Source organism: Pseudomonas sp. SB113, from assembly GCF_040754745.1.
In the GTDB taxonomy this organism is placed as follows: domain Bacteria; phylum Pseudomonadota; class Gammaproteobacteria; order Pseudomonadales; family Pseudomonadaceae; genus Aquipseudomonas; species Aquipseudomonas grimontii.
In genome coordinates, this window is record NZ_JBFMHW010000026.1 from 1 (window position 1) to 56204 (window position 56204).

Here is a 56204-nt window from a genome sequence, read left to right on the forward strand (position 1 = left end):
CTGTATCAGTTAAGTGGATGTTGACTGACACACTGCTATCGGGAGCAAGTCGAATCGTCGCACCGCCCCTCCCACATTGCTCCGAGTCCATCTCGTGCATCGGCTTTTGCATTTTTTTCACACACCATCCGGATAATTCCCAGCCTCCAGCGCGCGGGCCCGTTGATCCTGTGCTATCACCTACCGCTGACTTTCCGGAAAAAGCCCCCAATGGCCGTGTCCCTGCCCTCCGCCACACCCAAGCCGCGTTCTCGTTTTGCCCTGCGCTGGTATTCCTGGCTGTTTCTGGCGGGCGCCATCGTCTACGGTATTTCCTGGGCCATGCACTGGGACGATCGCGGCCTGCTGTGGATGCTGGAGCGCTTCGAAACCCCGGCTGAGCGTCAGGAGAGTGTGTGGTTGCCGGACTACCATGCCGTGATCGATGGCAAGCTGCTGCCGGGCATGGAGAAGGATGAAGCGTCGGACGTCTCCTACAGCCCACAGACCAAAACCCTGTTTTCCGTCATGGGTAAAAACCCGTTCCTGGTCGAGCTGAACCTGCAAGGCGATGTGCTGCGCAAGATGCCGCTCAACGGTTGGAGCAACCCTGAAGGCGTGACGGTGATGGAAAACGGCCTGATAGCCGTGGTGGATGAACGCGAACACAGCCTGACCATCCTCAAGGTCGATGCCACCACCCAGCAATTGAACAAGGCCGACTTTCCGAGCTATGACCTGGGCCCCTCCAAGGACCAGAACAAAGCGTTCGAAGGGTTTACCTGGGACAAGCGCAATCAGCAATTTGTACTCGGTGAAGAGCGCCCACCGGCGTTGTTCACCTGGAAAAGCGACGGCAGCCAGACCCTGGTCGGCGATAAACAAAAACTGGCCAGCAAAGCGCTGGACATGCGTAACCTCTCGGCCCTGGCCATCGACCCGCGCACCGGTCATCTGCTGGTGTTATCGGCCGACTCCCACTTGCTGCTGGAGTTGGACGAGAAGGGCGAACAAGTCAGTTTCATGACCCTGCTCGGTGGCTTCAATGGCCTCAAGAACACCATCCCCCGTGCAGAAGGCGTGACCATGGATGAGAACGGCACGCTCTATATCGTCAGTGAGCCGAACCTGTTCTATCGGTTCGAAAAGCAGAAGTAACGGACGGATTACGTCGGATATCTCTCTGTTAGCGGCATTCGCCAGACACCAGGGTGCGTTTAAGTTTAAATTCAGACGGGCGTGATATTTATTCGCCACTTTTGACTTTGAGCCCCGCCCGATGCGTCGATTTGCCCGTCCCAAACCCATTCTCTTTATGCTTGTGCTGGTCGCCCTGGTCAGCGCCGGGGCCGTTGCGCAGCACTTTCGCCTGTTCGAGCGCGCCTGGTTCAACTGGCAGGCCTGGCGCCAGCCGGCGGACGAGCGCTCCATTGGCCTGGCGGATTACCGAGTGGTCTTGGAGGCCCAGGTTATCGAAGGGCTTGACGACGATGTCTCGGCCCTCACGTACGACCCTGTGCGCAAAAGCCTGTTTACCGTCACCAATAAAAACGCCGAGCTGATCGAGTTGTCCCTTGAGGGCAAGATCCTGCGGCGCATCCCGTTGGTGGGGTTTGGTGATGCCGAGGCGGTGGAATTTATCAGCGACAACATCTACGTCATCACCGACGAACGCCAGCAGCGGCTGATCAAGGTGCATGTGGACGACGCTACCCAATTCCTCGACGCTGCCGATGCGGAGCAGATGACCCTGGGCCTGCATGTCGGGGGTAACAAGGGTTTTGAAGGATTGGCCTATGACTCAGTCGGCAAGCGCCTGTTCGTGGCCAAGGAGCGCGACCCGATGCTGATCTACGAGGTTCATGGCTTTCCCCATTTCAAACCGGAAAAAACCTACTCGGTGCACGTCATCAACAACCCCAAGCGCGATGCCGGGCTGTTTGTGCGCGACCTTTCAAGCCTGCAATACGACGAGCGCAGCGGCCATCTGCTGGCGCTGTCGGATGAGTCGTTTCTGGTGTTGGAACTGGATATCGACGGTCGCCCATTGAGCAGTCTGTCTCTGCTCAATGGGCGCCACGGCCTGAAAAAGCGCGTACCCCAGGCCGAAGGGATCGCCATGGATGACGAGGGCACGTTGTACCTGGTCAGCGAGCCGAACCTGTTTTATGTGTTCAAGAAACCCAGCCCCTGAAAACACTGCCGAACTAATGTGGTGTTCTTAGGCCTTGAGGGTTTTCACGCCTTCGGAAGTGCCCAGCAGCAGCAGATCCGCCGGACGCGCAGCGAACAGGCCGTTGGTGACCACGCCGACGATGGCGTTGATCTGCGTCTCAAGCTCCACCGGGTTGGTGATCTGCATGTTGAACACGTCGAGGATGATGTTGCCGTTGTCGGTCAACACGCCTTCGCGGTACACCGGGTCGCCGCCCAGCTTCACCAGCTCGCGGGCCACGTGGCTGCGGGCCATCGGGATGACTTCCACCGGCAGCGGGAACGCGCCGAGGACCGGCACCAGCTTGCTGGCGTCGGCGATGCAGATAAAGGTCTTGGCCACCGCCGCGACGATTTTCTCGCGGGTCAGGGCTGCACCGCCGCCCTTGATCAGGTTCAGGTGTTCGTCGCTCTCATCGGCGCCGTCGACGTAGAACTCCAGGTCGCTCACGGTATTGAGCTCGTACACCGGAATGCCATGGCCCTTGAGGCGCGCGGCGGTGGCTTCGGAACTGGCCACGGCGCCGTCGAACGCGCCCTTGTGCTGGGCCAGCGCGTCGATAAAGCAGTTGGCGGTGGAGCCGGTGCCGACACCGACGATGCTCTTGTCGTCGAGTTTAGGAAGGATTAAATCGACGGCGGCCTGGGCCACTGCCTGTTTGAGTTGATCCTGGGTCATGCGGGCTCCGGAACGGGCGGGGAGTAAAGAGGGGCGCGAGTATAACCTAACAAAACCTCTGGATTCGTGTGGTCGCCCGGCCAAACGCTGGGTTAGACTCCTTGGCCCTGCCCAACCCGCCCAGTGATTTCCGCCGATGCTTGAACAGTACGTCAAAAAGATCCTCACCTCGCGCGTCTATGACGTTGCCGTAGAAACCCCGCTGCAGACCGCCCGCCAGCTTTCCGAGCGGCTGGGCAACAAGGTCTGGCTCAAGCGTGAAGACTTGCAGCCGGTGTTCTCGTTCAAGATTCGCGGCGCGTACAACAAGCTGACTCAGTTGACGGCTGAAGAGCGTGCACGCGGCGTCGTCACGGCCTCGGCGGGCAACCATGCCCAGGGCCTGGCCCTGGCGGCCAAGGTGCTGGGGGTCAAGGCCACGATCGTGATGCCCAAGACCACCCCGGAGATCAAGGTCGAAGGCGTGCGCTCCCGTGGCGGCAAAGTGGTGCTGCACGGCGACTCCTTCCCGGAAGCCCTGGCCTACTCGCTGAAACTGGTCGACGAAAAAGGCTACGTCTACATTCACCCCTACGATGATCCGCACACCATTGCCGGGCAGGGCACCGTGGCAATGGAGATCCTGCGCCAGCACCCGGGGCCTCTGGACGCGATTTTCGTACCGGTGGGCGGCGGCGGGCTGATCGCCGGCATTGCGGCCTACGTGAAATACCTGCGCCCGGAGATCAAGATCATCGGCGTCGAGCCGGACGACTCCAACTGCCTGCAAGCCGCCATGGCCGCCGGCGAGCGTGTGGTGCTGCCCACCGTGGGTATCTTTGCCGACGGCGTGGCGGTGGCGCAGATCGGCCAGCACACCTTCGACATCTGCAAACACTATGTGGATGAGGTAATCACCGTCAGCACCGATGAAATCTGTGCAGCGATCAAGGACATCTACGACGATACCCGCTCCATCACCGAGCCGGCCGGTGCGCTGGGTGTGGCAGGGATCAAGAAATACGTGGAGACCCGTGGTATCACCGGGCAAACCCTGGTGGCCATCGACTCCGGCGCCAACGTCAACTTCGACCGCCTGCGCCATGTGGCCGAGCGCGCCGAACTGGGTGAAGGTCGTGAAGCCATCATCGCCGTGACCATCCCCGAGAAACCGGGCAGCTTCAAGGCTTTCTGCGAGGCCGTGGGCAAGCGCCAGATCACCGAATTCAACTACCGCTACCACTCCGGCAGCGAAGCGCACATCTTTGTCGGGGTGCAGACCCACCCGGAAAACGACCCGCGCAGTGCGCTGATCGCCAGCCTCACCAGCCAGGGTTTTCCGGTGCTGGACCTGACCGAGAACGAGCTGGCCAAGTTGCACATCCGCCATATGGTCGGTGGGCATGCGGCCAAGGTCAGTGATGAAGTGGTGTTTCGCTTCGAATTCCCTGAGCGTCCGGGGGCCTTGTTCAACTTTCTCAATAAATTGGGCGGGCGCTGGAACATCTCGATGTTCCACTATCGCAACCACGGCGCCGCTGACGGCCGTGTGGTCGCCGGCCTGCAAGTGCCGGCGAGCGAGCGTCACCTGGTCCCGGCAGCCCTGGAGGCCATTGGCTACCCGTATTGGGATGAAAGCGATAACCCGGCCTACAAATTGTTTCTCGGTTGAGCGACTACGCTGATTGGGGCGGACTTTAAGGAAGACGACACATGGAAACCCTGACCACCCTCAAAGTTATCCACATAGCCGCCACGGTGTTGCTGCTGCTCTGCGGCCTCGGCCTGGCGCTGTTGGCCTGGCGCAAGCGCAGCGCCGGCCCGGCCGTGACTGTGCAGCGCCCGTGGGCGTTCGTGTGGTTGCTGATGGGCGTTTGTATGGTCAGCATGCCGTTTACCGGCTGGTGGTTGGTGCACTTGGTCGGCTGGCCATTGGGGCAGACCTGGATCCTGGGTTCCAGCATCCTCTATACCGTGGCGGCGTTGGCCTGGTTCTGGTTGGTGGCACGGCTTAACCGCCTGCGCAAAGGTGAGGGCGGCAGCCTGAATTTCACTTTGGTGCTGGCGGTGGTGAGCCTGGTGGGGTTTGTGGCGATTGCAGGGTTGATGGGCGCCAAGCCGGTTTAACGCTTTGGACCGTGCCCCCGATAGGGCCATCAGCTACGCAGCGTAATCACCGGCCAACCACGCTTCTCGGCTTCGGCGCGCAGATTCGGGTCCGGGTCCACCGCCACCGCATGCGTCACCTGCTCCAACAACGGCAGGTCGTTCATTGAATCGCTGTAGAAATAGCTGTCTTCCAGGCTATGTCCGGTTTCTTCCAGCCAACGATTCAGGCGCGTCACCTTGCCCTCGCGAAAGCACGGCACATCGGTGCTGCGTCCGGTGTAGCGGCCGTTTTCCATCTCGCATTCGGTGGCGATCAGGGTTTCCACGCCCAGGCGTGCGGCAATTGGCGCGGTGACGAAACGGTTGGTGGCGGTGATGATCACCAGCTTGTCGCCAGCGGCGCGGTGCTTGGCCAGCAGTTCGACGGCAAGGGGCAGCATGATCGGCTCGATGCAGTCGCGCATATAGTCGTTGTGCCACTCGTCCAGTTGGGCCATCTCGGTGCGGCCGAGGATTTCCAGGCAAAAGTTCAGGTACGCGGCGTTGTCCAGCTTGCCGGCCAGGTAGTCCTGGTAGAACTCGTCGTTGCGGGCCTTGTAGGCTACCGCGTCGAGAATCCCCCGTTCGCAGAGGTAATCGCCCCAGGCGTGGTCGCTGTCACCGCCAAGAAGGGTGTTGTCCAAGTCGAATAAAGCCAGGCGCATTGCAGTTACTCGCTGAAAAGTCTGTAAAAAGGCGTCCAGAATACGGTCTTTTCACAAGAGTGCACATAAGGTAAGAAGCCTCGTTGCCGCTGGAACAACCTTTGTGGAACAATGCGGCGACATGCGTTTGCGAGGTTGTTGCCGTGATCGACCCCGATGGTTTCCGTCCTAATGTCGGGATTATTCTTACGAATGATGCCGGCCAGGTGCTATGGGCTCGCCGAATCAACCAAGATGCCTGGCAGTTTCCTCAAGGCGGAATCAACCCCGACGAAACCCCTGAAGACGCCTTGTACCGTGAGTTGAACGAAGAAGTCGGCCTTGAGCGCGAAGATGTACAGATTCTGGCCTGTACCCGGGGCTGGTTGCGCTATCGTTTGCCGCAACGCCTGGTGCGTACCCACAGCCAACCGCTGTGCATCGGCCAGAAGCAGAAATGGTTTCTCCTGCGCCTGATCTCCAACGAGCAGCGGGTGCGGATGGATTTGACCGGTAAACCGGAGTTCGATGGCTGGCGTTGGGTCAGTTATTGGTACCCGTTGGGCCAGGTGGTGACATTCAAGCGCGAGGTTTATCGTCGCGCTCTCAAAGAGCTTGCCCCGCGCCTTTTATCGCGCGACTGACGACGGAGTTCGACCCCGAGCCATGCTCAATACGCTGCGCAAGATCGTCCAGGAAGTTAACTCCGCCAAGGATCTCAAGGCGGCGTTGGGGATTATTGTGTTGCGCGTCAAGGAAGCCATGGGCAGCCAGGTCTGCTCGGTTTACCTGCTGGACCCAGAGACCAACCGTTTTGTGCTGATGGCCACCGAGGGCTTGAACAAGCGCTCCATCGGCAAGGTCAGCATGGCGCCCAACGAAGGTCTGGTGGGCTTGGTGGGGACGCGTGAAGAACCCCTCAATCTAGAAAACGCGGCCGATCACCCGCGTTATCGCTACTTTGCCGAAACCGGTGAAGAGCGTTACGCCTCGTTCCTCGGCGCACCGATCATTCACCACCGCCGCGTCGTCGGCGTGTTGGTCATCCAGCAAAAAGAGCGTCGCCAGTTCGACGAGGGTGAAGAAGCCTTCCTCGTGACCATGAGCGCGCAGCTCGCCGGGGTTATTGCCCACGCCGAAGCCACCGGCTCGATTCGCGGCCTGGGCGGCCAGGGCAAGGGTATCCAGGAGGCCAAGTTCGTCGGCGTGCCGGGTTCGCCGGGTGCGGCGGTCGGTACTGCCGTGGTCATGTTGCCGCCGGCCGACCTCGATGTGGTGCCGGACAAGAACGTCGACGACATCGACGCTGAAATCAAACTGTTCAAGACGGCCCTGGAAGGCGTGCGCGCCGACATGCGCAACCTGTCGACCAAGCTGGCCACCCAGCTGCGCCCCGAAGAGCGCGCGCTGTTTGACGTGTACCAGATGATGCTCGACGACGCGTCCCTCGGGAACGAAGTCAAGACCGTGATCAAGACCGGCCAGTGGGCCCAGGGCGCGCTGCGCCAGGTGGTCACCGATCACGTCAACCGTTTCGAATTGATGGATGACGCCTACCTGCGTGAGCGGGCCTCGGATGTGCGCGACCTCGGCCGCCGTCTGCTGGCCTACCTGCAGGAAGACCGCACCACCAACCTGGTCTACCCCGACAACACCATCCTGATCAGTGAAGAACTGACCGCCACCATGCTCGGCGAAGTGCCCGAAGGCAAACTGGTGGGCCTGGTCTCCGTACTGGGTTCGGGTAACTCCCACGTCGCGATCCTGGCCCGCGCCATGGGTATTCCGACGGTGATGGGCCTGGTGGACCTGCCGTATTCCAAGGTCGATGGCATCGACATGATCGTCGATGGGCATCGTGGCGAGGTGTTTACCAACCCCAGCGAGGTCATGCGCAAGCAATACGCCGAGGTGGTGGAAGAAGAGAAGCAACTGGCGCTCGGGCTCGATTCGTTACGCGAATTGCCGTGCGTGACCCTCGACGGCCACCGCGTACCGCTGCTGGTCAACACCGGCCTGCTGGCCGATGTGGCCCGCGCGCAACAGCGCGGAGCCGAAGGGGTGGGGCTGTACCGCACCGAAGTGCCGTTCATGATCAACCAGCGTTTCCCGAGCGAGAAGGAGCAGCTGGCGATTTATCGCGAGCAACTGTCCGCCTTCCACCCGTTGCCGGTGACCATGCGCAGCCTGGACATCGGCGGCGACAAGTCACTGTCGTATTTCCCGATCAAGGAAGACAACCCCTTCCTCGGCTGGCGCGGTATTCGCGTCACCCTCGACCACCCTGAAATCTTCCTGGTGCAGACCCGCGCCATGCTCAAGGCCAGCGAAGGCCTGAACAACCTGCGCATCCTGCTGCCGATGATTTCCGGCACCCATGAACTGGAAGAAGCATTGCACCTGATCCACCGCGCCTGGGGCGAGGTGCGCGACGAAGGCGCCGACGTGCCGATGCCGCCGATTGGCGTGATGATCGAAATCCCGGCGGCGGTGTACCAGGCCAAGGAACTGGCGCGGCAGGTGGACTTCCTGTCGGTGGGCTCCAACGACTTGACCCAATACCTGCTGGCCGTGGACCGCAACAACCCACGGGTGGCCGACCTCTACGACTACCTGCATCCGGCGGTGCTGCAAGCCTTGCAACACGTGGTGCGCGACGCCCATGCCGAAGGCAAGCCGGTGAGCATCTGCGGTGAAATGGCCGGCGACCCGGCGGCGGCGGTGCTGTTGATGGCGATGGGCTTTGACAGCCTGTCGATGAACGCCACCAACTTGCCGAAGGTGAAGTGGATGCTGCGCCAGGTTGAACTGAGCATGGCCAAGGATCTGCTGGCCGAGTTGATGACCATCGACAACCCGCAAGTTATCCACAGCTCGCTGCAATTGGCGCTGAAGAACCTTGGGCTGACACGGATGATCAACCCGGCTTCCGCCAAAACCCTTTAATGGCGATACGCAGCCCCCGCCCCGTAGCAGCTGTCGAGCGCAAGCGAGGCTGCGTCGGGCGCGCTGCCGATTCAGGACCGAGTTGCGGCCGACGCAGCCTCGCTTGCGCTCGACAGCTGCTACGGGGGGGCGGTGTATCAGCGTCAGAACTTGAGTTCTACCTCTCCGAGCCGCCCCCCATGCGGTCCGAAGCTTCGCTCCACCATCCGCCGCGTGCCATCGGCATTCACAATCAACGCCGTGCTCGCCCGCGTCCCATAACTGGGACTGGCGATAAACACACTCGACAGCAGACTCTCCGTCGCCAACCCCACGCCGGTATCGGGCAAGTCAGCAAACGACGCCGTCTGCGGGTCGCTCAAAATCTCCAGTAACGCTTCCGGCTGCGGGTCTGCCAGCACCTCGCTCAACGCCGCCTTGGCCTTAAGCAACTTCGGCCACGGCGTGTCCAGCCCTGCATTGGATAACCCATAAACGCCGGCCTTCAGTTGCGTCGGCTCGGTGTCATTGGCGTTGTAGTGCCACAACGCTTCCCGCGTCCCCACCAGCAGGTTAAACCCGGCATATTCAATCGATCGGCCGTTAACGTCGGCAAGATACTCGTCAATCGGTAGCGAACCACTGAGAAACCGCGCCACGAGTTCCCCACGGGACTTGCGTGCGGGTGGCTGGTGCGGGTCGCGGATGTTGGTCAGGGCCGCAAAACGCCCATCGGCATTGACCCCCAGCCAGGTGCCGCCCGCTTCCTGGTCGCGGCCGGCGTAGACCTCGGGCGTATCCGGCCATTGGGCCAGCGGCAGGCTGGGGCGGGCGTAGAATTCATCACGGTTGGCCGCGACGATCAGCGGTTGGGCGTGGCCCGGCCGCCAGGCAAAAACAATCAGGCACATCAGGCGATTTCCTTTTGTGTTTTTAGCCACTCTACCCACACCGGCAGCAGCGTTCCATCGTATCCAGTTGGGTCGCATGCCTTCCATCCGTTAACATGCCGGACTTGGTTTGGGGGCTCCCATGGAATTTCTGCTGTATTTGCTGCTGGGCGCGTGCGCGGGTGTGCTCGCCGGGCTGTTTGGCGTGGGCGGCGGGATCATCATCGTGCCGGTGCTCGTGTTCAGCTTCACCTTGCAGGGATTCGACCCGCAGGTGCTGACTCACCTGGCCGTGGGCACGTCCCTGGCGACGATCATCTTTACCTCGGTCAATGCCGTGCGTGAGCACCACCGACGTGGCGCGGTGCGTTGGCCGATCTTTGTATGGATGACCGTGGGCATCCTGATCGGCGCCGGTTTTGGTGCGCTGACCGCCGAGGCTATTTCCGGCCCCAACTTGCAGAAGATCATCGGCGTATTCGCGCTGATCATCGCCGTGCAATTGGCCCTTGAGGTCAAGCCCAAGGCCAGCCGCACGGTGCCCGGCAAGCTTGGCCTGACCCTGGCCGGTACGGTGATTGGCTGGGCTTCGGCGATTTTCGGCATCGGCGGCGGCTCGCTGACCGTGCCGTTTTTGACCTGGCGCAGCGTACCGATGCAGCAGGCGGTGGCCACCTCATCGGCCTGTGGCTTGCCGATTGCCCTGGCCAGTGCATTAAGTTTCATGATTCTGGGCTGGCATGACCCGCTGTTGCCCGCTCATAGTCTAGGGTTCGTGTATTTGCCGGCGCTGCTGGGCATTGCCCTGACCAGCATGGTGTTTGCCCGTTTCGGCGCGCGCCTGGCGCACCGGTTGTCGCCGCGTCTGTTGAAGCGGTTGTTCGCCGGTCTGCTGTTTTGCGTCGGTTTGAATTTTTTGCTGTAACGCAGGCTTAATCGCGCCCGGGCATGGTCCGGTCGCCATAACGAATGATTTAACGAGGAGTCGCAATGCTGCCTTACCCGCAGATCGACCCGGTGGCCCTGGCCATCGGTCCGCTGAAAATCCACTGGTACGGGTTGATGTACCTGATCGGCATCGGCGGTGCATGGCTGCTGGCCTCCCGGCGCCTGAACCGTTTCGACCCGACCTGGACCAAGGAGAAGCTCTCCGACATGGTGTTCTGGTTGTCGATGGGCGTTATTGTCGGCGGACGACTGGGGTATGTGCTGTTTTACGATCTCTCTGCCTACATCGCCAACCCGACGCTGATCTTCGAAGTGTGGAAAGGCGGCATGGCCTTCCACGGTGGCTTTATCGGCGTGATGATCGCGGCCTGGTGGTTCGGCCGTCGTAATGGCAAATCGTTCTTCCAGTTGATGGACTTCGTTGCGCCACTGGTGCCGATCGGCCTGGGTGCCGGGCGTATCGGTAACTTCATCAATGCCGAGTTGTGGGGCAAGCCGACCGACGTGCCGTGGGCCATGGTGTTCCCGCCGTTCAGCGACCCGGCGCAACTGCCGCGCCATCCGTCGCAGCTGTACCAGTTCGCGTTGGAAGGCGTGGCACTGTTCCTTATCCTGTACCTCTTCTCGCGCAAACCGCGCCCGACCATGGCCGTTTCCGGCATGTTCGCGCTGTTCTACGGGATCTTCCGTTTCATCGTCGAATTCGTGCGCGTGCCGGATGCACAGCTGGGCTATCTGGCCTGGGGCTGGCTGACCATGGGCCAGGTGCTCAGTATCCCGATGATCCTCGTCGGCCTGGGCCTGCTGTGGTGGGCGTACAACCGTCCGCAACCGCTGAAGAACACCGCGCTTTAAATTCGAATGCCGGGGCCTGCGAGGTCTCGGCTTCAACGATACAGGTAATGACATGAAGCAATATCTCGAACTACTGAACGACGTCGTGACCAATGGATTGACCAAGGGCGATCGCACCGGCACCGGCACCAAGGCCGTGTTCGCCCGTCAGTATCGGCATAACTTGGCCGACGGCTTCCCGCTGCTGACCACCAAGAAGCTTCACTTCAAAAGCATCGCCAATGAGCTGATCTGGATGTTGAGCGGCAACACCAACATCAAGTGGCTGAACGAAAACGGCGTAAAAATCTGGGACGAATGGGCCACCGAAGAAGGTGACCTGGGGCCGGTGTACGGCGAACAGTGGACCGCCTGGCCGACCAAGGACGGCGGCACGATCAACCAGATCGACTACATGGTGCACACGCTCAAGACCAACCCCAACAGCCGCCGCATCCTGTTCCACGGCTGGAACGTCGAGTACCTGCCGGACGAAACCAAGAGCCCGCAGGAAAACGCGCGCAACGGCAAACAAGCCCTGCCACCGTGCCACCTGCTGTACCAGGCGTTCGTGCATGACGGCCATCTGTCGATGCAGTTGTACATTCGCAGTTCCGACGTGTTCCTTGGCCTGCCGTACAACACCGCCGCCCTGGCGCTGCTGACCCACATGCTGGCCCAGCAATGCGACCTGATCCCCCACGAGATCATCGTCACCACCGGCGACACCCACGCCTACAGCAACCACATGGAACAGATCCAGACCCAGCTGGCGCGCACGCCGAAGAAGCTGCCGGAACTGGTGATCAAGCGTAAGCCGGCGTCGATCTACGATTACAAGTTCGAAGATTTTGAAATCGTGGGCTATGACGCTGATCCAAGCATCAAGGCCGACGTGGCTATCTGAAGACTGTCTTGGTCTTAAGGTGTCGGCTTGTGTGGGAGGGGGCTTGCCCCCGATAGCGGTGGATCAGCTAAGTATTTGGTGGCTGAAACTCCGCATCGGGGGCAAGCCTCCTCCCACATTTGAACCGCGTTTGCTTGAATTAATGGCCGTGGCTTCTGCCCACATGTGAGGGCTCGGCCTCGTTGGCGGCAACACCTCCGCTGACCTCCAACTGCTGCAAAATCCCACACTGATCCCCGCCGCCGCAGCGTTGACGCAGGTCCAGCAATTGCTCCTGCAACGCCAACAGCCCGTCAATCCGCGCTTTCACATGGTGGATATGCTCGTCGATCAAGGCATTCACGTTTTCACACTGGTCCTGAGGGCTGTCCCGTAACCCGAGCAAACTGCGGATCTCTTCCAGGGTCATGTCGAGGCTGCGGCAGTTGCGGATAAAGATCAGCCGCTCGGTGTGCGCCTGGGTGTACACGCGGTAGTTGGCGTCGGTGCGTGCCGGGGGTGGCAGCAGGCCTTCTTTCTCGTAATAACGGATGGTTTCCACCGGGCAGTCGGTCAGTTTGGCCAGTTCGCCGATCTTCATCGCAGCAATCTCCAAATGGGTGCTTGACCCTATAGTGGCTACAGGGTCTTTACTTGGCAACAGGCACCTTTACGGACGCGACAGAATGAGCGACTCCCTCCATACCCCGCACAAACATGACCACGACCATGATCATGGCGCGAAGAAACTCACGCCAGTGCATGACCACGGTCATGGCGGTTCCTGCTGTTCCGGCGCGCTCGCGTCTGCGTTGGTGCAACTGAGCGAGGCGTCGACTGCCGGCTCACGCCTGAGCACCTTCCGCATCGAAGCCATGGACTGCCCCACCGAGCAGACGCTGATCCAGAACAAACTGGGCAAGCTCGCTGGTGTGCAGCAGCTGGAGTTCAACCTGATCAATCGCATCCTCGGCGTCACCCATGACCTGCCGAGCACCGCGCCGATCATCGATGCGATCAAATCCCTGGGCATGCAGGCCGATCCGATCGTGGAGGGCACCCCGGCTGCCGAGCCGCCCGCCAAGAAGCATTGGTGGCCGCTGGCGTTGTCCGGTGTCGGCGCGTTGGGCGCTGAAATACTGCACTTCACCAACGCTGCGCCGACCTGGGTCATCGCCATCGTGGCGCTGGTGTCGATCTTCAGCGGCGGCCTCACCACCTATAAAAAGGGCTGGATTGCCCTGAAAAACCTCAACCTGAACATCAACGCGTTGATGAGCATCGCGGTGACCGGCGCCATCCTGATTGGCCAGTGGCCGGAAGCGGCGATGGTGATGTTCCTGTTTACCGTGGCCGAACTGATCGAAGCCAAGTCCCTGGACCGTGCACGCAATGCCATTAGTGGCTTGATGCAGATGACACCGGAACAGGCCACGGTGCGGCAGGCCGATGGCAACTGGATTGAACAGGAAGTTAAAAGCATTGAACTTGGAGCAATCGTGCGGGTAAAGCCCGGCGAGCGCATTGGCCTGGACGGTGAAGTCACCGCCGGCCAATCCACCATCGACCAGGCGCCGATCACCGGTGAAAGCCTGCCGATTGAAAAGAGCGTGGGCGATAAAGTCTTCGCCGGCACCATCAACCAGGCCGGCTCCCTGGAGTACAAGGTCACGGCGGCCGCCAACAACTCCACCCTGGCACGCATCATCCATGCGGTGGAACAGGCCCAAGGCGCACGGGCACCGACCCAGCGTTTTGTCGACAGCTTCTCGAAAATCTACACCCCGGCCGTGTTCCTGTTCGCCCTGGGCGTGGCCGTGATCCCGCCGCTGTTCATGGCCGGCGCCTGGTTCGACTGGATCTACCGCGCCCTGGTGCTGCTGGTGGTGGCTTGCCCTTGTGCGTTGGTGATCTCCACCCCGGTGACCATCGTCAGCGGCCTCGCGGCTGCGGCGCGCAAAGGCATCCTGATCAAGGGCGGTGTGTACCTGGAGGGCGGTTACAAGCTTGACTACCTGGCCCTCGACAAGACCGGCACCATCACCCACGGCAAGCCGGTGCAAACCGACTACCTGGCGCTGTTCCCCAATGTCGAAGACAGCGCCCCGGCCCTGGCTGCCAGTTTGGCCGGGCGTTCCGACCACCCCGTGTCCCTGGCAATTGCCTTTGCTGCTGTGGATAAAAACCTGCCTGTGCACGTTGTGGATAACTTCGAAGCCCTGGCCGGTCGCGGCGTGCGCGGCGATATCAATGGCCAGACCTACCACTTGGGCAATCACCGCCTCGTGGAAGACCTGGGCTTATGCTCGCCGGAGCTGGAGGAAAAGCTGTTCGCCCTGGAGAAACAAGGCAAGTCCGTGGTGCTGCTGCTCGACAAGTCCGGCCCGCTGGCACTGTTCGCGGTGGCCGACACGGTCAAGGACAGCAGCCGCGAAGCCATCCAGCAGTTGCATGAGCTGGGCATCAAGACCCTGATGCTCACTGGCGACAACACCCACACCGCCCAGGCGATTGCCGCCCAGGTCGGCATCGACCAGGCCCAGGGCGACCTGTTGCCCACCGACAAGCTGCAAGCCATCGAAGCCCTCTACGGCCAAGGCCACCGGGTGGGTATGGTCGGCGACGGCATCAACGACGCCCCGGCCCTGGCCCGCGCCGAGATTGGCTTCGCCATGGCCGCAGCAGGTACCGACACCGCCATCGAGACCGCCGACGTGGCCTTGATGGACGATGATTTGCGCAAGATTCCGGCATTCATTCGTTTGTCGCGGCAAACGTCGAGTATCCTCAAGCAGAACATCGCCCTGGCGCTGGTGATCAAGGCAATCTTCCTGGTGGTCACCTTCCTGGGCCTGGCCACCATGTGGATGGCGGTGTTCGCCGACATGGGCGTGGCCCTGCTGGTGGTGTTCAATGGCCTGCGCCTGTTGCGCAAATAGAGGATGAGAGGGTGGTGTGCTGAGTGCCGAGCTGAAGGCGTTTTTTATGGTTGCCCGCCTGGGCAGCATCACCCAGGCGGCGAAAAAACTCGGCCTGAGCCAGCCCACGGTCACCACCCAGATTCGCAACCTGGAAAGCCAGTACGGCGTTGAGCTGTTCTACCGTGGCGGGCGCCGCCTCACCGTCAGCGACGAGGGTGCGCGCCTGCTGCCGATGGTCAAGACGCTGCTGCAGCAGGAAGCGGACATCGAGTTTTTCCTGCGCAACAGCGGCCAGGTTCAGGGCGCGCTGAGGATTGCCGCGACAGCGCCGTACTACATCCTCGATCTGGTCAAAGCCTTTCGCGAACGCCTGCCGCAGGTGGAGGTGTCGGTGGAAATCGGCAACTCCCAGCAGGTACTCGAAGCGCTGGACGATTACCGCGTCGATGTCGCGGCATCCTCGCAGTTGCTTGAAGACCCGCGCCTGATCCGCCGCGTGCTGGGCACCGATCCACTGGTGTTGGCGGTGCACCGCAATCACCCGCTGGCCAAGCTCGACCATGTGCCGCTGGGTGCGTTGGCGGGGCATACGCTGTTGATGCGTGAAGCGGGCTCCACCACGCGGCGGCTTACGGAAGAGATGCTGCAAGGTGCCGGCGTGAGTTATGGGCCACTGCTGGAAATCGGCAGCCGTGAATCGATCCGCGAAGCGGTGCTGCGCAATATCGGCATCAGCATCATCGCCCGCCAGGAAGTGCCCCACGATCCGCAGTTGCGGGTGCTGACCATCGAGAATGCGCCGCAGATTCCGGAGTACCTGTACTGCCTCAAGGAACGAAAAGGCGCTCGTCTGCCGGCGGCGTTTCTAGGGTTGGCGCAGGAAATGTCGCCGATTTAAAGCCTTGTAGTGGCTTTGGGGACCAATCGGGGGCAAGCCCCCCTCCCACAGGTGACCGCATTTCCATGTTGGAACTCGGTCAAATGTGGGAGGGGGCTTGCCCCCGATTGCGGTAGACCAGACAACCCGTCTCTAAATCGCCTACCCAAATCTGCGAATACCACTATCGCCGCGTTTTGCCTTTCTGCCACAAGAGGGACGCATTGCCTGCCTAGCATGGCCTTCATCAGTTTGATGAGGTGCCACCATGAACACAGTCCTGACCCAACCCGGCGCGCCGATGAAAGTGCGCGGTATCCAGAAACGCTTCGGCGCCTTTACGGCGTTGGACAATGTCTCCCTGGACGTGGCAGCCGGCGAGCTGGTGTGCCTGCTGGGCCCTTCCGGCTGCGGCAAGACCACGTTGCTGCGCTGCATCGCTGGCCTGGAGCGCCAGGACAGCGGCGAACTTTACCTGGGTGATCGGGATGTTTCCCTGCTGCCGCCCCAAGCTCGGGACTACGGCATTCTGTTCCAGTCCTACGCGCTGTTTCCCAATCTCACCGTCGAAGCGAACATCGGCTACGGCCTCACCGGCAGCGGTCGCGATGAAGTGCGCCAGCGTGTCGGACAGATGCTTGAACTGGTGGGGCTACTCGGCAGTGAAAAGAAATACCCCGGTCAACTCTCCGGCGGTCAGCAGCAGCGCGTCGCCCTGGCCCGTGCACTGGCACCGGCCCCGTCGTTGCTGTTGCTGGATGAGCCAATGTCGGCCCTCGACGCCCGCGTTCGCGAACACCTGTGCACTGAGCTGCGCCAGCTGCAACGGCGCCTCGGTATCACCACCCTGATGGTCACCCACAACCAGGACGAAGCGATGTTGATGGCCGATCGCATCGCCGTGATGAACAACGGCAAGGTCGAGCAATACGCCACGCCCCAGGAAATCTACGACCGCCCGGCTACGCCGTTTGTGGCGGAGTTTGTCGGCCAGGGCAATTGGCTGCCGTTCAGCCGCAACAGTGCCAGCCATGCCCAGGTCGGCGGGATGAACATGCGCCTGGCCGAGGATGCCGGCGTGGCCAAGTCCGGCCGGCTGTTCTGCCGCCCGGAAGCGATCAACGTCAACCCGCCGGTGCATGAAGAAAACCTGTTCCCGGCCAAGGTCCGCGAGATTACCTTCCTCGGCAACCGCTGCCGCATGAGCTTCGAGCTGGAGCAACTGCCCGGCCATCCGCTGCTTGCCGAACTGGCCCCGGAAGCCATGCCGCGCCTGGGCGCCCAGGACATCTGGGTAGCCTTGCCGCCGCGCAGCCTGCAGGTGTTTGCCTGAGATGGCCGCTGTCATGACGCTGCCGCGCCAAGTGTCCCGCGCCGAAACCGGCGACCGTATTTTCGTGGTCGGCGGCAAACTGCTCTGGCTGTTGCTGCTGGGCATCGCCGTATTGCTGCCACTGCTGGCGATCTTCTGGCGCGGCTTCAGCAGTGAAGCCGGGCAGGGCGGTGGTCTGGTCGCCGCACGTGAGTTGGTCACCAGCGCCAACTTCCACTGGCTGCTGGGCAATAGCCTGAAAGTCTCCCTCAGCGTAGCGGCCATTGTCGTACCGCTGGCCTACCTGTTTGCCTACGCCCTGCAACGCACGTTGATTCCCGGCAAGGCCCTCTGGCGCGGCCTGTCGCTGCTGCCGTTGATGGCACCGTCGATGCTGCCGGGGATTGCGCTGGTCTACCTGTTCGGTAACCAGGGCATGTTGCGCGGGTTGCTCTCGGACAACATCTACGGCTTCTGGGGCATTGTGCTGGGTGAAGTGATCTACACCTTCCCACATGCCCTGATGATTTTGCTGTCGGCGCTGTCCCTGGCCGATGCGCGCTTGTTCGACGCAGCCTCAAGCATGGGCGCCAGCCCTGCGCGGGCGTTCCGCAGCATCACCTGGCCGGCCACGCGCCAGGCGGTGTTTGCCGCATTCTGCCTGGTGTTCACCCTGACCATTACCGACTTCGGCGTGCCCGTGGTGGTGGGTGGTGATTACCAGGTGCTGGCGCTGGAGGCCTACAAGGCGGTGGTCGGCCAGCAACAGTTCGGTCGCGGTGCGTTGATCGGCATGGTGTTGCTGCTGCCGGCGCTGTTCAGCTTTGGCGTCGACGCCTGGTTGCGTCGTCGCCAAGGTGACGGCATGAGTGGCCGTGCCCAAGTCTTCCAGCCGGTGCCGTCGCGTGTACGGGATGGCTGCTACCTGCTCATCGTGCTGCTGATCTGCGCCGTGTTACTGCTGGTGTTCGGCATGGCGGTGTACTCCTCGTTGGTGAAGTTCTGGCCGTACAACCTGTCGCTGTCGCTCAGCCACTATCAGTTCGAAGACACGGCCGGCGGCGGTTGGCTGGCCTATCGCAACAGCCTGACCCTGGCGTTGTGCACGGCGTTGATCGGCAGCGTATTGATCTTCACCGGCGCCTACCTGATGGAAAAGACCAAGGGCCAGAAGGGCCTGAACCTGGCACTGCGCATGCTCAGCTTTGTGCCGATGGCCGTGCCGGGGTTGGTGTTGGGCCTGGGCTACGTGTTCTTTTTCAATCTGAGTGGCAACCCGCTGCATGTGTTCTACGGCACCATGACCCTCCTGGTGGTGTGCACCATTGCTCACTATTTGACCACCGCGCAGATGACCGCCACCACCGCGCTGCGCCAGTTGGACGCCGAGTTCGAAGCGGCGGCGCTGTCGCTCAAGGCGCCGCTGTATCGCCATTACTTAAACGTCACGGTACCGATCTGCCTGCCGGCGCTGCTGGACATCGTGCGCTACCTGTTTGTGTCGGCGATGACCACCGTGTCCGCCGCGATCTTCCTCTACAGCCCTGACACCATCCTCGCCGCCGTCGCCGTGTTGAACATGGACGATGCCGGCAATGTGGGCGGCGCGGCGGCCATGTCCACCCTCATCCTGTTCACCTCAGGCAGCGTTTCGCTGCTGCTGGCGTGGGCTTCACGTGGCGCCTTGCGCCGCTCCCAAGCCTGGCGCCAGACCGCGCCCGGCCAATAAAACATCCCTGAAGGAGGTGCTCCATGTTCAAGCCCCTGGCGCTGGTCGCTGCCGTACTCACTGCATTCAGCCTGAATGCTTTCGCCAAGACCGAGTTGACCGTGTACACGGCCCTTGAAGCCGAGCAGTTGAAGACCTACAAAAAAGCCTTCGAGCAGACCAACCCGGACGTCGAGATCAAATGGGTGCGCGACTCCACCGGCATCATTACCGCCAAGCTGCTGGCCGAAAAAGACCGCCCCCAAGCCGACGTGGTCTGGGGCCTGGCCGCGTCGAGCCTGGCGATCCTTGATCAGCAAGGCATGCTGGACAATTACGCCCCCAAGGACCTGGACAAGATCGGCAAGAATTACCGTGACGCCGCTAACCCACCGGCCTGGGTCGGCATGGATGTGTGGGCCGCGACTATTTGCTTCAACACGGTCGAAGCCGAGAAACAGGGCCTGACCAAGCCGGTGAGCTGGCAAGACCTGACCAAGCCCGAGTACAAGGGCAAGATCGTGATGCCCAACCCGGCATCGTCTGGCACCGGCTTCCTGGATGTGAGCGCCTGGCTGCAAACCTTCGGCGAGAAGCAGGGCTGGCAGTACATGGACGACTTGCACCAGAACATCGGCCAATACGTACATTCGGGCTCCAAGCCTTGCAAGCTGGCGGCGTCCGGTGAATTCCCGATCGGGATTTCCTTTGAGTACCCAGCCGTGCAACTGAAGCGCCAGGGCGCACCGCTGGACATCATCCTGCCGAAGGAAGGCCTGGGTTGGGATATCGAAGCCACCGCCGTGATCAAGGGCACCGCCCATGCGGAGGCGGCGAAAAAACTCGCGGATTTCTCCGCCAGTACAGCGGCAATGGACCTGTACAAGGACAACTTTGCCGTGCTCGCCCAGCCGGGGATCGCCAAGCCGCAGACTGAATTGCCGGCCGACTACGAGCAGCGTTTGATCAAGAACGACTTTGCCTGGGCGTCGAAGAATCGCGACAGCATTTTGACCGAGTGGCGCAAGCGCTATGACGGCAAGTCGGAGAAGGTGGCGGGGCAGTAAGGTTTTCGTTAGGGCTACTGGCCTCATCGGGAGCAAGCCCCCTCCCACATTTGGAATGCGTACCCCTGTGGGAGGGGGCTTGCCCCCGATGGCGGTCTTGAAAACAGGACATCACTTCATGACACAACTACTGATCATCGGCGCCGGCATCCTCGGCCTGTCCCACGCCTACGCCGCCGCCAGGCGTGGGCTCAAGGTCAAGGTGTTCGAGCGCAGCGCCACGCCCCTGGGCGCCTCGGTGCGCAACTTCGGCCAGGCCCTGGTCACCGGGCAGCCGCCGGGGCCGATGCTCGACCTGGCACGGCAAAGCCGTGAAATCTGGGGGCATTGGGCACAGGAGGCGGGCCTTCAATTGAAGCGCAATGGCTCGTACCTGTTCGCCCGCACCGACGCGGAAGAACACCTGCTGGAAGCTTTCTGCGCCGGTCGTGCGCAAGAGTACGGCTACAACGTTGAGTTGCTGCAAGGCGCGGCTATGAAGGATCTGTATGGCGGCCAGTTCCGCCATCACCGTGCCGCGCTGCATGGCAAGGACGACCAGCAACTGTATTCGCGCGAGGCGATACCGGCGCTGATCCACTACTTGAGCCAGCAACTGGGTGTGGAATTTTACTTCTCCACCCTGGTGCGTGACGTGGAGCCGGGCCAGGTGCACAGCACGGCGGGCAGCTTTCGTGGCGAGCAAGTCATCGTCTGTTCCGGCCACGATTATCAAACCCTGTTGGCCGAGAGCATCGCCGAACTCAACCCGCAGATCTGCCGCCTGCAAATGCTGCGCGCCCGGCCTGCGCTCAACCTCAACCTGCAACATGCCTTGCTCACCGGCCTCAGTTGCGTGCATTACGGCGCCTTTGCCGACCTGCCTGAAGCCGCGTCGGTACAGGCGCAGATCCTGCGCGATGCGCCGCACTTGCATGCACACGGGATTCACCTGCTGATCAGCCCGACGCCCCATGGCGAACTGATCATCGGCGACTCCCACGACTACGGCAGCGACGCCTCGCCGTTCAATGCCGAACAAGTGGATGACTGGATGATCGAGTTGGCCGAGCAGACCTTGGGTTGCAAGATCCAGGTGGTGGAGCGCTGGCAGGGTGTCTACGGTGCCAGGGGCCCGGCGCCGTTTTCGTTCGTGCAGGCCGCACCTGGCGTGAGCGCCGCCCTGATGCACACCGGCGTGGGCATGAGCGTGGGGCCAGCGATGGCCGAGCGCAATATCACCGCACTGTGGGGAGACGCTTAATGAACCCGGAACGTGCGATTGCCGAAGTCTTTGGTGTGTACGAGCAGCACGGCACGGCGGATTACATCGGCGAGCCGGTGTCGCAGATCGAGCACATGTCCCAGGCCGCGCAATTGGCCATGGCCGAAGGCTTCGATGATGAGGTGGTGCTGGCGGCGTTCTTCCACGATATCGGCCATCTCTGTGGCCAGGATGGCGAGAACATGGGCGGTTATGGCGTGTTCAGCCATGAACGGTTGGGCGCCGACTATTTGCGTCGCGCAGGCTTCAGTGAACGCATGGCCAGGCTGGTGGAGTACCACGTCGAAGCCAAGCGCTACCTGACGTTCAGCCAGCCGGACTACTACGCACGCTTGAGCGAGGCCAGCCGCCGCACCCTGGGTTACCAGGGCGGCGTGATGACGGCCGAGGAGGCCCGGGCGTTTGAGCAGGACCCGTTGTTTCAGGTCAGCCTGCGCATGCGCCACTGGGACGAACAGGCCAAGGCAATGCACGTGTCGGTGCTCGACCTGGAGGTGCTCAAGGCCAAGGCCCGGCAGCTGCTGGCGGCTTAAGTCTCGTCGAGGCGCTGGGCCAGGGCTTCGACCTGTTCCTGGCGCTCGGCCTGGCTCAGTTTGGCCTGGGGGTTGAGGGACGACCATTGCGGGTGGGCGCGGGCCTTCTGCAACGCGTCCGGCAATTTGCCTTCGCGCCAGGTCTTGTCCTGGGGCGTATCGACCTTGATGCTGTGCATCGCCGCATGGCCGCGCAGGTTCAGGGCCTTGAGCAACTGGCGCTGGCGCAGGGCGAGCAGGCGCAGCACGCTGTCGTCCACGGTCAGCTCGCGTTGGCCTTTGATCTTGCCCAGCAGGCGGCTGCCGTAGCTGCGTGCGGTCTGCAACGCGCCACCGGCGATGGCGCCCGCCAGGGCGGCGGCGCCGAGGGTCAGCCCGCCGACCAGCAGGTCTACACCGGCCCCGGCCGCCGCGCCCGCGGCAATACCACCGCCCACGCGCACGCCGAGTTGCTTGAGGGTTTCCGGGTTGAACAGGTCATCACCCCAGCGGCCGTCGAGCAACGGCAAGTCGCTGGCGGCAGCGTCCTGTGGACGGAAGCCGAACAGCTTGAGCAAGGCCTCCACGCATTTTTGTTCGCGCTGACGCACCGCCTTGCGCAAATCGCTGATGGCTTGTTGCTCATCTTCAGTCACCACGCTGCGTCGGCACGCGGCGCAGTCGATCAGCAATTCGGCAATCAACCGTGCGGCGCTCTGTTGACGGGCCTGGCGCTGGGCTTGCTGGTCGAGGATCAAGCGCTGCAACTGCGGCCGGGCGTTTTCCAGCAGCAGGGCGAGGCTTTCATACAAGCGACGTTCGCCGTCTTCCGGCGGTGCGACGCTGTCGAAACGCACCAGCGCATGCAGGCCGAGGCGCGCCAGGGCTTCACGCCAGTCCGGCTCGCGGTGGTCGCTGCTGCTGACGAAGTTGAGCACCGGCAGCAACGGTTTGCCGCAACTGGCCAGCACTTGCAGTTCATCACGGTACTTGGCCAGCACCGGCTCGCGAGCGTCGATCACATACAGGCCGGCGTCCGAGGCCAGCAGTTGACGCAGCACCTTGGCTTCCTGTTCGAAACGCTGGCGGGCTTCGCTGCCCTCCAGGAACCGCGCCAGGCGGGCCGGGCCGTCCAGGCGTTCGCCGGGGCGATCCAGGCGTTCCAGGTAATCGAGCAGGGCGATGGCATCTTCCAGGCCGGGTGTGTCGTACAACTCCAGCAAGGCTTCGCCGTCGACCGACAAGCGCGCACCTTCGACATGCCGCGTGGTGCTGGGGCGATGGGAGACTTCACCGAAACCGACATCACGGGTGAGGGTGCGCAGCAACGAGGTCTTGCCGACGTTGGTGTGGCCGACCACGGCGAGTTTCAGTGGTTTAGTCATGACCGGTCTCCAGCCAGTTCAACGGCGCGCAGTCGGCGAACGGCAGCTCCAACTGTTGCAGCGCGCTGTGCCAGTCGCCCAGGCGCTCGGCATCCAGCGCCTGGCCGGGCGGGGCTTGCAGCAGCCATACACGAGTAGCGGCGGCGCTGCGTGCGAGTTCGGCGATCAGCGCCAGGCTGCCACGGTCGGGCGAACGGCGCGGGTCGCAGGCGATGGCCAGGCGCGCGGGTGGGAAGCGGCTGAGTTGCTCCAGAAGCTTGTTACGCGATTCGCGGCTGTCGAGGATGCCAGCGTGCTTCACATTGGCCGGCAGCTTGGGTGGCCAAGGGTGCTGATCGTCCAGCTCGATGGCGACGAGTAAGGCGCCGTCGCTTTCCAGCTCACTGACGCCGCCGGTGACGTGGTGCAGCTGTTCCGGCGCGGCGTCGTTGACCCCAAGGCGCTCGCTGCTGGGCATCAGGCGTTCGCGCAGTGGGCTGTAGCCGGGCAGGTTGAGGTCCAGGCGCAAGGCGGCGCGCCCGCGTTTCCAGCGCCACAGGCACAGCAGGGCGAGGATCAATCTTGGCAGCAGGCCGTAGACCAGCAATACCCCGACCAACCAGGCGGCCCAGGCCTGGCGGGCGCTTTCGATGTTCAGGGCGGAGTCGCCGCTGGCACGGATCATCTCGACGGTCGGCACATTGAAGCCCAGCAGGGCGGGCAGGGTGCCGAGGGCCTGGGTCACGGCGACAAAGGTGTCGGCGCCGAGGATGGTGGTTTCCCACACAAAGCCGTAACGGCGGGTGGCGAGCAGCGTCAGCAGAATCACCAGCGCGCTGAGCAGCGCCAGCAACCACAGGCTGTTGACCAGCACGCCCACTGCCCTGCGATTGAGTTTCTGCCGTTGCAGCAACAGCAGCAACGCGGGGGCCAGTTGGGCGGCCTTGGCATCGCGCGCAAGCTTTTCACTCAACCACAACCACAAGCGCCCGAGGCTGGCGCTGTGTTCGCCGGCAAACAACAGCCCCAACGCCCAGCTCAACAGCAGGATCAGGTTCAGGCCGAGCAGGCTGCCCAGGGCCCAGAACACATTCACTGGGGTCAAGCCGTTGCCCAGCGCCGCAAAGGCCAGGCCCGCACCGCTGATGACGGCCACCACCGCCAGCAGCACCAGCGCCAGGCGTGCACCTTGCAGCCAGCGCGTGAGGGCGGCGGTCAGGCCGTCGTGTTCGGCGAGGTGCAGGGCGCGCTGTTGAATGCGCGTCGGCAGGTCGCCGCCCGCTGTGCGGGCGAGGCGATTGGCTTCCTGGTCTTCCAAGGGGCCGGCGTGTTCTTCACGCAGGCGCACGGTTTCCGTCAGCCAGAGTTTGTGCAGGGGGGTCAGTGCTGTCACGCGCCATCCTGTTGTGTTCGTGAGCCTGGAGCATAACTGCTGACTCGCACCTCTGGTATTCTCGTCGCCATGAAAAAAACTCTCCCTTTAAGCCTGATCGCAGCCCTCGGTGAAAACCGCGTGATCGGCGTCGACAACAGCATGCCCTGGCATTTGCCGGGGGATTTCAAATATTTCAAGGCCACCACGCTCGGCAAGCCGATCATCATGGGGCGCAAGACCTGGGACTCCCTGGGCCGACCGCTGCCGGGGCGCTTGAACATTGTGGTCAGCCGTCAGACCGATCTGGCGCTGGAAGGTGCGGAAGTTTTTCCGTCACTCGATGCCGCCGTGGCGCGGGCTGAAGCCTGGGCGCTGGAGCAGGGCGTGGATGAGCTGATGCTGATCGGCGGTGCGCAGTTGTATGCGCAGGGGCTGGAACAGGCGGATCGCCTGTACCTGACGCGCGTGGCGCTGAGCCCGGAGGGGGATGCGTGGTTTCCGGCGTTTGATGCGAGCCAGTGGAAGTTGGTTTCCAATCTGCCGAACCCCGCCGAAGGTGATAAGCCGGCTTACAACTTCGAAGTCTGGGAAAAAGCCTAAAAGCATCGGGGGCAAGCCACCTCCCACACTCGATCGCATTCTCATGTTGGAACTCGATCAACTGTGGGAGGGGGCTTGCCCCCGATGGCGGCCTATCAGGCCTGCGCTAACTCCGCATGCTCATCCGCATCCAACAACGCTTTATCCGTCTGCCCCATGACCTGGCTGGTAATCGCCCCCGCCGTCATCGAACCATTCACGTTCAGCGCCGTGCGACCCATGTCGATCAACGGCTCCACGGAAATCAGCAGCGCCACCAGTGACACCGGCAAGCCCATGGCTGGTAGCACGATCAACGCGGCAAAGGTCGCGCCGCCGCCTACGCCCGCCACACCGGCCGAACTCAGGGTCACAATCGCTACCAGGGTCGCGATCCACAGTGGGTCCAGCGGGTTGATGCCCACGGTCGGCGCTACCATCACCGCCAACATGGCAGGGTAGAGACCGGCGCAGCCGTTCTGGCCGATGGTCGCGCCAAACGAGGCGGCGAAGCCGGCGATGGATTGCGGGATGCCCAGGCGGCGGGTCTGCGCCTCAATGCTCAGTGGGATCGCCGCCGCGCTGGAGCGGCTGGTGAAGGCAAACGTCAGCACCGGCCAGACCTTGCGGAAGAAGCGCAGTGGGTTGATCCCGGCCAGGGACAGCAGCAGGCCGTGCACCACGAACATCAGGCCCAGGGCCAGGTACGACACCACGACAAAACTGCCGAGCTTGATGATGTCCTGCAGGTTGGAACCGGCGACTACTTTGGTCATCAGCGCCAGTACACCGTACGGGGTCAGCTTCATCACCAGGCGCACCAGGCGCATTACCCAGGCTTGCAGGGTGTCGATGGCGTTGAGGACCTTCTGGCCTTTTTCCACGTCATCCTTGAGCAGTTGCAGTGCGGCAACCCCGAGGAATGCGGCGAAAATCACCACGCTGATGATCGACGTCGGCTTGGCCCGGGCCAGGTCGGCGAACGGGTTGGCTGGCACGAACGAGAGCAGCAACTGCGGGATATTCAGGTCGGCGACCTTGCCCGCGTAATCGTTCTGGATTACTTGCAGGCGCGCCATTTCCTGGGTGCCGGCCACCAGGCCTTCGGCGGTGAGGCCGAACAGGTTGGTCAGGCCGATACCGATCAACGCTGCAATCGCGGTGGTGAACAACAGGGTGCCGATGGTCAGGAAACTGATCTTGCCCAGGGACGCTGCGTTATGCAGGCGCGCCACGGCGCTGAGGATCGAGGCAAATACCAGCGGGATCACGATCATTTGCAGCAGTTGCACGTAACCATTACCAACCAAGTCGAACCAGCCGATGGAGGCTTTGAGCACTGGGTTGCCGTCGCCATAGATCGTGTGCAAAGCCGCACCGAACAGCACGCCCAGGACCAGGGCGAACAGGACCTTCTTGGCGAGGCTCCAGTGGGTGCGACGGGTTTGTGCCAGGCCCAGCAACAGGGCCACGAACACCAGTAAATTGAGAATCAGGGGCAGATTCATTGAAGCTCCGTTGAGAAGGCAGCCAATCGCGTGAGCCTGCGATTGCGAACCGGAAAGCCTAACAGCTTGAAATATATTGATTTAATACCAATATGGAATGGTGGCTGTCGTTTTTGGAATAAGCGTTTGACGCTCAGGTGTATGCCGCTGGCGGGATCAGGATGTGCACTGTCGTGCTCGACATGGGAACTGTCACAGGGATTTGTTAGCGTCGATGTCTTTCACTCAGGGAGACAACGCCTATGAAGCTCGCGCCGAAACTACTGGTATCCGCCGTACTTTGCCTGGGGCTCGCCAGTCAGGCGTTTGCCGCCACCGAGTTGAAACACTGGCCGGCACCTGCCGCCAAACAACTGAACGAGATGATCGCCGCCAACGCCAACAAGGGTAACTTCGCGGTGTTCGACATGGACAACACCAGCTACCGCTACGACCTCGAAGAGTCCTTGCTGCCCTACATGGAAAACAAGGGCCTGATCACCCGCGACAGCCTCGACCCGTCGCTCAAGCTGATGCCGTTCAAAGACACGGCCGACCATAAGGAAAGCCTGTTCAGCTACTACTATCGCCTCTGCGAAGTCGACGACATGGTCTGCTACCCGTGGGTTGCGCAGGTGTTTTCCGGCTTCACCCTCAAGGAACTCAAGGTGCAGGTGGATGAGTTGATGGCCTCCGGCAAACCGGTGCCGGTCAGCTATTTCGAAGGCGACGTGGTGAAGAAGTCCGAGGTACAGCCGCCGAAAGTATTCACAGGCCAGGCCGAGCTGTACAACAAGCTGATGGAAAACGGCATCGAGGTGTACGTGATGACTGCCGCGTCGGAAGAACTGGTGCGCATGGTCGCCGCCGATCCGAAGTACGGCTACAACGTCAAACCGGAGAACGTCATTGGCGTGACGACCTTGCTCAAGGACCGCAAGACCGGCGAACTGACCACCGCACGTAAACAGATCGCCGCCGGCAAATACGACGAAAAAGCCAACCTTGGCCTGGAGTTGACCCCCTACCTGTGGACCCCGGCAACGTGGATGGCCGGCAAGCACGCGGCGATCCTGACCTACATCGACGAATGGAAAAAACCGGTGATCGTCGGCGGCGATACGCCGACCAGCGACGGCTACATGCTGTTCCACGATGTGGACGTGGCCAAGGGCGGCATCCACCTGTGGATCAACCGCAAGGACAAATACATGACTCAACTTAACGGCATGATGGCCAAGCATGCGGCGGCCCAGGCCAAGGAAGGGTTGCCGGTGACGGCCGACAAGAACTGGGTGATCGTCAAGCCTGACGAGATTCAGTAACACCAAGTCGCCTGCATCGCAGGCAAGCCCGCTCCCACCGTTGAAGGTGTTCACACATCAAAATGTGGGAGGGGGCTTGCCCTCCATGGCGGCCTCAAGAGCACCAAAAAAACCAGGCAAAAATACATATCAATTGCGAACCAATCTCATCATCTGCTAGCGTGCGCACTTCCTGAACCCTCCGTTCTTCTCAAGGTAGTGCTGTGCTCTCTTGGAATTCACAGATCGCGCGCCTGTTCGCGGAGCAGAAGAAAGCCCTCGAAGCCTTCGTCACTCGCCGCACCGGCAGCGCCCAGGTGGCCGCCGACCTGACCCAGGAGTCGTTCCTGCGTCTGGCCCGCCTGGACTCCGGCGAAAAGATCGACAACCTCCCAGCCTTCCTCTTCACCATCGCCAGCAACCTGGTGCGCGATCACCAGCGCCAAGCCATCCGCCGTGAGCGCCTGGACGCCGGCGAGCCCAGCGAAGAGCTGCCGTGCAGCAACCCAGGTGCCGACGAGCAATTGGCCGCCTACCAACAGGAGCAACTGATGCAGGACGCGATCCTGGCGTTGCCCGCAGCGACTCGGCAGATCTTCCTGCTCTATCATGTCGACGAACTTTCCTACCGCGAGATTGGCGAACGCCTGTCGATTACGGCGCGCAGCGTGGAATACCAGCTGCGTCGCGCCTTGATTGAATGCCGCGCGTACATCAAGACGCGGCTTGCCTGCGATGAACAAGGACGTCGCTCATGACCGCCACCTCCACTGCCGACGAGTTGTTCGAAGAAGCGTCCGGCTGGTATTTCCGCCTGCAGGCCGAGGACGTGACGCCGGCCGACATGGACGCCTTTGCCGCCTGGCTGGGGCAAGGCCAGGCTCAGGATGACGCTTGGCAGGAGGTGCAGGCGATGCTCGGCGGCCTGCGCGAACCGGCGCGGGTGATTCGCCGCGCCGAACAGGCCGCCTGGCGCAAGCCGGCGCGACGCTGGCCGCGTTGGGCGTGCGCTGCGGCGGTGTTGCTGGCGGTGGGCCTCACCGTCCAGAACACGCCATGGCTCGACCGTCTGCGCGCGGACTACGCCACCGGCACCGGCGAGTCGCGCAGTATCGAACTGGCCGATGGCTCGCATCTGCAACTCAACACCGACAGTGCGGTGCAAATCCGCTTGAGCGCTGGCGAGCGGCAGATCCGTTTGCTGCGTGGCGAAGGTTTCTTCGACGTCACCAAAGATCCGGCGCGGCCGTTCGTGGTGCAGTCCGGCGACGGCTGGGTGAAGGTGGTCGGTACGCAGTTCAGCGTTGCGCGGCGCGATGCGCAAACACGCGTGCAGGTGGCGCAGGGTAAGGTGCAGGTCAGTGCCGGCAGTGGTGAACCGGTGTACCTGGAGCCCGGGCGGGCCGTGGAATATCAAGGCCAACGCCTGGCCGAGGTCCACGCTTTCGACCCGGCCAGTGGCTTTGCCTGGCGCCAACGGCAACTGGTGTTTCGCCAGCAACCGTTGTCGGAAGTGGTCAGCGAGTTGAACCGCTACTGGCCGGGTAAAACCCTGGTGCTGGGAGATGCGCTGCGCAATCGCGTGGTGTCGGGTGTGTTTGAAATCGACAAACCCGACGCCGTGATCAAAGCGCTGGAGTTCACGCTTAACCTGCGCGTCGAGCATTACACCCCGTATTTGCTGGTGTTGCGCGAAGGGAAAGCATCGTAATAGCAAGTTTTTGAAAAAACTTTCAGGGTTTCTCCCCAAGCACTCGTCCTTGATCACTGAGGCGTAAATAGTAAGCACTCTCAAGTAGTGCGGCGCCGATCACAGACTTTTTGCACCGGGGAGCACCATCCATGGCACACCGATTCGCCGCACAGCCCTTGCTGGCACTGGCCATTTCCATGGCCTTCGGCACTGCGCCGCTGTATTTGCAGGCCGCCGAAACCACCCAGGCCCAGACCTACCGTTTCGATATTGCAGGGCAAAGCCTGGACGGTGCGCTGGCGGCGTTTTCGGCGGTGACGCGAATTCAGGTGCTGGTGTCGGGTGAGTTGACCCAGGGTGTGCTGTCGCCGGGTGTCAAAGGTAACCTCGGCCAGCGCGAAGCCTTGGGGCAATTGCTCGGCGGCACCGGGTTGAGCGCGGCGTTTATCAACGCGGACACCGTGACCCTGGAAAAGCGCATGGACACAGGCGCAGCCATCGAAGTCGGTGCCACTACCATCAGCGCCGAACACCTGGGCGCCACCACCGAAGGCAGCGGCTCCTACACCACCGGCGCAGTGACCCTGGGCAAGGGTGAGCAGAAGCTCAAGGATATCCCGCAATCGGTCAGCGTCATGACCCGCAAGCAGATGGATGACCAGAACACCACCAAGCTCTCCGAAGTGGTCAAGCGCACGCCCGGCCTGACCGCAACCAAATCCCCCGGCCCCGGCATGTTCATCTTCTCCCGTGGCTTCGAGATCGGCACCCTGCAATACGACGGCGTCGGCATCCCACGTAACACCTACGCGCTGGGCAGCTATCTCACCGAAAACATGGCGATCTACGACCGCGTCGAAACCTTGCGCGGCCCGGCCGCCTTACTGCAAGGCGCGAACAGCCCCGGTGGCACCATGAACCTGGTGCGCAAGCGCGGCCAGCATGCGCCTACGGTGACCGTCACCGCCAAGGCCGGCTCCTGGGACCATTACGGCACTCAGGTGGATGCAGGTGGACCGCTGAACGCCGAAGGCACCTTGCGCGGCCGGTTTGTGACGGATTACGACACCACCAACTCCTTTGTCGATTATGTCGGCGGCTGGAATCAGACGGTCTACGCGGCGGTGGACTACGACTTCACGCCTGACACCACCGTCGGCGTGGGCATCAGCAACCAGAAGGGCCATTTGCGGCCCAACTTCATGTCATTGCCGCGTTATGAAAACGGCAGCGATATCGGCCTGCCGCGCTCGACCTTTGTCGGCGCCAGTTGGAACCGAGCTGTCAATAACCAGACCCAGGTGTTTGCCGACATCGAGCATCGCTTCAATGATGACTGGAAAGTGAAAGCCGCCCTTGTGGCCATGGACGAACACAACGACGCGACCTACCAAGCGACGTGGGACGCGATCCCCAACCCCGGCGACACCGGTACCGTGCGTTACGTGGACTGGGTTACCGACTTCAATACGAAAAGTCGTGGTGCGGATGCGTATGTAAATGGCAAGTTCGAAGGCCTGGGTATCCAGCAGGAGGTCGTGCTGGGTGCCAACTATTCCAAACTCACCACCGACGACCAGTGGGCCCGGGCGGCAACGGCTGGCGCCGATATTTTCAACATCGACCACAACCGTCCGCAGCGCGACAAATACCAGCTGTTTCAGGCGGGAAATGCGTCCAAGAGCTGGTACGACATTCGGCAGAAAGGCATCTACGGCACCTGGCGCGTGAAAATACTCGACCCGCTGACCTTGATCGTTGGTGCGCGTACCAGTTGGTATGACTATTCGTACATTGACCAGAGCGGTTCCCGGGGTGTGTACGGCAGCCCGTCTGGAAGCTCCACTCAGACTAGTGGCAAGGTCACGCCGTATGCGGGCCTGGTATACGCTCTCAATGATCAATGGTCAGCCTACGCCAGTTACGCCGATGCGTTCGAGCCGCAAACCAACCTGACCACCTCCGGCTCCCTGCTCAAGCCTATCGAGGGCAAGAACTACGAGCTTGGCCTCAAGGGTGAACTGGCCGATGGCCGCCTGAATACCTCCTTTGCCATCTTCCGCTACGACCAGGAAAACCGTGGCGTGCAGGACCTGCAAGGGCCGATGAACTGTGGCGGCTGGTACTGCTCGGTCGCCTCGGGCAAGGTCCGCAGCCAAGGCTTCGAAGCGACATTGGGCGGCGAAGTGCTGCCGGGCCTGCAACTGGTCTCCAGCTACACCTACAACACCACCAAGTTTCTCAAGGACGACACCTACGAAGGCAAGGTCTTCAGCACCTGGACGCCCAAGCATCTGCTCAAGGTCTGGGGCGATTACCAGTTGCCGGGGGACTGGAACAAAGTCAGTGTCGGTGCCGGGGTGACCGCGCAAAGCAGTACCGTGGCCTACGACCGCACTTTCAGCGTGCCGGGCAATGCGCTGTGGGATTCGCGGGTGGCCTACAAGATCAACCAGGAATTCACCGTCGCGGCGAACCTGTACAACCTGTTCGACAAGAAGTACTACATCCCTGCCTACAACGCGAACTGGGGCAGCAACTACTACGGCGATCCGCGTAATGTGATGTTCACCATGACCTACACGCCGCAGTTCTGAATTCATCCGCATAAAAGTGCCTGGCCCTTGGCGGGGCACTTTTTATGTGCGGCATTTCAGCCTGCATCGCCTTAAGTTACCTGAGCTGTGTTGCAGCTTCCTTCACGCAAAGGCGCACGGTATAGAGGGGCAGCAGGATTAAGTAAGTTCGGGCGACAGAATGAAGCGTGAATCTCTTGATACTGCAGCCCCTTGTTATTCACCGCCGTGAGGGCGTCCTGCAAAGTGATAGTAATGTTCCTCAGGGTGAGTGAAGGTTTTTTCCGGTTGCGCACAGTCAGCACGTCGAAGTCCGAGTTGTTCACGGTATACCGAATGTTGTTGTAAGACTCTTCCTGATATTTGCCGAGCATATAATTTCGGACGTTTCCACCAGGACGGGTTTTCTCGTAAATTTCGACGGTTTTCCGGGCTACGGCGCCCAGGGTGGGGTCTTGCAGCGAATGACCATCCGGGCCATAAAAAATAAGAGACGTCTTCCCCGGCACTTTCAAGTTCATACCCGGAAAGTAGGCGGCATGGGCGCTGATGATCAGCTTTCTGGGAGACTGCTGTGTGGGGCCCTGGAACAGGTAGAAATGCTCACCAAGAGGGATTGCCCCTTTTGGCGGCGGGTTTTCTGTGTGTTGTGGGGGATGCTGGAGGGGCGTGGAAACCGTGACAGGAGAGGGGGGCGCGATTCTGGGCATAAGCGTTACCTGTTAGAAAACTGAGATCACGAACGGGCCTTTGCAGTGCTGAGCTCGGTAGGGTCAGTTTATTTATTGGTAGCTGATGGTATTGGGTTCCAGCGGCGGACAAAAAAATGCCCCGGAGATCGGGGCATTTTCGAGGCTATTGATGGGGCTTACAGCCCATCCAGCATTGCCTTATTACGCACGGCACCCTTGTCGGCGCTTGTGGCCAGCAGGGCGTAAGCCTTCAACGCAGTAGTGACTTTGCGCGGACGCTTTTCGACCGGCTTCCAACCTTTCTTGTCCTGCTCGACCCGGCGTGCAGCCAGTTCTTCGTCACTGATCAACAGGTTGATCGAGCGGTTCGGAATGTCGATCAGTACCTTGTCGCCGTCCTGCACCAGGCCAATTGCACCGCCGGCAGCGGCTTCAGGCGAAGCGTGGCCGATAGACAAACCCGAGGTGCCGCCGGAGAAGCGGCCGTCGGTGAGCAGGGCGCAGGCTTTGCCCAGGCCCTTGGACTTCAGGTACGACGTCGGGTAGAGCATCTCTTGCATACCCGGGCCGCCTTTCGGGCCTTCGTAGCGGATGATCACGATGTCGCCTTCCTTGACTTCGTCGGCGAGGATGCCGCGTACCGAGCTGTCCTGGCTTTCGTAGATCTTGGCGCGGCCTTCGAAGACGTGGATGGATTCATCCACACCGGCGGTTTTCACCACGCAGCCGTCAAGGGCGATGTTGCCGTACAGCACGGCCAGGCCGCCTTCCTTGGAGTAGGCGTGCTCGACACTGCGGATGCAGCCGTTTTCACGGTCGTCGTCCAGGGTGTCCCAACGGGTCGACTGGCTGAACGCGGTCTGGGTCGGGATACCGGCCGGTCCAGCCTTGAAGAAGGTGTGCACGGCTTCGTCGTCAGTGAGGGTGATGTCCCATTTGGCGATGCCTTCGGCCAGGGATTTGCTGTGCACGGTCGGCAGGTCGGTGTGCAGCAGGCCGCCACGGGCCAGCGAGCCTAAGATCGAGAAGATCCCGCCGGCGCGGTGCACGTCTTCCATGTGGTACTTCTGGATGTTCGGCGCGACTTTGCACAGTTGTGGCACGTGACGGGACAGACGGTCGATGTCGCGCAGGTCGAAATCGATCTCGGCTTCCTGGGCCGCGGCGAGCAAGTGCAGGATGGTGTTGGTGGAACCGCCCATGGCGATGTCCAGGGTCATGGCGTTTTCGAACGCCTTGAAGTTGGCGATATTGCGCGGCAACACCGACTCATCGTTCTCGCCGTAGTAGCGTTTGCACAGCTCGACGATGGTGCGGCCGGCCTGCAGGAACAGTTGCTCGCGGTCACTGTGGGTGGCCAGTGTGGAACCGTTGCCCGGCAACGCCAGGCCCAGGGCTTCGACCAGGCAGTTCATCGAGTTGGCGGTGAACATGCCGGAGCACGAACCGCAGGTCGGGCAGGCGCTGCGCTCGTATTCCGCAACCTTCTCGTCAGAAGCGCTGGAATCGGCGGCGATGACCATGGCGTCGACCAGGTCCAGGCCATGGGAGGCGAGCTTGGTCTTGCCGGCTTCCATCGGGCCGCCGGAGACGAAGATCACCGGGACATTCAGGCGCAGGGCGGCAATCAGCATGCCGGGGGTGATCTTGTCGCAGTTGGAGATGCAGACGATGGCGTCGGCGCAGTGGGCGTTGACCATGTACTCCACGGAGTCGGCGATGATCTCGCGGCTCGGCAGCGAGTACAGCATGCCGTCATGGCCCATGGCGATGCCGTCGTCCACGGCGATGGTGTTGAATTCCTTGGCGACACCGCCAGCGCGTTCGATCTCGCGGGCGACCAGTTGGCCGAGGTCCTTGAGGTGCACGTGGCCCGGTACGAACTGGGTGAACGAGTTGGCAATCGCGATGATCGGCTTCTTGAAGTCGTCATCTTTCATCCCCGTGGCACGCCACAGTGCGCGGGCGCCGGCCATGTTGCGGCCGTGGGTGGATGTTTTCGAGCGGTAATCAGGCATTGGAGCACTCCGGGCGGCTAATCGGTATCAAAGGGGAGTGAGCTTCTATTGACGTCTGGAACACCCGAAAAATGGCACTGGTGTCCGGAAGTTGCCGCAAACGTGACGGGATCGCCGTGCGCATTGGCCTTGAGCTCATAAACCCGCCGGGGGATGACTGGCGATGAATAGGGCCGATTCTACACCGTCTTCTTGTAGGAGCGAGCTTGCTCGCGAAAAACGTAAACGATAACGCAGCGCTAACAGGTAGCCCGCGTCGTGTATGAGTTTTTCGCGAGCAAGAACTAGGCGTCCCCCTCGCTCCTACAGGGGAAAGCGTGAGCGCCCGACCCGTAAATTCGTCAACCAGCCCCAGAGGCTGAACACGATGAAGCTGGCCGCAATGGTCAGCAGCAGATGCGTTCCGGTTTGTGCCAAGGCCGCACTGCTGACGGCGGCCGTGAGGAACATGATGCTGTTCCCGGCCGATGCGGCAGTGCCCGCGCGGCTCGAGAACAACAGCATTGCCGCCGAAATCGCCGCCGGACGAACCAGCGTCACGGCCAGGGCGCTGATCAGCATCGGGATCAGCAGAGTCAAGGTGGTGATGGCTTCAAAAATAATGATCAACGTCAGCAACACACCCGCGACGAGCAATAGTCCGAGGCCGATGTTGATTTGCCGGGCCAGCGCCATGCGTTTTTGCAGGTACGAGGCAGCAACGCCGCCGAGCAGGTAGGCCACGCCGTACACCATCAGCACCAGCGCGTACTGATATTCGGACAGCTTCAGCGCATCCATGAAAATCAGCGGTGTCACGCTGATCAAGGCGAAGTAGCAGGCAAACACCAGGGCGGCGATCCACCAATAGCGCAGGAAGTCGCGATTGGCGGCGACCGCTTTGAGCGTGCCCAGGATCGAGACGGGCGCGCGGTGCGGGCTGGCAGCCTTGGAAGGCAGGATGCAAAACGCATGGATCAACATGCCCAATGCCATCAGCGCAAACCCATAGAAGCTCCCTTGCCAGTCGAAGGTGGTTTGCAGCCAGGAGCCGATCAGCGGCGACAGCGCGACAAACGAGCCGCTCAGGGTCATGTAATAGAGGCGCACCCGGGCTCGGTCCTGCTCGTCGAACAGGTCTTCCACCAGTGCATGGCCCAATACGAAGAAGCCGCAGCCCATGGCCTGGATCGTACGAAACAGCAGGAAGGTCAGGTAATCCGGGGCCGTTGCGCAGCCTATCGCCCCGAGGATCGACAGCGTGATGCAGCCGAGCAGGACTTCCTTGCGTCCCCATTTATCCGAAAGCGGGCCGGCGACCAGTTGTGAGATGGAAAAGACCAGGGTGAACAGGCTGATGGACAGCGCGATGTCTGCGCTGGGCGTGTCGAAGCGGTTTGCCAGTGCGGGGAAAGAGGGCAGCAGGATATTGATCGGGAAGAAGCTGATCAGTGAAATGCAGGTGATGAGGATAAAGCGGGAGAGGGTGGGCCCAGACATTGTTTTTGTTTTCCGGAGTAAAACCAGAAACCGATACTAGTCTGCGAAAAGTGGAATTCAATCAAAAGCGTTGAGAGAAACTTCCTGAATTGACGTGGCTTGCTTGGGTAGGAAAAGTTTTCACGGCAACCACAAAACAAATGTGGGAGGTGGCTTGCCCCCTCCCACATTTTTATCTGTGCTTGGCTTTAGCTGTTTGGCAACAACCGGCACATAATGCTCTTGATATACCGCGTCTCGACAATCGCCGGGTGCACCGGGTGATCCGGACCCTGGCCGCCGCGTTCGAGCATCTGGATATTGCGATCCAGGTGACGGGCGCTGGTCAGCAGGATGTTTTGCAGGTCGTCTTCCGGCAGGTGCATGGAGCACGACGCGCTGACCAGGATGCCGTCCTTGCTGAGCAGGCGCATGGCTTGCTCGTTGAGGCGGCGGTAGGCGCCTTCGCCGTTTTTCATGTCTTTTTTGCGTTTGATGAAGGCCGGTGGATCGGCGACGATCACGTCGAAACGCTCTTCGCTGGCTTTCAGCTCTTTGAGGGCTTCGAAGACGTCGCCTTCGATGCAGGTCATCTTCTCGGCCACGCCGTTCAGCGCGGCGTTGCGCTCGACGCCATCGAGGGCGAAGGCCGAGGCGTCGACGCAGAACACTTCACTGGCGCCGAAGGCCGCGGCTTGCACGCCCCAGCCGCCGATGTAGCTGTACAGGTCGAGTACGCGTTTGCCTTTGGCGTATGGGGCCAGGCGTGCGCGGTTCATGCGGTGGTCGTAGAACCAGCCGGTTTTCTGGCCCTGGATCACCGGGGCTTCGAATTTCACGCCGTTTTCTTCCAGCGCGACCCACTCCGGCACCAGGCCGAACACGGTTTCGACGTAGCGGTTGAGGCCTTCGGCGTCGCGCGCGGCGGAGTCATTCTTGAACAGGATGCCGCTCGGCTTGAGCACCTGGGTCAGTGCAGCGATCACATCTTCCTTATGGGCTTCCATGGTCGCCGAAGCGATCTGCACCACCAGGATGTCGCCGAAACGGTCGACCACCAGGCCCGGCAGCAGGTCGGAATCGCCGTAGACCAGGCGGTAGAACGGCTTGTCGAACAGGCGATCACGCAGGGACAGGGCGACGTTGAGGCGGTGCACCAGCAGCGACTTGTCCAGCGGCAACTTGATGTCACGCGACAGCAGGCGCGCGCAGATCAGGTTGTTCGGGCTCATGGCCACGATGCCCAGGGTCTTGCCGCCGGCCGCTTCCAGGATAGCCTGATCGCCTGCCTGGAAGCCGTGAAGAGGGGTGGCGGCTACGTCGATTTCGTTGCTGTAGACCCACAGGTGGCCGTTGCGCAAACGACGATCGGCGTTGGCTTTGAGACGCAGGCTTGGCAGGGACATGACGTCGCTCCGGAAAAAAGAGCGGGAGTATACCGTGTTGTGCCGTTGTTGGCCGCGCCGCCGGACATGTGGGAGCCGGCGCCCACATTTGGTCCGCTTTCAATCCGGTTTTTGAGGTGTCGGTGAGCTTCCCATCGGGGTTAGAATCCCCTCCTAGCCCAGAGTATGTACTTATGTCCCAAGAGCTTTCCGCCGAACAGATCCAGCAGGCCCTCCAAGGCATCAGCGTGCCGCCCCAGCCGCAAATCATGGTGGATTTGCAGATGGAGCAGTACATGCCCGACCCGGACCTGGAAGTAATCGCGCGGTTGATCTCCCAAGACCCGGGCCTGTCCGGCGCGCTGCTGAAGATCGTCAATTCGTCTTATTACGGGCTGAGCAACAAGATCGCCTCGATCCAGCGCGCGGTGAACCTGCTGGGCAGCCGATCGATCATCAACCTGATCAACGCCCTGTCGATCAGGGGCGAGATGAGCGACGACACCATCGTCACCCTCAACCGCTTCTGGGACACCGCCCAGGACGTGGCCATGACCTGCCTGACCCTGGCCAAGCGCACCGGCGCCCAGGCGGTGGACGAGGCCTATGCCCTGGGGCTGTTCCACGACTGCGGCGTGCCGCTGATGCTCAAGCGCTTCCCCACTTACATGACGGTGCTCGAAGAGGCCTACGCCAACGCCGGCCCCGACTGCCGCGTGGTCGACACCGAAAACAATGCGTTCAACACCAACCATGCCGTGGTCGGCTACTACACCGCCAAATCGTGGCGCCTGCCGGAGCATGTGACCGACGCCATCGCCAACCACCACAATGCCTTGGCCATTTTCAGCGATGAATCGTCGCGCAATTCGCAGCTGAAAAACCTGCTGGCAATCCTGAAGATGGCCGAGCACATCTGCTCGTCCTACCGCGTGCTGGGCAACCAGTCGGTGGATCATGAGTGGAATGCCATCGGCCACCTGGTGCTGGACTACGTGGGCCTGTCGGACTACGACTTCGAAAGCATGAAGTTGTCGATCCGCGAACTGGGCGCGCACTGATCCCCCCTTCACGAGGTACACATGCCCGAGTTACCTGAAGTCGAGACCACCCGGCGCGGCATTGCGCCGCACCTGGAAGGCCAGCGGGTCAGCCGCGTGGTGGTGCGTGAGCGACGCCTGCGCTGGCCGATCCCGGAAGACCTGGATGTGCGCCTGTCCGGCCAGCGCATCGTGCTGGTGGAACGGCGGGCCAAGTACCTGTTGATCAATGCCGAAGTGGGCACCTTGATCAGCCACCTGGGCATGTCGGGCAACCTGCGCCTGGTCGAAGTCGGCATGCCGGCGGCCAAGCATGAACATGTGGACATCGAGCTGGAGTCCGGCCTGGCCCTGCGCTACACCGACCCTCGGCGTTTCGGCGCGATGCTCTGGAGCCAGGACCCGCACAACCACGAGTTGCTGCTGCGCCTGGGGCCGGAGCCGTTGACCGAGCTGTTTGACGGCGAGCGCTTGTTTCAACTGTCTCGCGGCAAGTCGATGGCAGTGAAGCCGTTCATCATGGACAACGCGGTAGTGGTGGGCGTGGGCAATATCTATGCGACTGAGGCGTTGTTTGCGGCGGGGATTGATCCGCGTCGCGCTGCGGGCGGTATTTCACGCGGGCGTTATTTGAAGCTGGCGATCGAGATCAAGCGCATTCTGGCGGCGGCGATCGAGCGTGGCGGCACCACGTTGCGGGACTTTATCGGGGGGGACGGGCAGCCGGGGTATTTCCAGCAGGAATTGTTCGTCTACGGCCGGGGTGGCGAGGCGTGCAAGGTCTGTGGGAGCGAATTGCGCAACGTGGTGCTGGGGCAGCGGGCGAGTGTGTTTTGCCCCAGGTGCCAGAGCTGATTGCGGTGTGATGGCTGACTTGCCCCCGATGAGGCCCTTACAGGCACTAAAGAAGCTCAAGCCTTACCGGTAATCTTCCGGTACTTCTCCATCAACTGCTCTTCCGACTCCGGATGGGCTTCATCCAGCGGAATGCAATCCACCGGGCATACCTGTTGGCACTGAGGCTCGTCGTAGTGACCGACGCACTGGGTGCACAGGTTAGGGTCGATCACGTAGATCTCTTCGCCCTGGGAGATGGCGGCGTTCGGGCACTCGGGTTCGCAGACGTCGCAATTGATGCAATCGTCGGTGATGATCAGGGACATGGAAACTCCTGCCAGGGCTGTCAGCCAAGGCATCTGAAAACTAATGCGCGCAATTGTGCCGCATTGGCGCCCGCAGTGCGAGCTGTGGTGAGCGGGCTTGCCCCGCGTTGGGCAGCGAAGCGGCCCCAAAACCAGACGACCGGTTATTCACCTGAGGCGACGCGAGTCTTTATTAGGGCTGCTACGCAGCCCAACGCGGGGCAAGCCCGCTCACCACATTACTTCTTGAAGCGCAGCGTCAGCGCATCAGCCACGGCCGGGTGCACGAACTTGGTGATATCCCCGCCCAAAGCGGCAATTTCACGCACCAACGTCGAGGAAATGAACGAATAACGTTCCGACGGCGTGAGGAACAGACTTTCTACGTCCGGCGCCAGTTGGCGGTTCATGTTGGCCAGCTGGAATTCGTATTCGAAATCCGACACCGCGCGCAGGCCACGCAGGAACACATTGGCGTTCTGCTCCTTGGCGAAATGCGCCAGCAACGTGGAAAAACCCACCACTTCCACGTTGGACAGGTGTTTGGTGACCTCACGCGCCAGCTCCACGCGCTGTTCCAGGGGAAACAGCGGGTTTTTCTTGGGGCTGGCCGCGACTGCGATGATCACATGGTCGAACAAGCGAGAGGCGCGTTCGACCAGATCGCCATGGCCTTTGGTAATCGGGTCGAAGGTACCTGGGTACAACACTCGGTTCATCGCGTCGTCCTGGCGGAGTCCGTTGGGGAACCGGATGGTATCGCAGCCATCCCGGTCGGCCAAGTCAACTTATGCATAAGAAAGCCGTATAGACATCGTGAATAGCGTGTTTTTTCACGCTGTTTTCAGACGTTCGGCCAAGGCTGTTGCCAATTGAGCGGTTAATCCGTACACCGATAATTGCGGGTTAGCCCCAATACTGGTGGGGAATAACGAGCCATCGTGGATCGACAGATTGCGCAATTGGTGATGCCGACCAAGGCTGTCAGCCACCGCGTTTTTTGGATCTTCACCCATGGCACAGCCGCCCATCACATGGGCGCTGCCCAGGGTTGTCCGGTGCAATTCCAGATTCAAACCGTCAATCACACTGCGCGCCTCGGCCAAGGTGTTCACGAACCCGGCGTCGTGGTGCATGGGCTTGACCGACTTGGCGCCCGCCGCGAACTGGATCTCGGCCATGCTGTGGAAGGCCCGGCGCAGGCCGTCCCAGGCATAGGGTGAAACCTGATAATCGAGCACCGGCGTACCGTCACCGCGTAAATCCACGCTGCCGCCCTGGCTGTCGGGGTGAAAACCGTCACGCAACAGCGCGAGCATGGCGTGGGTGTGTGGCAATTGGCCCATGTCCAAGGCGTTCTGCGTGCCATAGCCGCCGAACAAGGTGCTGGCCAAGCCTGGATGCAGGGGCGGTGCTTCCAGCTTGTAGGACATTTTGCCGGTGGTGCCGTCCTGCCATTGGAAGTGATCGGAATAGATCGACTGCGGCGCGCCGTAGAACGGGTTGATCACCTCATCGAACAGCCCGGCGGAGAAGTTCACCAAGTGCAAAAAGGTCCGCTTGCCCAGCCGCGAATGCGGGTCGGGGGCGTCCGAGCGCATCAGCAGCGCCGGGCTATTGATGCCGCCGCCCGACAGCACGTAATGTTTGGCCTTCACGGTGATCTTGCGCCCGGTAGGCGCCACGCAACGCGCGTCCATCGCCACGCATTCCAGGCTGCTGATGGTGTCACCGCTGTATTTGAGGTGCTCGGCGCGCGCCAGGTACAGCAGCTCGCCGCCTTTTTCCAGGGTGGACGGGATGGTGGTCACCAGCATCGACTGCTTGGCGTTGACCGGGCAGCCCATGCCGCAATAACCCAGGTTGAAGCAGCCACGCACGTTGCGCGGGATCACATGCCAGCTATAGCCGAGCTTTTCGCAGCCTTTGCGGATCACATCATTGTTGGCATTTGGGGGGATGGCCCACGGCGCGATGCCCAGGCGCTGCTCCATCGTTTCGAACCACGGTGCCATCTCCGCGCTGCTGTGGCCTTTGACCGCGTACTCGCTGGCCCAATGGCTAAGGGTGGCATCCGGGGTGCGGAAACTGGAGGTCCAGTTGATCAGCGTGGTGCCGCCCACCGCACGACCCTGCAGGATGGTGATGGCGCCGTCCTTGCTCATGCGGCCAATGCCTTCCTGATACAGGCTGGCGTAGGCCTCGTCCTCCAGCAGCTTGAAGTCGCTGCTGGTCTTGAGCGGGCCTTCTTCGATCAGCAGCACCTTGTAGCCGGCGGCGCTGAGGATTTCGGCGGTGGTGCCGCCACCGGCGCCGCTGCCGATGATGGCCACGTCGGCTTCCAGGGTCAGGTCGCTGTCGAGGGCGGCGCCATTGTGGGTTTTCCAGCCGCGGGCCAGGCCGTCGCGGAACAGATCGGGTACGGGCATCAGGGTCGTCTCTTGTTTTTATTGTTGGGATGCAAATCAGATCTTCGGCGGGCCGGGGTAGCCGCAATGCGCCCAGGCGGCGGGGCGGAAATACCAGGCCATGATCACCAGCTTGAGCAACGAGCCTTGGCCCATGCGCAGCAGGTTCAGGTAGCTGTTTTCCCAGCGGTGCAGGAAGTTGCGGATCTGCTCGGCACTGGCGTTTTCCCAACTGCCCCAGATACCGGTCAACGGGCCGCGGGTAATGCCCATGCCGAGCACATCGAACAGTTGCTGAGTGAGCTTGAACATCTCCGGCGACAGGTGCTGCAGGCTGTAGTCGAGTTTTTTCAGCGTGTCTTCAATCCCGGCGACCACATCCTGGGCGCTGGCGACGCCTTCGAGCAGCACCGGGATCACCGCCCGCAGGAACGGCAAGTCACTGGTGCGCAACATGGCAAAGCCGCTGGCTGGGGTACTGCTGGAGCAACCGCTGAGGCTCGCGCCCAGCCCGGCCGTGGCCAGGAAGGCGCTGGCACACAGGCCGATCTTCAAGACGCCGCGCCGCGACAGCGCGGGTGAATCCGTGAGGCTAGGGTTCATTTTTATTGTTATCCCGTGGGTGGCGGTGTCAGCGAACGAACAACTTCTGGATCAGTTTCTGGATCGATTTGCCGTAGGGCGGGTAGATCAATTTCGCCGCGTTCAGGCGCTGTTTCACCAGCACGCCTTTGGCTTTGCTGAAGGTCAGGAACCCTTCATGGCCGTGGTAGTGGCCCATGCCCGAGGGGCCGATGCCACCAAAGGGCATGTCGTCCTGGGCCACGTGCAGGAGGGTGTCGTTCAGGCAGACGCCGCCGGAATGGGTCTCGTGGAGCACCCGGTCCTGCTCGCGTTTGTTGTAGCCGAAGTAATACAGGGCCAGCGGGCGAGGGCGTTGGTTGATGTAGGCAAAGGCTTGGTCGATGCCGCGATAAGGCACGATCGGCAGCAGCGGGCCGAAGATTTCGTCCTGCATCACGGTCATGTCGTCGCTGACATTCAGCAGCAGGCTATGGGCCATGCGCCGTGCCTGGCCCTGGTCGTACAGCGGGATCAAGTTGGCGCCCTTGTCGGTGGCGTCCTTGACGTAGGCATTGAGCCGGGCCAATTGCCGCTCATTGATGATGGCGGTGTAGTCCGGGTTGTCGGCCAGCGTCGGATAAAACCCGCGAACCGCCTTGCTGTAGGCCTCGACGAAACCCTCCACACGGTCCTCCGGCACCAGCACGTAGTCCGGTGCCACGCAGGTCTGCCCAGCGTTCAAGGCTTTACCGAAGGCGATGCGTTCGGCGGCGTCCTTGAGCGGTACGTCGGCGGAGACAATGGCCGGCGACTTGCCGCCCAGTTCCAGCGTGACCGGCGTGAGGTGTTCGGCAGCGGCGCGCATCACGTGTTTGCCAATACTGGTCGCGCCGGTAAACAGCAGGTGATCGAAGCGCAGCTTGGAAAACGCCATGCCCACTTCGGCCTCACCGAGCACCACGCACACCAGGTCCTCGGGGAAAATCTTCGCCAGCAACTTCTTAAGCAGTTCGCCGGTAGCGGGCGTGGACTCGCTGAGCTTGAGCATCACTCGGTTGCCCGCCGCCAACGCGCCGACCAGTGGACCGATGGCCAGGTACAGCGGGTAGTTCCACGGCACGATCACGCCGACCACGCCCAGCGGCTGGTAAATGACTTTGGCTGACGCGGGTTGGAAGGCCAGGCCTACTGCGCGGCGGGAAGGTTTCATCCACCCTTTGAGGTGTTTGCTGGCGTAGTGAATGCCATGCAGGCTGGGCATCAGTTCGGCGAACAGGGTTTCGTCGGCACTGCGGTGGCTGAAATCCTGGTTGATCGCATGGATCAGTGCCTGGCGCTCGTCACTGAGCACATCCCGTAAAGCCTTGAGCCACTGCTGGCGCTGTGCAGCTGGCGGCATCGGGTGGGCGGCGTAGGCGCGGCGTTGGGCGTCGAACAGGTCCTGGAGTTGATCCAGTGCCTGGGAATCTTGCAGGTAGGCAACGTTGGCAGACATGGCGCAGCACCGATTGTTATTGGTCTGTCTGGATTTTTAGAGTCATTACTCTAAATTGTCAAATAACATTGCAGCAACATGCAGATTTATCCTGGCAAGGATAGGCCGTAAGATGCCCTATCACGTGTACAGAAGCTGATTCCCCTATGGCACCACGAGTAAAGACCAGCGAACGCATTGTGCAAACCAGCCTGGAACTTTTTAACCAGCAGGGCGAGCGCAGTATCAGCACCAACCATATCGCCGCCCATATGGAAATTTCGCCGGGCAACCTGTACTACCACTTCCCCAACAAGCAGGCGATCATCGCTGTGCTGTTCCGCGAATATGAAGCGTTGGTGGACAGTTTCCTACGTCCGCCCCAGGGGCGAGCCATGTTGGTGGAAGACAAGCGCTTCTACCTTCAGGCCGTACTGGCCGGCATGTGGCGCTACCGTTTTCTGCACCGCGACCTTGAACACCTGCTGGAGAGCGACCCGGAACTGGCCACCGGCTATCGGCGTTTTTCCCAGCGTTGCCTGATCCAGGGCGGCGCCATTTACCAAGGGTTTGTCGATGCGGGTATTTTGAATATGGACCCGGTGCAAACCGAAGCCCTGACCCTCAATGCCTGGATCATCCTCACCTCCTGGGTGCGTTTCTTGTGCACCACCAATGAAAACTCCGCCCACCTGAGTGCCGAAGCCATCAAGCGCGGGGTGTACCAGGTGCTGGTGCTGGAGGCGGGCTTTGTCACGCCCCAGGCAAAAGAGGCGGTGGATGCACTGTTCAAAGAGTTTTACGTGCCATTGAAGCAGGCACTGGAAGAAGTGAAGTAGGACCTTTCCCGAATCTGTTCACAGGAGTCCGTCATGCCGCTTGCCCAACTGATCAGCCCCCCGCAATTGGCCGAGCGCCAGAAGACCGCCGGGCTGGTGATCCTGGATTGCCGTTTTGCCCTGGAAGACCCGGATTACGGCCGTTGCAGCTACGCCGAAGGGCATATCGACGGCGCGCAATATGCCGACCTGGAACGCCATCTCAGCGGGCCGGTGATCAAAGGTGTGACCGGTCGTCACCCGTTGCCGGCGGCGGACACTTTCGCCGAGCAACTGCGGGCCTGGGGTGTGAGTGCCGATACCGATGTGGTGCTGTATGACGACGGGCCAAGTGCCTATGCCGCCCGAGCCTGGTGGTTGCTGGCCTGGCTGGGCAAGCGTGACGGCGTGTTTATCCTCGACGGTGGCCTCAAGGCCTGGCACTCCGCTGGTTTCCCGTTGAGCCTGGATGCGCCGGTGATAGAGCCCGGCACCTTTGTGGGGACGCCGGACAATCAGCTGCTGTTGGATGCCGAACACCTGCAAAAACGCTTGGGTCAACCCGGCCTGACCTTGATCGATGCCCGTGCCCAAGCGCGTTTCCGTGGTGAAGTTGAGCCGATTGATCCGATTGCCGGGCATATCCCCGGTGCGCAATGTGCGGCGTTCAACGAAAACCTGGGCAGCGATGGGCGTTTCCTGCCGGCCGACCAACTCAAGCAACGCTTCGCTGAGCAGTTGCAAGGCCGCTCGCCGGAAGAACTGGTGGCGTATTGCGGCTCGGGCGTGACGGCCTGCCACAACCTCTTTGCCCTGAGCCTGGCGGGTTACCCGTTGGGCAAGTTGTATGCGGGGTCGTGGAGCGAGTGGATTAACGATCCTGCGCGGGCAATTGCTACGGGTGACTGATTTCCCGGTGGGGTAAACCCAATCCAAATGTGGGAGGGAGCTTGCGCCCTCCCACATTTTCAACCGTGTTGTGCCCTTAGCCAGTGGGGAATGCGTCGCTCAAGGTAGTAGCCGGGGTGTTTCAGTGAGCCATCGACGAAGCCCACATGCCCACCTTTGGCGGTCAGCTCAAACTCGGTGCACGCTGACAGCTCGCTGGCCTCGGGCAAGCTGTGGGCGAATACGAACGGGTCGTCGGCTGCCTGGATAATCAGCGTCGGCGTGCGGATCGCGCCCAGGTAGTAGCGACTCGACGCACGGCGGTAATAGTCCTCGGCACTCAAGAACCCATGCAGCGGCGCGGTAACCCGGCCATCGAAGTCCCAGAAGGTGCGCATCTTCTCCAGCGAGCCAAGCGCTTCCAGGGTTTTCAGCCCGTCCGCGCGGCCGTCCTGTAAAAAACGGCTTTGTTTGACGCGGATATACGCGAGCATTTCACGCATGAAGTGCTTTTGATAAACCCGTGAGAAGCCTATCCCGATGCGGTCCGCACACTGGTCCAGGCGAAACGGCACCGACACCGCCGCCGCGCCTTGCAGCCCGGACGACTCGCCGGTTTCCCCCAGGTGCTTGAGCAGCACATTGCCCCCCAGCGAATAACCCACCGCATACAGCGGCGCCAACGGCCGCTTGGCGCGCAGGTGTGCAATGGCGGCGGCGAGGTCTTCGCTGGCGCCCGAATGATAACTGCGCGCCAACAGATTGGGCTCGCCCGAACAGCCGCGCCAGTTCAACGCCGCACTGGCCCAGCCTTGGGCGGCGAGGACTTTTTGCAGGCCGGCCACATAGGGAGAGTTGGATGAGCCGGTCAGCCCATGCAGCACCAGCACCAATGGCGCTTGCGCGTCGTGGGGGCCATGCCAGTCGAGGTCGAGAAAGTCGCCGTCTTCCAGCCACAGGCGTTCACGTTGGCGTTCGATATGGGTAGTGGGGCGCCACAACGGCCCCCACAGTGTTTGCAGATGAGGGTTGCCGAGGCCTAAGGCGGGGGTGAACAGGTCGGAGGACGGTGTCATGACACTCTCAGTCTGTGGCGAGCCCGCTCGCCACAATTGAAGCCAGCCTGAAAGGTCAGGCGGCGCTTTCGACCAACCGATGCCACAACGCGTAGTACACCCGACCGGATTTCTGCTCCCGGTGCAGGCGCCACGCGCCCGGCAAGCCCAGGGTAGACGGCGCAGTCTCGCTTTCAGTGTAGATCCACGCGTCCGGTGCCAGCCATTGGCGCTCTTCGAGCAAGGCGCACACGGTCGGCAACAGGTTCTGGTTGAACGGTGGGTCGAGGAACACCACGTCGTAGGCGCTGGCAGCCTGGGTTTCCAGGTAGCGCAGGGCGTCGGCGGTCTGCACCTGGCCGTTGGTGCAGCGCAGGGTACCCAGGTGTTCCTTGAGGCTGGACACCGCGACATTGCTGGCATCCAGCGCCTGGGCCTGGGCCGCGCCACGGGACAGCGCCTCCAGGAACAGTGCGCCACTGCCGGCGAACGGGTCCAGCACCTTGGCACCTGCAATGTACGGCGCGAGCCAGTTGAACAGGGTTTCACGCACGCGATCCGGCGTTGGGCGCAGGCCCACGACGTCGGGGAAGCTCAGCTTGCGGCTGCCCCATTCACCGCCAATGATGCGCAGTTGGCCCACACCGTTATGCACGTTGTGGACAGGTTTTTTCGGGCGAGATGAACTGGCCATTAATGCTCCGGAACCCCGAGCGGCTGCTCGGCAGGTTTATCAGTGGGGGGCGGTAGTGGCTTTTGCGCAGTCGTCGGGCCGGCGGTCACGATGACCATCTTGTCGGCGCTCAAGTGTTTGTTCAAGGCAGCCTTGACCTGCTCTACGGTCAGGGCCTGGGATTGTTTCATGAAATCTTCCAGATAGCTCAGCGGCAGGTTGTAGAAACCCATGGCGCCCAGCTGCCCGACGATGTCGGCGTTGCTCGCGGTCGACAGCGGGAAGCTGCCGGCCAGCTCGCGCTTGGCGTCATCCAGTTCCTTTTGCGTCGGGCCGGTCTTGAGGTAGTCGGCCAGCACGTCTTCGACCAGGCGCAGGGTGCCGCCGCTCATTTCGGCGCGGGTCTGCAGGTTGATCATGAACGGGCCACGCACTTGCATCGGCGAGAAACCGGAATATACGCCGTAGGTCAGGCCACGTTTTTCGCGCACTTCGCTCATCAAACGGGTGCCGAAGCCACCGCCGCCGAGGATCTGGTTGCCCAGGGACAGGGCTGCGTAGTCCGGGTCGGCGCGGTCGATGCCCAATTGGGCGAACAGCAGGTGAGTCTGTTTGGACGGGAACTCGATATGGCTCAGGCCGGCCTTGGGCTCGGTCGGTTGGGCGATCTTCGCCATGGCCGGGCCCTTGGGCAGCGAGGCCGACACTTTGGCCGTCATCGCTTCGGCTTCGGCGCGGGTCAAATCACCGACCACGGCAATCACGGCATTACCCGCCGCATAAGCCTTGGCGTGGAACGCCTGCAACTGTGCGAGGGTAATCTTCGGCACGCTTTCTGGCGTGCCTTCGCTCGGGTGAGCGTAAGGGTGATCGCCGTACAGGCGCTTGAACAGCTCCAGGCTCGCCAGCTTGCCGGGGTTCTGCTTCTGGTATTCAAAGCCGGCAAGGATCTGGTTCTTGATCCGCGCCAGGGAGTCGGCGGGGAAGGTCGGCTTGCCGATCACGTCGTCAAACAGCGCCAGGGCGGCGTCGCGTTTAGCGCTGTCGCTCAGGCTGCGCAGGGACACCAGCGCCATATCGCGATAAGCGCCATTGCCAAAGTCGGCGCCCAGGCCTTCAAAACCACTGGCGATCTGGCTCACATCCTTACCCGGTACGCCTTCGTTGAGCATGGCGTTGGTCATCAGCGCCAGGCCCGGCACGTTGCCGTCCTGGCTGCTGCCGGCGGCGAACAGGATGCGCATGTCGAACATCGGCAGTTCATGGGCCTCGACGAACAGCACCTTGGCGCCTTCGGCGGTGGTCCAGGTTTGCACGTCGAGCTTGCGGTTGGTCGGCGCCTTGCCGTCCAGCTCCGCCAGGGATTGCAACTTGTTGGCCGATTGAGCTTTGTCCAGCGCCTGGCTGGCGACGGATTCACTCGGGCGCAGGAAATACACGGCACTCGCCGCGATCAGGGTGACAACGATCAGGCCCGGCAGTATCAGGCGGCTGCTTTTGCGATCACTCATGAGCGGTCTCCTCAGGCAAAACATGGGCGACGCTCAGACGTTCGCGGGTGAAATAAGTGCGCGCGGCCTTCTGGATGTCTTCCGGCGTCACGCTTTGCAGGTCGGCCAGTTCGGTGTCCATGAGTTTCCAGGACAGGCCCACGGTTTCCAGCGAGCCGATGGCCGTGGCCTGGCTGGTGATGGAATCGCGCTGGTACACCAGGCCGGCGATGACCTGGGCACGGATGCGTTCCAGTTCTTCGGCGGTCGGTGGCTTGGCCTTCAACTCTTCCAGCAGGCGCCACAGGCCGGCTTCGGCTTGGGCAACGGTCTTTTTCTTCTGCTGGTTCGGGGTGGCCGAGAGGGTGAACAGGCTGTCACCCCGGGTGTAGGCGTCGTAGTTGGTGGACGCGGCGGATACCAGCTCTTCACCGCGCTCCAGTTGCTCGGAGATACGTGCGCTGTAGCCGCCGTCCAGCAGGGCCGAAATCAGGCGCAGGGCTTGGACCGAACGCTTGTCTTCGGCGGTGGCCAGGCCGGGTACGTTGAAGCCCAGGATCACGCTCGGCAATTGGGTCTGCACGTGCATCGTCAGCAGGCGCTCGCCGGGCTCGGCCAGCTCCATCGGGATCTTGGCGGGCGGTACGTCACGCTTGGGGATAGGGCCGAAGTAGCGCTGGGCCAGGTTTTTTACCTCCTCCGGGGTGACATCGCCCACCACTACCAGCGTGGCGTTGTTCGGCACGTACCAGGACTGGTACCAGTGGCGCAGTTCTTCGACTTTCATGCGGTCGAGGTCGGCCATCCAGCCGATGGTCGGCGTGTGGTAGCCGCTGGCGGGGTAGGCCATCGCCTTGAAGCGCTCGAAGGCCTTGGACATCGGGTTGTCGTCGGTGCGCAGGCGGCGCTCTTCCTTGATTACCTCGATTTCGCGGCTGAACTCGTCGGCCGGCAGGCGCAGGCTGGCCATGCGGTCGGCTTCGAGTTCGAAGGCGACGCCCAGGCGGTCACGGGCCAGTACCTGGTAGTAGGCGGTGTAGTCGTCGCTGGTGAAGGCGTTTTCTTCGGCGCCCAGGTCGCGCAGGATCAGCGAGGCTTCGCCGGGGCCGACCTTGGCGCTGCCCTTGAACATCATGTGCTCCAGGGCGTGGGACAAACCGGTCTGGCCCGGGGTTTCGTAGCTTGAACCGACCTTGTACCAGACCTGGGAAACCACCACTGGCGCGCGATGGTCTTCGCGCACGACCACCTTGAGGCCGTTATCCAGGGTGAATTCATGGGTGGGTTGTGGGTCGGCAGCCAAGGCTGAAAGGGGCAGACAAACTGTGCTGAGCAGCAGGCCTGCGGCGTGGCGGGCTAGAGCATTCATTCGTTTTTAAACCTGTTGGGCTGCCCGCTTGGTCTTAGCGTCGGCGGGCGAGGAGGTGCTAGGATACTGATCCGACTAAGGGACGGCCACTGCGGCTGTCTTGTTGAGGCCCTATTTAGGCCTTACAAAATGTTGCGCATGAACGAGCTGGCTAAAAAACAGTCTGTTACGCATCGAATTTTATTTACCGATGTGCCCCTCGGCGCGTCGCTACCTTGAGATAGCCGTCTCCATGTTTGGTTCCAACGACGACAAGAAGACCCCAGCTGCGGCTGGCGAGAAGAAAGGCCTGTTCGGATGGCTGCGCAAAAAGCCGCAGGAAACCGCCGCTGAACAGTCACAGGTTCAAGCTGAGCCGATCCCCGATCCTATAGTAGAAGCCGAACCGGTAGTCGAAGCGCCGGCGCCGGTCGTGTTGCCGATGGCTGAACCGGTGTTGCAGCCGGTGGTTGAGGCCGCGCCGGAACCAGAGCCAGAGCACAAGCCGTGGCTTGAGTTACCTGTGGCCGAAGAGCCAGTGGCCTTGGTTGAGGATGTGCAGGCTGAGCATGTGGCGCCGCCGATTCCTGCGGTGATTGAACCTGCGGCAACTGTGGTTGAAGCGCCGCCGGTCGTCGAAGTACCTGCTCCCGCTGTTATTGAACCAGAACCTGCCGCTGTATCCGCCGAAACCAACAAAACCGGCTTCTTCGCCCGCCTCAAGCAAGGCCTGAGCAAGACCAGCGCCAGCATCGGCGAAGGCATGGCCAGCCTGTTCCTGGGCAAGAAGGTGATCGACGATGAGCTGCTGGAAGACATCGAAACCCGTTTGCTGACCGCTGACGTGGGCGTCGAAGCCACCGCTGTGATCATCCAGAGCCTGACCCAGAAGGTCGCGCGCAAGCAGTTGACCGATGCCGACGCGCTGTACAAATCCTTGCAGGCCGAGCTGGCTGCGATGCTCAAACCCGTGGAAGCACCGCTGGTGATCACCCCGAACAAGCCGTTCGTGATCCTGGTCGTGGGCGTCAACGGCGCCGGCAAGACCACCACCATCGGCAAATTGGCCAAGAAGCTGCAATCGGAAGGCAAGAAAGTCATGCTCGCCGCCGGCGACACCTTCCGCGCCGCTGCCGTCGAGCAATTGCAGGTCTGGGGTGAGCGCAACAAGATCCCGGTCATCGCCCAGCACACCGGTGCCGATTCCGCCTCGGTGATCTTCGACGCCGTGCAGGCCGCCAAGGCTCGTAACATTGACGTGCTGATCGCGGATACCGCCGGTCGCCTGCACACCAAAGACAACCTGATGGAAGAGCTGAAGAAAGTCCGCCGCGTGATCGGCAAGCTTGACGCAGACGCCCCGCACGAAGTGCTGCTGGTGCTGGACGCCGGTACTGGCCAGAACGCCATCAGCCAGGCCAAACAATTCAACCAGACGGTGCAACTGACCGGCCTGGCCTTGACTAAGCTCGACGGCACGGCCAAAGGCGGTGTGATCTTCGCCCTGGCCAAGCAGTTCGGGTTGCCGATTCGTTATATCGGCGTCGGTGAAGGCATCGACGACCTGCGCACCTTTGAAGCCGAACCCTTTGTACAGGCACTGTTTGCCGAGCGGGAGCGTTCATGATTCGATTCGAACAGGTCGGTAAACGCTATGCCAACGGGCATGTCGGCTTGCATGAGCTGAGCTTTCGAGTGCGTCGCGGCGAGTTCTTGTTTGTCACCGGTCACTCGGGGGCCGGCAAAAGTACGCTGTTGCGCCTGCTGCTGGCCATGGAACGCCCGACTACTGGCAAATTGCTGCTGGCGGGGCAGGACTTGGCCACCATCAGCAATGCGCAGATCCCGTTCCTGCGCCGCCAGATCGGTGTAGTGTTCCAGAACCACCAATTGCTGTTCGATCGCACGGTGTTCAACAACATTGCGCTGCCGTTGCAGATTCTCGGGCTGTCCAAGGCCGAAATCGTCAAACGCGTGGATTCGGCCCTGGAGCGGGTGGCGCTGTCGGACAAGACCGACCTCTACCCCGGCGACCTGTCCACCGGCCAGCAACAGCGCGTCGGCATTGCTCGCGCGATCGTTCACCGCCCGGCCTTGCTGCTGGCGGACGAGCCCACCGGTAACCTCGACCCGCGCCTGGCTGCCGAGATCATGGGTGTATTCGAAGACATCAATCGTCTGGGCACCAGCGTACTGATCGCCAGCCATGACCTGGCGCTGATCGCCCGCATGCGCCATCGCATGCTGACCCTGCAACGCGGTCGCCTGATCGGTGACGGGGAGGCTGGCGTATGAGTGCAACACGTAGCCCCAAGGTTTCCGAGCGCGTGGCGCCGAAACCGGCTGATCCGCAGCCGAAAAAGAAAAAACACGACGACGATGACGGCCCGGACTTCAGCACCCTGCTGCGCGCCTGGATCGAAAGCCATCGCGCCAGCCTGCTGGACAGCCTGCGTCGCCTGGGCAAGCAGCCGATCGGCAGCTTTTTTACCTGCCTGGTGATGGCGGTGGCCCTGAGCCTGCCGATGGGTTTGTCGCTGCTGCTTAATAATGTCGAGCGCCTGGGTGGTTCCTGGCAGCGTGCGGCACAGATTTCGCTGTACCTGAACCTGGACGCCAGCACCAAGGACGGTGAAGCGCTGCGCGACGAGATCAAGAATATGCCAGGTGTGGCGGACGCCGAGTACGTCAGCCGCGACCAGGCCCTTGAGGAGTTCCAGCAGCAGTCCGGCCTGGGCGAGGCGCTTAAAGAGCTGCCGCAGAACCCACTGCCGGGCGTGGTGCTGGTGACGCCGAATGAAGTCGACAAGCCGGCCCTTGAAGCCCTGCGACAAAAACTCGCAGAGATGCCGAAGGTGCAACAGGCGCAACTTGATCTAGTCTGGGTGGAGCGCCTCGCGGCAATTCTCAAGCTGGGCGACCGGTTTGTGTTTGGCCTGACGGTGCTGTTGGTGTCTGCATTACTTTTGGTGATAGGTAATACCATTCGTCTTCATATTGAAAACCGCCGCACCGAGATAGAAGTGATTAAACTGGTCGGCGGCACGGACAGCTATGTGCGTCGGCCTTTTCTGTACATGGGCGCGCTTTATGGCTTGGGTGCGGGGATTTTGTCCTGGGGCGTACTGGCGTTTGGCTTGAACTGGCTGAACGACGCAGTCGTTGGGCTTGCCGGCTTGTACGGCAGCGATTTCGCCTTGGCCGGGGTGCCGGTTGCCGATGGTCTGTCGCTCTTGCTTGGCGCGGTATTGTTGGGTTATATCGGTGCCTGGATTGCGGTCGCACGGCATTTACGTGAGCTGGCACCGAAGTAGTTAATGTCAGATTAATGTGGTTTCGTTTGTATTGACCGTATCAGTGGTTTAGGGAACTTGTCCTACGGTTCCCGGTCAATTTTCGCAGTGCTGAACTGCACGAGTTATGTGAGTCGGAGGTTTTTTCGTATGACCACTTCTTTGCAACCTGCTTATGCCTTGGTCCCGGGTGCGAACCTGGAAGCCTATGTGCACACGGTCAACAGCATTCCATTGCTGACGCCCGAGCAGGAGCGTGAACTGGCCGAGAGTCTCTACTATGAGCAGGATTTGGGGGCGGCTCGGCAGATGGTGCTCGCCCACCTGCGTTTTGTCGTACATATCGCCCGTAGCTATAGCGGCTACGGCTTGGCCCAGGCTGACCTGATCCAGGAAGGCAACGTCGGCCTGATGAAGGCTGTAAAGCGCTTCAACCCTGAGATGGGCGTGCGCCTGGTGTCGTTTGCCGTGCACTGGATCAAGGCGGAAATCCACGAGTTCATCCTGCGCAACTGGCGCATCGTGAAAGTCGCGACCACCAAGGCCCAGCGCAAGCTGTTCTTCAACCTGCGCAGCCAGAAAAAACGCCTGGCGTGGCTGAACAACGAGGAAGTCCACCGCGTGGCCGAAAGCCTCGGCGTGGAGCCGCGTGAAGTGCGCGAGATGGAAAGCCGCCTGACCGGCCATGACATGGCCTTCGACCCGGCCGCCGAAGCGGACGACGACAGCGCCTTCCAATCGCCGGCCAACTACCTGGAAGACCACCGGTACGACCCGGCGCGTCAACTGGAAGACGCCGACTGGAGCGACAACTCCAACCACAACCTGCACGAAGCGCTGGAAGTGCTGGACGACCGCAGCCGTGACATCCTCTACCAGCGTTGGCTGGCGGAAGAAAAAGCCACGCTGCACGACCTGGCGCAGAAGTACAACGTGTCGGCCGAGCGGATTCGTCAGCTTGAGAAAAGCGCGATGAACAAGCTGAAGTTGTCGATCGCCGCTTAAACATGTGGGAGGGGCGGTGCGACGATTCGACTTGCCCCCGATAGCGCTGGATCAGTCACTTTGATGTCGACTGACATTCTGCTATCGGGAGCAAGCCCCCTCCCACATTTGTTTTTGTGTTGTATCAGTCGGCCCAAGGCGCTTTACGGGAGTTGTTCAGTTCCACCAGATAACCATCCCCGCCCAGCTGGCTCATCTGCTGGCGAATCCACGCCGCCCGCCGCGCCACATAGGCCGTCGGATGGCTGGCACTCCATACCCGTGGATTAGGCAACACCGCCGCCAGATAGCTGGCCTGCTGCCGGGACAGTCCCTTGGCACTCACGCCAAAGTGATGTCGCGCCGCCGCTTCCGCGCCAAACACGCCTTCATCCCACTCGACGCTGTTGAGGTACACCTCGAGAATCCGCTGCTTGGGCCACAGCACCTCGATCAGCCCGGTAAACCAAGCCTCCAGACCTTTGCGCAAATAACTGCGACCCGCCCACAGGAATAGGTTTTTCGACACCTGCTGGCTCAGCGTGCTCGCGCCACGGATCGAGCCGCCGCGTTCGTTGTGCAGGAGCGCTGCCTGGATTGCGCCGAAATCAAAGCCCCAATGCTGCGGGAAACGCTGGTCTTCACCGGCCATCACCGCCACTTTCAGGTCGTCGGAGATTTCGTCCCAAGGCAGCCAGGTGCGTTGCAGGTCAATGGGTTCGCCGTCGAACCAGGATTCGATCTTGCGTTCCACCATCAGCGCGGTGAAGGGCGGTGGGACGACACGAAACAGCAGCACCAGCAAGACACTGCCGATGGCAAACCATTTCACGACCTTGAGAAAGCGTTTGAAGAGGAGACGCAGCATAGAGATGGCTTGGCCGAACCCGTTGAGCGGGCCATTATACAGACCCTGTCCACTGAGTCTGACTGGAGTTCCTCATGCTGCGTAGCTTTCTGATGCTGGCTGCCTTTTTCGGCTTCACCGGTGTCGCCCTCGGTGCCTTCGCCGCCCATGGCCTGAAAAACCGCCTGAGCGCCGAGTACCTGGCAATCTTTCATACCGGCGTGACCTATCAGTTGGTGCATACCCTGGCGTTGTTCGGCGTGGCGCTGCTGCTGGCGCATATTCCGGGTCGCCTGGTGACGTGGGCGGGTGTGTCCTTTGTCGTCGGTATCCTGTTGTTCTCCGGCAGCCTGTACGTGCTGACCACCACGGGTATCAGCAAACTCGGCATCATTACGCCCTTCGGCGGGTTGGCGTTCCTGTTGGGCTGGTTCTTCCTGGGGCTCGCCGCCTGGCGCTTGC

At 61.6% G+C, this 56204-nt stretch carries 51 protein-coding genes (1 of these 51 running past the window's edge); 30 read left to right on the plus strand and 21 right to left on the minus strand.

Annotated elements, in window-relative coordinates:
- Positions 1-210: 210 nt before the first annotated feature.
- Both AB1462_RS25980 and AB1462_RS25985 read left to right on the plus strand, forming a co-directional pair.
- Positions 211-1137 (plus strand): SdiA-regulated domain-containing protein, encoded by a 927-nt coding sequence (locus AB1462_RS25980; RefSeq protein ID WP_090401600.1) that lies wholly within the window; start codon positions 211-213, stop codon positions 1135-1137.
- 121 nt (positions 1138-1258) lie between these two features.
- Entirely contained in the window at positions 1259-2173 is a 915-nt protein-coding gene (locus AB1462_RS25985) for an SdiA-regulated domain-containing protein (RefSeq protein ID WP_259191737.1), read from the plus strand.
- Between the two features lie 27 nt (positions 2174-2200).
- Here AB1462_RS25985 and rpiA read toward each other — a convergent pair whose 3' ends face one another.
- On the minus strand, positions 2201-2872 hold the full coding sequence (gene rpiA, locus AB1462_RS25990; RefSeq protein WP_367248291.1) for a ribose-5-phosphate isomerase RpiA: 672 nt from the start codon (positions 2870-2872) through the stop codon (positions 2201-2203).
- 136 nt (positions 2873-3008) lie between these two features.
- On the opposite strand from rpiA, the gene ilvA reads away from it, so the two are divergent.
- Positions 3009-4523, plus strand: a complete 1515-nt coding sequence (ilvA, locus tag AB1462_RS25995) for a threonine ammonia-lyase, biosynthetic (RefSeq protein ID WP_090401602.1) — start codon at positions 3009-3011, stop codon at positions 4521-4523.
- Positions 4524-4564: 41 nt separating this feature from the next.
- Positions 4565-4978: a DUF2269 family protein gene (locus AB1462_RS26000; protein WP_090401603.1), complete on the plus strand. Its 414-nt coding sequence runs from the start codon at positions 4565-4567 to the stop codon at positions 4976-4978.
- A 29-nt stretch (positions 4979-5007) separates the two neighbouring features.
- Here AB1462_RS26000 and AB1462_RS26005 read toward each other — a convergent pair whose 3' ends face one another.
- A complete protein-coding gene (locus tag AB1462_RS26005) occupies positions 5008-5664 on the minus strand; it encodes an HAD family phosphatase (protein WP_259191739.1) in 657 nt (218 codons plus the stop codon).
- Between the two features lie 143 nt (positions 5665-5807).
- Between AB1462_RS26005 and AB1462_RS26010 the strand changes: the two genes are divergently transcribed.
- On the plus strand, positions 5808-6287 hold the full coding sequence (locus AB1462_RS26010) for an RNA pyrophosphohydrolase (RefSeq protein WP_053128161.1): 480 nt from the start codon (positions 5808-5810) through the stop codon (positions 6285-6287).
- A 22-nt stretch (positions 6288-6309) separates the two neighbouring features.
- Positions 6310-8589 (plus strand): phosphoenolpyruvate--protein phosphotransferase, encoded by a 2280-nt coding sequence (gene ptsP, locus AB1462_RS26015; RefSeq protein WP_090401605.1) that lies wholly within the window; start codon positions 6310-6312, stop codon positions 8587-8589.
- A 143-nt stretch (positions 8590-8732) separates the two neighbouring features.
- Here the strand turns inward: ptsP and AB1462_RS26020 are convergent, their stop codons facing one another.
- The gene (locus tag AB1462_RS26020) at positions 8733-9479 is read right to left on the minus strand and encodes an NRDE family protein (protein WP_090401606.1); all 747 of its coding nucleotides are present in this window, start codon (positions 9477-9479) and stop codon (positions 8733-8735) included.
- 121 nt (positions 9480-9600) lie between these two features.
- Here AB1462_RS26020 and AB1462_RS26025 point away from each other — a divergent pair, with 121 nt between their 5' ends.
- The 3 genes from AB1462_RS26025 (at position 9601) to AB1462_RS26035 (ending at position 12147) form a co-directional block, all read left to right on the plus strand.
- Positions 9601-10383: a sulfite exporter TauE/SafE family protein gene (locus AB1462_RS26025; protein ID WP_259191744.1), complete on the plus strand. Its 783-nt coding sequence runs from the start codon at positions 9601-9603 to the stop codon at positions 10381-10383.
- Between the two features lie 65 nt (positions 10384-10448).
- The gene (gene lgt, locus AB1462_RS26030) at positions 10449-11261 is read left to right on the plus strand and encodes a prolipoprotein diacylglyceryl transferase (RefSeq protein WP_090401608.1); all 813 of its coding nucleotides are present in this window, start codon (positions 10449-10451) and stop codon (positions 11259-11261) included.
- A gap of 52 nt (positions 11262-11313) precedes the next feature.
- Entirely contained in the window at positions 11314-12147 is an 834-nt protein-coding gene (locus tag AB1462_RS26035; protein ID WP_090401609.1) for a thymidylate synthase, read from the plus strand.
- 139 nt (positions 12148-12286) lie between these two features.
- On the opposite strand, the gene cadR is transcribed toward AB1462_RS26035, so the two are convergent.
- Positions 12287-12727, minus strand: coding sequence for a Cd(II)/Pb(II)-responsive transcriptional regulator (gene cadR / locus AB1462_RS26040; RefSeq protein WP_090401610.1), 441 nt, complete (start codon positions 12725-12727; stop codon positions 12287-12289).
- A gap of 85 nt (positions 12728-12812) precedes the next feature.
- Between cadR and AB1462_RS26045 the strand changes: the two genes are divergently transcribed.
- The 7 genes from AB1462_RS26045 (at position 12813) to AB1462_RS26075 (ending at position 21808) form a co-directional block, all read left to right on the plus strand.
- Positions 12813-15065, plus strand: coding sequence for a heavy metal translocating P-type ATPase (locus tag AB1462_RS26045; protein WP_367248296.1), 2253 nt, complete (start codon positions 12813-12815; stop codon positions 15063-15065).
- Positions 15066-15081: 16 nt separating this feature from the next.
- Entirely contained in the window at positions 15082-15945 is an 864-nt protein-coding gene (locus tag AB1462_RS26050; protein ID WP_090401612.1) for a LysR family transcriptional regulator, read from the plus strand.
- A 247-nt stretch (positions 15946-16192) separates the two neighbouring features.
- Positions 16193-17257, plus strand: a complete 1065-nt coding sequence (locus AB1462_RS26055; RefSeq protein WP_090401613.1) for a putative 2-aminoethylphosphonate ABC transporter ATP-binding protein — start codon at positions 16193-16195, stop codon at positions 17255-17257.
- A 1-nt stretch (position 17258) separates the two neighbouring features.
- A complete protein-coding gene (locus tag AB1462_RS26060; RefSeq protein ID WP_367248298.1) occupies positions 17259-18965 on the plus strand; it encodes a putative 2-aminoethylphosphonate ABC transporter permease subunit in 1707 nt (568 codons plus the stop codon).
- A 23-nt stretch (positions 18966-18988) separates the two neighbouring features.
- Positions 18989-20011 (plus strand): putative 2-aminoethylphosphonate ABC transporter substrate-binding protein, encoded by a 1023-nt coding sequence (locus AB1462_RS26065; RefSeq protein ID WP_367248300.1) that lies wholly within the window; start codon positions 18989-18991, stop codon positions 20009-20011.
- A 118-nt stretch (positions 20012-20129) separates the two neighbouring features.
- Positions 20130-21254 (plus strand): TIGR03364 family FAD-dependent oxidoreductase, encoded by a 1125-nt coding sequence (locus AB1462_RS26070; protein WP_367248302.1) that lies wholly within the window; start codon positions 20130-20132, stop codon positions 21252-21254.
- Entirely contained in the window at positions 21254-21808 is a 555-nt protein-coding gene (locus AB1462_RS26075) for a phosphonate degradation HD-domain oxygenase (RefSeq protein ID WP_367248304.1), read from the plus strand. The genes AB1462_RS26070 and AB1462_RS26075 overlap by 1 nt, the downstream gene beginning before the upstream one ends.
- On the opposite strand, the gene AB1462_RS26080 is transcribed toward AB1462_RS26075, so the two are convergent.
- On the minus strand, positions 21805-23172 hold the full coding sequence (locus AB1462_RS26080; protein WP_315335326.1) for a DUF3482 domain-containing protein: 1368 nt from the start codon (positions 23170-23172) through the stop codon (positions 21805-21807). The two genes, AB1462_RS26075 and AB1462_RS26080, sit on opposite strands and share 4 nt — an antisense overlap.
- Positions 23165-24544 carry a DUF2868 domain-containing protein gene (locus tag AB1462_RS26085; protein ID WP_367248306.1) on the minus strand — a complete coding sequence of 460 codons (1380 nt, stop codon included), beginning with the start codon at positions 24542-24544 and terminating at the stop codon, positions 23165-23167. The genes AB1462_RS26080 and AB1462_RS26085 overlap by 8 nt, the downstream gene beginning before the upstream one ends.
- Positions 24545-24613: 69 nt before the next feature.
- On the opposite strand from AB1462_RS26085, the gene AB1462_RS26090 reads away from it, so the two are divergent.
- Positions 24614-25126, plus strand: a complete 513-nt coding sequence (locus AB1462_RS26090) for a dihydrofolate reductase (RefSeq protein ID WP_259191758.1) — start codon at positions 24614-24616, stop codon at positions 25124-25126.
- Positions 25127-25221: 95 nt separating this feature from the next.
- On the opposite strand, the gene AB1462_RS26095 is transcribed toward AB1462_RS26090, so the two are convergent.
- Positions 25222-26613: an L-cystine transporter gene (locus tag AB1462_RS26095; protein ID WP_090401621.1), complete on the minus strand. Its 1392-nt coding sequence runs from the start codon at positions 26611-26613 to the stop codon at positions 25222-25224.
- A gap of 242 nt (positions 26614-26855) precedes the next feature.
- On the opposite strand from AB1462_RS26095, the gene AB1462_RS26100 reads away from it, so the two are divergent.
- The 4 genes from AB1462_RS26100 to AB1462_RS26115 all read left to right on the plus strand — a co-directional run bounded on the left by AB1462_RS26100 (position 26856) and on the right by AB1462_RS26115 (position 32186).
- Positions 26856-27917, plus strand: a complete 1062-nt coding sequence (locus AB1462_RS26100) for a phosphorylcholine phosphatase (RefSeq protein WP_090401622.1) — start codon at positions 26856-26858, stop codon at positions 27915-27917.
- Positions 27918-28120: 203 nt separating this feature from the next.
- Complete coding sequence (locus AB1462_RS26105; protein ID WP_090401623.1) at positions 28121-28654, plus strand: RNA polymerase sigma factor; 534 nt, start codon at positions 28121-28123, stop codon at positions 28652-28654.
- Positions 28651-29607, plus strand: coding sequence for a FecR family protein (locus AB1462_RS26110; RefSeq protein WP_090401624.1), 957 nt, complete (start codon positions 28651-28653; stop codon positions 29605-29607). Before AB1462_RS26105 ends, AB1462_RS26110 begins: the two co-directional genes overlap by 4 nt.
- Before the next feature lie 131 nt (positions 29608-29738).
- On the plus strand, positions 29739-32186 hold the full coding sequence (locus tag AB1462_RS26115) for a TonB-dependent siderophore receptor (protein ID WP_367248310.1): 2448 nt from the start codon (positions 29739-29741) through the stop codon (positions 32184-32186).
- A gap of 71 nt (positions 32187-32257) precedes the next feature.
- Here AB1462_RS26115 and AB1462_RS26120 read toward each other — a convergent pair whose 3' ends face one another.
- The 4 genes from AB1462_RS26120 to AB1462_RS26135 form a co-directional block, all read right to left on the minus strand.
- Positions 32258-32875 carry a putative adhesin gene (locus AB1462_RS26120; RefSeq protein ID WP_315335322.1) on the minus strand — a complete coding sequence of 206 codons (618 nt, stop codon included), beginning with the start codon at positions 32873-32875 and terminating at the stop codon, positions 32258-32260.
- Positions 32876-33033: 158 nt separating this feature from the next.
- On the minus strand, positions 33034-34875 hold the full coding sequence (gene ilvD / locus AB1462_RS26125) for a dihydroxy-acid dehydratase (protein WP_367248312.1): 1842 nt from the start codon (positions 34873-34875) through the stop codon (positions 33034-33036).
- A 303-nt stretch (positions 34876-35178) separates the two neighbouring features.
- A complete protein-coding gene (locus tag AB1462_RS26130; RefSeq protein WP_367248314.1) occupies positions 35179-36354 on the minus strand; it encodes an MFS transporter in 1176 nt (391 codons plus the stop codon).
- Between the two features lie 188 nt (positions 36355-36542).
- Complete coding sequence (locus tag AB1462_RS26135; RefSeq protein WP_367248315.1) at positions 36543-37739, minus strand: class I SAM-dependent rRNA methyltransferase; 1197 nt, start codon at positions 37737-37739, stop codon at positions 36543-36545.
- 227 nt (positions 37740-37966) lie between these two features.
- On the opposite strand from AB1462_RS26135, the gene AB1462_RS26140 reads away from it, so the two are divergent.
- Both AB1462_RS26140 and mutM read left to right on the plus strand, forming a co-directional pair.
- Entirely contained in the window at positions 37967-38779 is an 813-nt protein-coding gene (locus AB1462_RS26140; RefSeq protein WP_367248338.1) for an HDOD domain-containing protein, read from the plus strand.
- A gap of 21 nt (positions 38780-38800) precedes the next feature.
- The gene (mutM, locus tag AB1462_RS26145) at positions 38801-39613 is read left to right on the plus strand and encodes a bifunctional DNA-formamidopyrimidine glycosylase/DNA-(apurinic or apyrimidinic site) lyase (protein WP_259191766.1); all 813 of its coding nucleotides are present in this window, start codon (positions 38801-38803) and stop codon (positions 39611-39613) included.
- 56 nt (positions 39614-39669) lie between these two features.
- Here mutM and AB1462_RS26150 read toward each other — a convergent pair whose 3' ends face one another.
- The 5 genes from AB1462_RS26150 to AB1462_RS26170 all read right to left on the minus strand — a co-directional run bounded on the left by AB1462_RS26150 (position 39670) and on the right by AB1462_RS26170 (position 44367).
- A complete protein-coding gene (locus AB1462_RS26150) occupies positions 39670-39921 on the minus strand; it encodes a YfhL family 4Fe-4S dicluster ferredoxin (RefSeq protein WP_008364838.1) in 252 nt (83 codons plus the stop codon).
- 218 nt (positions 39922-40139) lie between these two features.
- On the minus strand, positions 40140-40619 hold the full coding sequence (gene coaD / locus AB1462_RS26155) for a pantetheine-phosphate adenylyltransferase (RefSeq protein WP_090401631.1): 480 nt from the start codon (positions 40617-40619) through the stop codon (positions 40140-40142).
- 114 nt (positions 40620-40733) lie between these two features.
- Positions 40734-42329 (minus strand): GMC family oxidoreductase, encoded by a 1596-nt coding sequence (locus AB1462_RS26160; protein WP_315335319.1) that lies wholly within the window; start codon positions 42327-42329, stop codon positions 40734-40736.
- 36 nt (positions 42330-42365) lie between these two features.
- On the minus strand, positions 42366-42911 hold the full coding sequence (locus tag AB1462_RS26165) for a twin-arginine translocation pathway signal protein (protein WP_259191769.1): 546 nt from the start codon (positions 42909-42911) through the stop codon (positions 42366-42368).
- A 28-nt stretch (positions 42912-42939) separates the two neighbouring features.
- Entirely contained in the window at positions 42940-44367 is a 1428-nt protein-coding gene (locus AB1462_RS26170; RefSeq protein ID WP_315335318.1) for a coniferyl aldehyde dehydrogenase, read from the minus strand.
- A gap of 146 nt (positions 44368-44513) precedes the next feature.
- On the opposite strand from AB1462_RS26170, the gene AB1462_RS26175 reads away from it, so the two are divergent.
- Positions 44514-45185, plus strand: a complete 672-nt coding sequence (locus AB1462_RS26175) for a TetR/AcrR family transcriptional regulator (RefSeq protein WP_090401635.1) — start codon at positions 44514-44516, stop codon at positions 45183-45185.
- 33 nt (positions 45186-45218) lie between these two features.
- On the plus strand, positions 45219-46073 hold the full coding sequence (locus AB1462_RS26180; RefSeq protein WP_367248318.1) for a sulfurtransferase: 855 nt from the start codon (positions 45219-45221) through the stop codon (positions 46071-46073).
- 59 nt (positions 46074-46132) lie between these two features.
- Here the strand turns inward: AB1462_RS26180 and AB1462_RS26185 are convergent, their stop codons facing one another.
- From AB1462_RS26185 to AB1462_RS26200, 4 genes are read right to left on the minus strand one after another with little or no spacing between them, the layout of a single operon-like run.
- Positions 46133-47128 (minus strand): hydrolase, encoded by a 996-nt coding sequence (locus AB1462_RS26185; protein ID WP_367248320.1) that lies wholly within the window; start codon positions 47126-47128, stop codon positions 46133-46135.
- 55 nt (positions 47129-47183) lie between these two features.
- Complete coding sequence (gene rsmD, locus AB1462_RS26190; RefSeq protein ID WP_090401638.1) at positions 47184-47801, minus strand: 16S rRNA (guanine(966)-N(2))-methyltransferase RsmD; 618 nt, start codon at positions 47799-47801, stop codon at positions 47184-47186.
- Positions 47801-49291 carry a pitrilysin family protein gene (locus AB1462_RS26195; protein WP_259191775.1) on the minus strand — a complete coding sequence of 497 codons (1491 nt, stop codon included), beginning with the start codon at positions 49289-49291 and terminating at the stop codon, positions 47801-47803. Before AB1462_RS26195 ends, rsmD begins: the two co-directional genes overlap by 1 nt.
- Positions 49284-50639, minus strand: a complete 1356-nt coding sequence (locus AB1462_RS26200) for a pitrilysin family protein (protein ID WP_259191776.1) — start codon at positions 50637-50639, stop codon at positions 49284-49286. The genes AB1462_RS26195 and AB1462_RS26200 overlap by 8 nt, the downstream gene beginning before the upstream one ends.
- Before the next feature lie 232 nt (positions 50640-50871).
- Here AB1462_RS26200 and ftsY point away from each other — a divergent pair, with 232 nt between their 5' ends.
- From ftsY to rpoH, 4 genes are all read left to right on the plus strand, one after another.
- Positions 50872-52245, plus strand: coding sequence for a signal recognition particle-docking protein FtsY (ftsY, locus tag AB1462_RS26205; RefSeq protein ID WP_259191778.1), 1374 nt, complete (start codon positions 50872-50874; stop codon positions 52243-52245).
- Positions 52242-52913, plus strand: a complete 672-nt coding sequence (gene ftsE, locus AB1462_RS26210; RefSeq protein WP_003213784.1) for a cell division ATP-binding protein FtsE — start codon at positions 52242-52244, stop codon at positions 52911-52913. The genes ftsY and ftsE overlap by 4 nt, the downstream gene beginning before the upstream one ends.
- Complete coding sequence (ftsX, locus tag AB1462_RS26215; RefSeq protein ID WP_090401643.1) at positions 52910-53932, plus strand: permease-like cell division protein FtsX; 1023 nt, start codon at positions 52910-52912, stop codon at positions 53930-53932. The genes ftsE and ftsX overlap by 4 nt, the downstream gene beginning before the upstream one ends.
- A gap of 129 nt (positions 53933-54061) precedes the next feature.
- A complete protein-coding gene (gene rpoH / locus AB1462_RS26220; protein WP_003176698.1) occupies positions 54062-54916 on the plus strand; it encodes an RNA polymerase sigma factor RpoH in 855 nt (284 codons plus the stop codon).
- 124 nt (positions 54917-55040) lie between these two features.
- Here rpoH and mtgA read toward each other — a convergent pair whose 3' ends face one another.
- Complete coding sequence (mtgA, locus tag AB1462_RS26225) at positions 55041-55763, minus strand: monofunctional biosynthetic peptidoglycan transglycosylase (protein ID WP_367248323.1); 723 nt, start codon at positions 55761-55763, stop codon at positions 55041-55043.
- 74 nt (positions 55764-55837) lie between these two features.
- Between mtgA and AB1462_RS26230 the strand changes: the two genes are divergently transcribed.
- A protein-coding gene (locus tag AB1462_RS26230) for a DUF423 domain-containing protein (protein ID WP_090401645.1) crosses the window boundary here: on the plus strand, positions 55838-56204 show its 5' portion. It continues 14 nt past the right edge of the window; the window shows 367 of its 381 coding nt (coding positions 1-367); it begins with the start codon at positions 55838-55840; its stop codon lies beyond the right edge, outside the window.

Excerpts from the sequence above, each read along its gene's own strand:
- AB1462_RS26080 (WP_315335326.1), bottom strand. The coding sequence starts at position 23,172 with ATGACTAAACCACTGAAACTCGCCGTGGTCGGCCACACCAACGTCGGC.
- AB1462_RS26160 (WP_315335319.1), bottom strand. The coding sequence starts at position 42,329 with ATGCCCGTACCCGATCTGTTCCGCGACGGCCTGGCCCGCGGCTGGAAA.
- AB1462_RS26055 (WP_090401613.1), top strand. The coding sequence starts at position 16,193 with ATGAACACAGTCCTGACCCAACCCGGCGCGCCGATGAAAGTGCGCGGT.
- AB1462_RS26070 (WP_367248302.1), top strand. The coding sequence starts at position 20,130 with ATGACACAACTACTGATCATCGGCGCCGGCATCCTCGGCCTGTCCCAC.
- AB1462_RS26185 (WP_367248320.1), bottom strand. The coding sequence starts at position 47,128 with ATGACACCGTCCTCCGACCTGTTCACCCCCGCCTTAGGCCTCGGCAAC.
- AB1462_RS26130 (WP_367248314.1), bottom strand. The coding sequence starts at position 36,354 with ATGTCTGGGCCCACCCTCTCCCGCTTTATCCTCATCACCTGCATTTCA.
- AB1462_RS26110 (WP_090401624.1), top strand. The coding sequence starts at position 28,651 with ATGACCGCCACCTCCACTGCCGACGAGTTGTTCGAAGAAGCGTCCGGC.
- ftsX (WP_090401643.1), top strand. The coding sequence starts at position 52,910 with ATGAGTGCAACACGTAGCCCCAAGGTTTCCGAGCGCGTGGCGCCGAAA.
- AB1462_RS26170 (WP_315335318.1), bottom strand. The coding sequence starts at position 44,367 with ATGTCTGCCAACGTTGCCTACCTGCAAGATTCCCAGGCACTGGATCAA.
- AB1462_RS26095 (WP_090401621.1), bottom strand. The coding sequence starts at position 26,613 with ATGAATCTGCCCCTGATTCTCAATTTACTGGTGTTCGTGGCCCTGTTG.
- AB1462_RS25985 (WP_259191737.1), top strand. The coding sequence starts at position 1,259 with ATGCGTCGATTTGCCCGTCCCAAACCCATTCTCTTTATGCTTGTGCTG.
- AB1462_RS26180 (WP_367248318.1), top strand. The coding sequence starts at position 45,219 with ATGCCGCTTGCCCAACTGATCAGCCCCCCGCAATTGGCCGAGCGCCAG.
- coaD (WP_090401631.1), bottom strand. The coding sequence starts at position 40,619 with ATGAACCGAGTGTTGTACCCAGGTACCTTCGACCCGATTACCAAAGGC.
- AB1462_RS26165 (WP_259191769.1), bottom strand. The coding sequence starts at position 42,911 with ATGAACCCTAGCCTCACGGATTCACCCGCGCTGTCGCGGCGCGGCGTC.
- ilvD (WP_367248312.1), bottom strand. The coding sequence starts at position 34,875 with ATGCCTGATTACCGCTCGAAAACATCCACCCACGGCCGCAACATGGCC.
- mtgA (WP_367248323.1), bottom strand. The coding sequence starts at position 55,763 with ATGCTGCGTCTCCTCTTCAAACGCTTTCTCAAGGTCGTGAAATGGTTT.
- AB1462_RS26195 (WP_259191775.1), bottom strand. The coding sequence starts at position 49,291 with ATGAGTGATCGCAAAAGCAGCCGCCTGATACTGCCGGGCCTGATCGTT.
- mutM (WP_259191766.1), top strand. The coding sequence starts at position 38,801 with ATGCCCGAGTTACCTGAAGTCGAGACCACCCGGCGCGGCATTGCGCCG.
- AB1462_RS26005 (WP_259191739.1), bottom strand. The coding sequence starts at position 5,664 with ATGCGCCTGGCTTTATTCGACTTGGACAACACCCTTCTTGGCGGTGAC.
- AB1462_RS26135 (WP_367248315.1), bottom strand. The coding sequence starts at position 37,739 with ATGTCCCTGCCAAGCCTGCGTCTCAAAGCCAACGCCGATCGTCGTTTG.
- ftsY (WP_259191778.1), top strand. The coding sequence starts at position 50,872 with ATGTTTGGTTCCAACGACGACAAGAAGACCCCAGCTGCGGCTGGCGAG.
- cadR (WP_090401610.1), bottom strand. The coding sequence starts at position 12,727 with ATGAAGATCGGCGAACTGGCCAAACTGACCGACTGCCCGGTGGAAACC.
- AB1462_RS26045 (WP_367248296.1), top strand. The coding sequence starts at position 12,813 with ATGAGCGACTCCCTCCATACCCCGCACAAACATGACCACGACCATGAT.
- AB1462_RS26175 (WP_090401635.1), top strand. The coding sequence starts at position 44,514 with ATGGCACCACGAGTAAAGACCAGCGAACGCATTGTGCAAACCAGCCTG.
- AB1462_RS26075 (WP_367248304.1), top strand. The coding sequence starts at position 21,254 with ATGAACCCGGAACGTGCGATTGCCGAAGTCTTTGGTGTGTACGAGCAG.
- ptsP (WP_090401605.1), top strand. The coding sequence starts at position 6,310 with ATGCTCAATACGCTGCGCAAGATCGTCCAGGAAGTTAACTCCGCCAAG.
- ilvA (WP_090401602.1), top strand. The coding sequence starts at position 3,009 with ATGCTTGAACAGTACGTCAAAAAGATCCTCACCTCGCGCGTCTATGAC.
- AB1462_RS26090 (WP_259191758.1), top strand. The coding sequence starts at position 24,614 with ATGAAAAAAACTCTCCCTTTAAGCCTGATCGCAGCCCTCGGTGAAAAC.
- AB1462_RS26025 (WP_259191744.1), top strand. The coding sequence starts at position 9,601 with ATGGAATTTCTGCTGTATTTGCTGCTGGGCGCGTGCGCGGGTGTGCTC.
- AB1462_RS26065 (WP_367248300.1), top strand. The coding sequence starts at position 18,989 with ATGTTCAAGCCCCTGGCGCTGGTCGCTGCCGTACTCACTGCATTCAGC.
- AB1462_RS26060 (WP_367248298.1), top strand. The coding sequence starts at position 17,259 with ATGGCCGCTGTCATGACGCTGCCGCGCCAAGTGTCCCGCGCCGAAACC.
- AB1462_RS26115 (WP_367248310.1), top strand. The coding sequence starts at position 29,739 with ATGGCACACCGATTCGCCGCACAGCCCTTGCTGGCACTGGCCATTTCC.
- AB1462_RS26100 (WP_090401622.1), top strand. The coding sequence starts at position 26,856 with ATGAAGCTCGCGCCGAAACTACTGGTATCCGCCGTACTTTGCCTGGGG.
- AB1462_RS26120 (WP_315335322.1), bottom strand. The coding sequence starts at position 32,875 with ATGCCCAGAATCGCGCCCCCCTCTCCTGTCACGGTTTCCACGCCCCTC.
- AB1462_RS26000 (WP_090401603.1), top strand. The coding sequence starts at position 4,565 with ATGGAAACCCTGACCACCCTCAAAGTTATCCACATAGCCGCCACGGTG.
- rsmD (WP_090401638.1), bottom strand. The coding sequence starts at position 47,801 with ATGGCCAGTTCATCTCGCCCGAAAAAACCTGTCCACAACGTGCATAAC.
- AB1462_RS26020 (WP_090401606.1), bottom strand. The coding sequence starts at position 9,479 with ATGTGCCTGATTGTTTTTGCCTGGCGGCCGGGCCACGCCCAACCGCTG.
- lgt (WP_090401608.1), top strand. The coding sequence starts at position 10,449 with ATGCTGCCTTACCCGCAGATCGACCCGGTGGCCCTGGCCATCGGTCCG.
- AB1462_RS26200 (WP_259191776.1), bottom strand. The coding sequence starts at position 50,639 with ATGAATGCTCTAGCCCGCCACGCCGCAGGCCTGCTGCTCAGCACAGTT.
- ftsE (WP_003213784.1), top strand. The coding sequence starts at position 52,242 with ATGATTCGATTCGAACAGGTCGGTAAACGCTATGCCAACGGGCATGTC.
- AB1462_RS26150 (WP_008364838.1), bottom strand. The coding sequence starts at position 39,921 with ATGTCCCTGATCATCACCGACGATTGCATCAATTGCGACGTCTGCGAA.
- rpiA (WP_367248291.1), bottom strand. The coding sequence starts at position 2,872 with ATGACCCAGGATCAACTCAAACAGGCAGTGGCCCAGGCCGCCGTCGAT.
- AB1462_RS25980 (WP_090401600.1), top strand. The coding sequence starts at position 211 with ATGGCCGTGTCCCTGCCCTCCGCCACACCCAAGCCGCGTTCTCGTTTT.
- AB1462_RS26035 (WP_090401609.1), top strand. The coding sequence starts at position 11,314 with ATGAAGCAATATCTCGAACTACTGAACGACGTCGTGACCAATGGATTG.
- rpoH (WP_003176698.1), top strand. The coding sequence starts at position 54,062 with ATGACCACTTCTTTGCAACCTGCTTATGCCTTGGTCCCGGGTGCGAAC.